General features: G+C 54.8%; 48 protein-coding genes and 2 pseudogenes (2 of these 50 only partly in view). 24 read left to right on the forward strand and 26 right to left on the reverse strand.

The genetic code is table 11. From position 1 onward, the window contains the following. Window positions 1–291, reverse strand: the 5' portion of a protein-coding gene (locus tag BDD14_RS34810) for a carboxypeptidase-like regulatory domain-containing protein (RefSeq protein WP_130424100.1). 117 nt of this gene lie to the left of the window's left edge; 291 of the gene's 408 nt are visible here — the first part of the coding sequence; it begins with the start codon at window positions 289–291; its stop codon lies beyond the left edge, outside the window. A 452-nt stretch (window positions 292–743) separates the two neighbouring features. On the opposite strand from BDD14_RS34810, the gene BDD14_RS27315 reads away from it, so the two are divergent. Both BDD14_RS27315 and BDD14_RS27320 read left to right on the forward strand, forming a co-directional pair. Further along, window positions 744–1,634 carry a substrate-binding domain-containing protein gene (locus BDD14_RS27315; protein ID WP_278045550.1) on the forward strand — a complete coding sequence of 297 codons (891 nt, stop codon included), beginning with the start codon at window positions 744–746 and terminating at the stop codon, window positions 1,632–1,634. A 101-nt stretch (window positions 1,635–1,735) separates the two neighbouring features. After that, complete coding sequence (locus BDD14_RS27320; protein ID WP_165420336.1) at window positions 1,736–3,835, forward strand: ATP-binding protein; 2,100 nt, start codon at window positions 1,736–1,738, stop codon at window positions 3,833–3,835. Here BDD14_RS27320 and BDD14_RS27325 read toward each other — a convergent pair. Then, window positions 3,832–4,470: a response regulator transcription factor gene (locus BDD14_RS27325; protein ID WP_165420337.1), complete on the reverse strand. Its 639-nt coding sequence runs from the start codon at window positions 4,468–4,470 to the stop codon at window positions 3,832–3,834. The genes BDD14_RS27320 and BDD14_RS27325 overlap by 4 nt on opposite strands. Before the next feature lie 199 nt (window positions 4,471–4,669). Between BDD14_RS27325 and BDD14_RS27330 the strand changes: the two genes are divergently transcribed. Next, window positions 4,670–6,706 carry a glutaminase family protein gene (locus BDD14_RS27330; protein ID WP_130424341.1) on the forward strand — a complete coding sequence of 679 codons (2,037 nt, stop codon included), beginning with the start codon at window positions 4,670–4,672 and terminating at the stop codon, window positions 6,704–6,706. Between the two features lie 248 nt (window positions 6,707–6,954). Further along, entirely contained in the window at window positions 6,955–7,419 is a 465-nt protein-coding gene (locus BDD14_RS27335) for a GlcG/HbpS family heme-binding protein (RefSeq protein ID WP_130424108.1), read from the forward strand. On the opposite strand, the gene BDD14_RS32110 is transcribed toward BDD14_RS27335, so the two are convergent. Next, window positions 7,420–7,941, reverse strand: coding sequence for a hypothetical protein (locus BDD14_RS32110; protein ID WP_165420338.1), 522 nt, complete (start codon window positions 7,939–7,941; stop codon window positions 7,420–7,422). A 264-nt stretch (window positions 7,942–8,205) separates the two neighbouring features. Beyond that, complete coding sequence (locus BDD14_RS27345; protein WP_130424112.1) at window positions 8,206–8,541, reverse strand: cupin domain-containing protein; 336 nt, start codon at window positions 8,539–8,541, stop codon at window positions 8,206–8,208. Window positions 8,542–9,378: 837 nt separating this feature from the next. Between BDD14_RS27345 and BDD14_RS27350 the strand changes: the two genes are divergently transcribed. The 4 genes from BDD14_RS27350 to BDD14_RS34815 all read left to right on the forward strand — a co-directional run bounded on the left by BDD14_RS27350 (window position 9,379) and on the right by BDD14_RS34815 (window position 13,396). After that, complete coding sequence (locus BDD14_RS27350) at window positions 9,379–9,756, forward strand: HU family DNA-binding protein (RefSeq protein WP_130424114.1); 378 nt, start codon at window positions 9,379–9,381, stop codon at window positions 9,754–9,756. Window positions 9,757–10,060: 304 nt separating this feature from the next. Then, entirely contained in the window at window positions 10,061–11,377 is a 1,317-nt protein-coding gene (locus BDD14_RS27355; protein ID WP_130424116.1) for a molybdopterin-dependent oxidoreductase, read from the forward strand. Between the two features lie 335 nt (window positions 11,378–11,712). Continuing rightward, complete coding sequence (locus tag BDD14_RS27360; RefSeq protein ID WP_242618330.1) at window positions 11,713–13,035, forward strand: sugar porter family MFS transporter; 1,323 nt, start codon at window positions 11,713–11,715, stop codon at window positions 13,033–13,035. 79 nt (window positions 13,036–13,114) lie between these two features. Further along, on the forward strand, window positions 13,115–13,396 hold the full coding sequence (locus BDD14_RS34815) for a hypothetical protein (protein ID WP_130424118.1): 282 nt from the start codon (window positions 13,115–13,117) through the stop codon (window positions 13,394–13,396). A 164-nt stretch (window positions 13,397–13,560) separates the two neighbouring features. On the opposite strand, the gene BDD14_RS27370 is transcribed toward BDD14_RS34815, so the two are convergent. After that, window positions 13,561–14,394, reverse strand: a complete 834-nt coding sequence (locus tag BDD14_RS27370; protein ID WP_130424120.1) for a DUF1003 domain-containing protein — start codon at window positions 14,392–14,394, stop codon at window positions 13,561–13,563. 470 nt (window positions 14,395–14,864) lie between these two features. Between BDD14_RS27370 and BDD14_RS27375 the strand changes: the two genes are divergently transcribed. Next, window positions 14,865–15,740: an outer membrane lipoprotein-sorting protein gene (locus BDD14_RS27375; RefSeq protein WP_165420339.1), complete on the forward strand. Its 876-nt coding sequence runs from the start codon at window positions 14,865–14,867 to the stop codon at window positions 15,738–15,740. Window positions 15,741–15,806: 66 nt separating this feature from the next. Here the strand turns inward: BDD14_RS27375 and BDD14_RS27380 are convergent, their stop codons facing one another. Together BDD14_RS27380 and BDD14_RS33420 are read right to left on the reverse strand one after the other, a co-directional pair. Next, window positions 15,807–18,083: an MMPL family transporter gene (locus BDD14_RS27380; protein ID WP_165420340.1), complete on the reverse strand. Its 2,277-nt coding sequence runs from the start codon at window positions 18,081–18,083 to the stop codon at window positions 15,807–15,809. Between the two features lie 576 nt (window positions 18,084–18,659). Then, window positions 18,660–18,934, reverse strand: a pseudogene (locus tag BDD14_RS33420) (IS30 family transposase); the annotation flags it as partial. Between the two features lie 252 nt (window positions 18,935–19,186). Here BDD14_RS33420 and BDD14_RS27390 point away from each other — a divergent pair. Further along, window positions 19,187–19,585, forward strand: a complete 399-nt coding sequence (locus BDD14_RS27390) for a hypothetical protein (protein ID WP_130424126.1) — start codon at window positions 19,187–19,189, stop codon at window positions 19,583–19,585. A 259-nt stretch (window positions 19,586–19,844) separates the two neighbouring features. Here BDD14_RS27390 and BDD14_RS27395 read toward each other — a convergent pair whose 3' ends face one another. The 4 genes from BDD14_RS27395 to BDD14_RS27410 form a co-directional block, all read right to left on the reverse strand. Further along, window positions 19,845–21,479, reverse strand: coding sequence for a sensor domain-containing protein (locus BDD14_RS27395; protein WP_130424128.1), 1,635 nt, complete (start codon window positions 21,477–21,479; stop codon window positions 19,845–19,847). 609 nt (window positions 21,480–22,088) lie between these two features. Next, on the reverse strand, window positions 22,089–23,882 hold the full coding sequence (locus BDD14_RS27400) for a multicopper oxidase family protein (protein ID WP_130424130.1): 1,794 nt from the start codon (window positions 23,880–23,882) through the stop codon (window positions 22,089–22,091). Further along, entirely contained in the window at window positions 23,879–25,357 is a 1,479-nt protein-coding gene (locus BDD14_RS27405) for a hypothetical protein (protein WP_130424132.1), read from the reverse strand. Before BDD14_RS27405 ends, BDD14_RS27400 begins: the two co-directional genes overlap by 4 nt. 77 nt (window positions 25,358–25,434) lie before the next feature. After that, window positions 25,435–26,436 (reverse strand): nucleoside hydrolase, encoded by a 1,002-nt coding sequence (locus BDD14_RS27410; protein ID WP_130424134.1) that lies wholly within the window; start codon window positions 26,434–26,436, stop codon window positions 25,435–25,437. Between the two features lie 674 nt (window positions 26,437–27,110). Here BDD14_RS27410 and BDD14_RS27415 point away from each other — a divergent pair. Together BDD14_RS27415 and BDD14_RS34820 are read left to right on the forward strand one after the other, a co-directional pair. Beyond that, a complete protein-coding gene (locus BDD14_RS27415; protein ID WP_130424135.1) occupies window positions 27,111–27,365 on the forward strand; it encodes a hypothetical protein in 255 nt (84 codons plus the stop codon). A 38-nt stretch (window positions 27,366–27,403) separates the two neighbouring features. Beyond that, the gene (locus tag BDD14_RS34820) at window positions 27,404–28,057 is read left to right on the forward strand and encodes an SOS response-associated peptidase (protein WP_130424137.1); all 654 of its coding nucleotides are present in this window, start codon (window positions 27,404–27,406) and stop codon (window positions 28,055–28,057) included. Here the strand turns inward: BDD14_RS34820 and BDD14_RS27425 are convergent. Further along, window positions 27,978–28,385, reverse strand: a complete 408-nt coding sequence (locus BDD14_RS27425; protein ID WP_130423805.1) for a hypothetical protein — start codon at window positions 28,383–28,385, stop codon at window positions 27,978–27,980. The genes BDD14_RS34820 and BDD14_RS27425 overlap by 80 nt on opposite strands. 604 nt (window positions 28,386–28,989) lie before the next feature. Here BDD14_RS27425 and BDD14_RS27430 point away from each other — a divergent pair. Both BDD14_RS27430 and BDD14_RS32115 read left to right on the forward strand, forming a co-directional pair. Continuing rightward, complete coding sequence (locus BDD14_RS27430; protein ID WP_130424139.1) at window positions 28,990–29,352, forward strand: hypothetical protein; 363 nt, start codon at window positions 28,990–28,992, stop codon at window positions 29,350–29,352. A gap of 206 nt (window positions 29,353–29,558) precedes the next feature. Continuing rightward, window positions 29,559–29,867: a hypothetical protein gene (locus BDD14_RS32115; protein ID WP_165420341.1), complete on the forward strand. Its 309-nt coding sequence runs from the start codon at window positions 29,559–29,561 to the stop codon at window positions 29,865–29,867. Window positions 29,868–29,948: 81 nt separating this feature from the next. Here BDD14_RS32115 and BDD14_RS27435 read toward each other — a convergent pair whose 3' ends face one another. From BDD14_RS27435 to BDD14_RS27450, 4 genes are all read right to left on the reverse strand, one after another. Next, window positions 29,949–30,422 carry a hypothetical protein gene (locus tag BDD14_RS27435; RefSeq protein WP_130424141.1) on the reverse strand — a complete coding sequence of 158 codons (474 nt, stop codon included), beginning with the start codon at window positions 30,420–30,422 and terminating at the stop codon, window positions 29,949–29,951. Further along, the gene (locus BDD14_RS27440) at window positions 30,409–31,260 is read right to left on the reverse strand and encodes a tyrosine-type recombinase/integrase (protein WP_130424143.1); all 852 of its coding nucleotides are present in this window, start codon (window positions 31,258–31,260) and stop codon (window positions 30,409–30,411) included. The genes BDD14_RS27435 and BDD14_RS27440 overlap by 14 nt, the downstream gene beginning before the upstream one ends. 281 nt (window positions 31,261–31,541) lie before the next feature. Continuing rightward, on the reverse strand, window positions 31,542–33,083 hold the full coding sequence (locus BDD14_RS27445) for a mechanosensitive ion channel family protein (RefSeq protein WP_165420342.1): 1,542 nt from the start codon (window positions 33,081–33,083) through the stop codon (window positions 31,542–31,544). A gap of 511 nt (window positions 33,084–33,594) precedes the next feature. Then, window positions 33,595–34,500 carry an OmpA family protein gene (locus tag BDD14_RS27450; RefSeq protein ID WP_130424147.1) on the reverse strand — a complete coding sequence of 302 codons (906 nt, stop codon included), beginning with the start codon at window positions 34,498–34,500 and terminating at the stop codon, window positions 33,595–33,597. A 469-nt stretch (window positions 34,501–34,969) separates the two neighbouring features. Between BDD14_RS27450 and BDD14_RS33425 the strand changes: the two are divergent. The 3 genes and pseudogenes from BDD14_RS33425 to tal all read left to right on the forward strand — a co-directional run. Next, window positions 34,970–35,109 (forward strand): annotated as a pseudogene (locus BDD14_RS33425) (DUF1738 domain-containing protein); the annotation flags it as partial. Window positions 35,110–35,334: 225 nt separating this feature from the next. After that, window positions 35,335–36,714, forward strand: a complete 1,380-nt coding sequence (locus tag BDD14_RS27460) for an NAD(P)/FAD-dependent oxidoreductase (RefSeq protein WP_130424149.1) — start codon at window positions 35,335–35,337, stop codon at window positions 36,712–36,714. A gap of 50 nt (window positions 36,715–36,764) precedes the next feature. Next, the gene (gene tal, locus BDD14_RS27465) at window positions 36,765–37,736 is read left to right on the forward strand and encodes a transaldolase (protein ID WP_130424151.1); all 972 of its coding nucleotides are present in this window, start codon (window positions 36,765–36,767) and stop codon (window positions 37,734–37,736) included. Window positions 37,737–37,758: 22 nt separating this feature from the next. Here tal and BDD14_RS27470 read toward each other — a convergent pair whose 3' ends face one another. Beyond that, window positions 37,759–37,941 (reverse strand): hypothetical protein, encoded by a 183-nt coding sequence (locus tag BDD14_RS27470; protein WP_130424153.1) that lies wholly within the window; start codon window positions 37,939–37,941, stop codon window positions 37,759–37,761. 495 nt (window positions 37,942–38,436) lie between these two features. Here BDD14_RS27470 and BDD14_RS27475 point away from each other — a divergent pair, with 495 nt between their 5' ends. From BDD14_RS27475 to BDD14_RS27485, 4 genes are all read left to right on the forward strand, one after another. Further along, the gene (locus tag BDD14_RS27475) at window positions 38,437–39,486 is read left to right on the forward strand and encodes an Lnb N-terminal periplasmic domain-containing protein (RefSeq protein ID WP_130424155.1); all 1,050 of its coding nucleotides are present in this window, start codon (window positions 38,437–38,439) and stop codon (window positions 39,484–39,486) included. A 534-nt stretch (window positions 39,487–40,020) separates the two neighbouring features. Further along, complete coding sequence (locus BDD14_RS32120; RefSeq protein WP_165420296.1) at window positions 40,021–40,176, forward strand: hypothetical protein; 156 nt, start codon at window positions 40,021–40,023, stop codon at window positions 40,174–40,176. 24 nt (window positions 40,177–40,200) lie between these two features. Next, window positions 40,201–41,226: a hypothetical protein gene (locus BDD14_RS27480; RefSeq protein ID WP_130424157.1), complete on the forward strand. Its 1,026-nt coding sequence runs from the start codon at window positions 40,201–40,203 to the stop codon at window positions 41,224–41,226. A gap of 61 nt (window positions 41,227–41,287) precedes the next feature. Next, window positions 41,288–41,827, forward strand: a complete 540-nt coding sequence (locus tag BDD14_RS27485) for a hypothetical protein (RefSeq protein WP_130424159.1) — start codon at window positions 41,288–41,290, stop codon at window positions 41,825–41,827. A 581-nt stretch (window positions 41,828–42,408) separates the two neighbouring features. Here BDD14_RS27485 and BDD14_RS27490 read toward each other — a convergent pair. From BDD14_RS27490 to BDD14_RS27505, 4 genes are all read right to left on the reverse strand, one after another. Beyond that, window positions 42,409–43,911, reverse strand: a complete 1,503-nt coding sequence (locus tag BDD14_RS27490) for a carbohydrate porin (protein ID WP_165420343.1) — start codon at window positions 43,909–43,911, stop codon at window positions 42,409–42,411. A 433-nt stretch (window positions 43,912–44,344) separates the two neighbouring features. Then, window positions 44,345–45,298: a 3-hydroxyacyl-CoA dehydrogenase NAD-binding domain-containing protein gene (locus BDD14_RS27495; RefSeq protein ID WP_130424163.1), complete on the reverse strand. Its 954-nt coding sequence runs from the start codon at window positions 45,296–45,298 to the stop codon at window positions 44,345–44,347. Between the two features lie 96 nt (window positions 45,299–45,394). After that, window positions 45,395–46,297: a hypothetical protein gene (locus BDD14_RS27500; protein ID WP_130424165.1), complete on the reverse strand. Its 903-nt coding sequence runs from the start codon at window positions 46,295–46,297 to the stop codon at window positions 45,395–45,397. Window positions 46,298–46,455: 158 nt separating this feature from the next. Beyond that, window positions 46,456–47,757 (reverse strand): CoA transferase, encoded by a 1,302-nt coding sequence (locus tag BDD14_RS27505; protein WP_207231907.1) that lies wholly within the window; start codon window positions 47,755–47,757, stop codon window positions 46,456–46,458. Window positions 47,758–48,582: 825 nt separating this feature from the next. On the opposite strand from BDD14_RS27505, the gene BDD14_RS27510 reads away from it, so the two are divergent. Together BDD14_RS27510 and BDD14_RS27515 are read left to right on the forward strand one after the other, a co-directional pair. Next, complete coding sequence (locus BDD14_RS27510; protein ID WP_020711995.1) at window positions 48,583–48,783, forward strand: cold-shock protein; 201 nt, start codon at window positions 48,583–48,585, stop codon at window positions 48,781–48,783. Window positions 48,784–48,881: 98 nt separating this feature from the next. Beyond that, on the forward strand, window positions 48,882–49,412 hold the full coding sequence (locus tag BDD14_RS27515; protein WP_130424169.1) for a dihydrofolate reductase family protein: 531 nt from the start codon (window positions 48,882–48,884) through the stop codon (window positions 49,410–49,412). Between the two features lie 586 nt (window positions 49,413–49,998). On the opposite strand, the gene BDD14_RS27520 is transcribed toward BDD14_RS27515, so the two are convergent. Continuing rightward, window positions 49,999–51,030 carry an IS110 family RNA-guided transposase gene (locus BDD14_RS27520; RefSeq protein ID WP_130424171.1) on the reverse strand — a complete coding sequence of 344 codons (1,032 nt, stop codon included), beginning with the start codon at window positions 51,028–51,030 and terminating at the stop codon, window positions 49,999–50,001. 143 nt (window positions 51,031–51,173) lie between these two features. Between BDD14_RS27520 and BDD14_RS33430 the strand changes: the two genes are divergently transcribed. Next, the gene (locus BDD14_RS33430; RefSeq protein ID WP_130424173.1) at window positions 51,174–55,202 is read left to right on the forward strand and encodes a DNA topoisomerase 3; all 4,029 of its coding nucleotides are present in this window, start codon (window positions 51,174–51,176) and stop codon (window positions 55,200–55,202) included. A 321-nt stretch (window positions 55,203–55,523) separates the two neighbouring features. On the opposite strand, the gene BDD14_RS27530 is transcribed toward BDD14_RS33430, so the two are convergent. The 4 genes from BDD14_RS27530 to BDD14_RS27545 all read right to left on the reverse strand — a co-directional run. Further along, window positions 55,524–56,087, reverse strand: a complete 564-nt coding sequence (locus tag BDD14_RS27530; RefSeq protein WP_130424175.1) for a plasmid pRiA4b ORF-3 family protein — start codon at window positions 56,085–56,087, stop codon at window positions 55,524–55,526. Window positions 56,088–56,101: 14 nt separating this feature from the next. After that, on the reverse strand, window positions 56,102–56,572 hold the full coding sequence (locus tag BDD14_RS27535) for a hypothetical protein (RefSeq protein WP_130424177.1): 471 nt from the start codon (window positions 56,570–56,572) through the stop codon (window positions 56,102–56,104). 388 nt (window positions 56,573–56,960) lie between these two features. Next, window positions 56,961–57,455: a VOC family protein gene (locus tag BDD14_RS27540; protein WP_130424179.1), complete on the reverse strand. Its 495-nt coding sequence runs from the start codon at window positions 57,453–57,455 to the stop codon at window positions 56,961–56,963. 76 nt (window positions 57,456–57,531) lie between these two features. Next, window positions 57,532–57,671: the final stretch of a VOC family protein gene (locus BDD14_RS27545; RefSeq protein ID WP_242618331.1), read on the reverse strand. It continues 166 nt past the right edge of the window; 140 of the gene's 306 nt are visible here — the last part of the coding sequence; its start codon lies beyond the right edge, outside the window; it ends in the stop codon at window positions 57,532–57,534.

Here is a 57,671-nt window from a genome sequence, read left to right on the forward strand (position 1 = left end):
TTGGACACCTGTCTCCGGAGTCGCGATCGAGTACTCAGCCGGAGGAAGCGTTGGGAACACGGCGCCAGAATCATTGCTCTCCACCACCATTCTTGACCCAGTTTTAGTTTGTGTCGCCGTAACTGTGACCGATGGAATAGCCGCTCCTGTCGAGTCGCTTATGGTTCCGGAGATCGACCCAGAACCCTCTGCGATGAGGCCTAAGGATGAGGCTAGAAACACAAATGAGAGTAAGCCGCAGGCTCGGCGAGCCTGTCCAGCGGTAGTGCGCAGTTGGAAGCCGATCTTCATTTATCCTCCGAACGTCACAACTTGGCCTAGGCACAGCTCAGTACTATCCGCTGCTTTAGGGCGCGGGATACTTTACGAAACGGTCTCGAAATTTAGGAGGATACTAAGACTCTTGAAAAAAGTCCGTCAATGGTCCCGAATCATCAATCTGCAGTAGTGCAGTAGGACTATCTAAACACTGCTGCTGTCCCCAGCGCCCGGGATTACTTGGAGGCTTGCCAAAAGCTCTCGGTGTATCTTTATCTCTCGTGTTATACCTATCGCACTCGCCGAAAGGATGGTTTGGCCGACGTCTCCTCGTCTCTTTGCGGGAAACACCAATGATTCTGCAATTCCTCGGTATCTCGAAGAGGGTTCAAATGGTTCGGCCCAATGCCGCGTTGATAGTTCTGTGTTCGTTGGTCTGCTTCGCAACGTCGTTCAACTCGGGATGCCGCTCTGCTCCGTCTCGCATGATCATTAGTGTGATTCCCGGCCAGGCATCCGAGTCCATGTGGGTTACGGAACACACTGGTGTGAACGAGGCGGCTGCAAAGGAAAAGGTTGGTATTTACTGGAATGGTCCGACCGAAGAAGGCGATGTAGAGCAGCAGATTGTATTGGCGGAACGCGCCATACGCAGTGGCAATATGGGACTTATTCTGAGCCCAAGTAATCCTTTCGCTTTGAATACCGTAATTCAGCGTTCTCTCGACAGCGGTATGTCGGTAGTGATCGTTGGAACACCCGTTTCACTTAAGCCGGAAAAGAGGCTTTCGTTCGTACTGAACGATGTGGAAGAAACGGGCAAACTGGCAGCAAGGCGGATGGGCGATATCTTGAATAGGAGAGGAGAGGTTCTCATTCTTGGGTTTGATCCACTCTCCTCGCGCAACGGCGATCGATCGAGCGCCTTCGAGGCTACACTAAATCGCGAAGAGCCGCAGATCAGTGTTGTCGAAAAGATTAAAGGGCCGTTTAGCTTTGGGCAGGCGGAGCTCGCAGCAGAAAAGGCGATAAAGGCACATCCTCATCTTTCTGCAATCTTCTCGCTGACTACCACAGCTACACGAGGGGCCATTGCAGCGGTTCGAACAACGGGAACCGCGCATCAAATTCAAATTGTTGGATGCGATCACAATTTGGACCTTCTCTATCTGCTTAGACAAGGAGCGGTTGACTCCTTGATCGCTCAGAACATGCGTGCGATGGGAATTATGGCCGTATCTTCCGTTATGGCGCAAAGCCGCGGGGATCAGGTTCCTCCTTACAGGTACGTCAAGCCCGTGCTACTGACCCGCGAGAATATCGACGACGAAAGTATTCAAACCATGCTCATGATGGATTGGCGATTCAAATCATGACTCGGGAAACCTTCTTTCGTTGTCGATACTGGATCATGGCCTCTGCGTTGTTCGTGATTATTCTGTCTGCACTGCTCGTTTATTTTTTGCGACGAGACAGAGTGGCGTTCCCTTACCAAGATTCTTTCAAGAGCAACAAAGCAGCCGAGTGGACTCCCTTGGGAGGAGCATGGCAGATCGATAACGGCGCCGTTTACAACCGCTCGGATGAGGGAGGTGCGAAGTTGGTGTCCGGTTCACCCAATTGGACAGACTATCAGCTAAGTGCAGAGCTCAAGCTGATAGGTCATGAAGGGGATGTTGGAGTAATTGTCCGATCTGGGGACGAAGAGCGAGGGGTGGACTCCTATAAAGGCTACTATGTTGGACTGCGCTCGGCTGACTCCGCTCTAGTTATCGGTCGTGCCGATCATGGCTGGATGGAGGGACAGCCGGTTCCAATGAAGGGTGGTGTACAGATTGGTGTCTGGTATCGGTTGCGTATAGTCGTTTTAGGATGCCGGATCGGCGCAGAAGCAATAAATATCGAAACCGGGCAGACCTCTTGGGGAGCTTTTAGTGACGAGCCCTGTATTGCACGCGGACGAATAGGGCTGCGTTCCAAGGCCACAGGGGGCGCGTGGCGTAACGTCTCCGTTACCGCAACGAGCGAATCCGCTTGGCGAGAAATACGGTTCCGTTCTCAATTTCTTGAACAGCCAAACTATCCAGGTCGCGAGTCCGACTACAGCAGTATGCGTGAACGATATTTCCAGCACACCTATCTTCCGGTCCGCAGTTATCAGCCTGACAATACGGCACAGTTTATCGGAGGATCTGAGCATAGCACCGCAAAACAGATCTCCCCCATTGGAGACGTTCGTACGACACCCCTCAATAATGAGCCCGTGACGGTCCGAGGAGTCGTTACGTTGACCTCTCCCATGTTCGTACAGGATCAGACCGGAAGCATTGCTGTACAACTCAGCAAGACGATCGAACTCAACCTTGGCGATGAAGTCGAGATTTCCGGTAAACGCGTAGACAGCGGTTTCACGCGGCGACTCGTACCCGACCAGGTGCGTCTTTTATGGGACCGTACCCTGGTTGTTCCAATTTCCATTACCTCAACAGAGGCGGCAAGCGGAGTGTTTGATGCATCGCTCGTGGAACTGCGTGGAAAGTTGCGGTCTAAGTCATTCGACCACATGGGAAATATCACACTTCAGCTCTATGATTCGGCGCAAACGTTTAGCGCGACTGTCCACGGTGGTCTCTCTATGCAGACTTACGAGAAATGGGAGCCAGGTAGCGATCTTTCTATTCGAGGTATCTGTACTATCCTGCCTCCGGCAGACCGAACGGATGTTGCTTTCACTATCTTGATGAGAGCGGTCGATGACGTGCAGGTCCTCGCAGGTCCTCCATGGTGGAACGGTCGGCAGCTAATACGGGTGGCATGCGTAAGTATGGCGATGCTCGCTTGCGGTATATACCTTTTCATTCGCCTCGAGCGCTGGAAGATGCACGCTATCATCAACGAGCGCGAACGTCTGGCGCATGATATGCACGACACGCTGGCCCAAAGCTTTGCCGGCGTAGGCTTTCACCTGCAGGGCCTCTATAACAGGATGCGAATCGGCACGGCCGACCGATCGGATGTGATTGAGATGCTCCACCGAGCCTATGAAATGGTCTCGCACAGCCATCGCGAGGCTAGTGCCTGTATCGCAGCACTGCATCCAGATGCAGATGAGGGTGGCGATGTTTTGTTCGCTCTGGATCGCTGTGCCCGCGAGATGCTCGATGACGACCGGCGCGATAGCAAAGTATTTCCTGTTCGCTTTGTAAGGGAAGGAACGCCGCGATCGCTTTCAATGCCGGTGCGGGATGCTATTTTTCACATTGGCAGAGAAGCGATCACCAACATGCTCCGGCACTCGCATGCGACCGATATGGAATTAGAACTGCGATATCAAGCCGAGGGTGTTGTGCTCAATATGCGAGACAACGGGATCGGCTTTGTCTATGATCCAGCTGTCAGTGGTTTCGGTCTCCGCACGATGCAACGGCGGTGCGCAAAAGTACGAGCCCAAATTGGCATTACAAGCGCGCCGGGTTTGGGTACGCAAATCACAGTACAGGTACCGTACGGCTTTGGACCCAGATCCATCGATTGGGTGCGGTCGCTGCGAATACGTATGCCGCACCGGGCAAGTTAGTCATAGTTGACTCGTACCAAGCCGCGTTTGATTGCCACTGCAGTAGCTTCGGTGCGGTCACGTGTGCCAAGCTTTTCAAGCAAGCTGTTGATGTGATTTCTTACAGTATTGTGGCTGATAAAGAGCTTGTCTGCGATCTCTCGATTATTCATTCCGAGCGCCACAAGCTGCAGAATTTCGGCCTCACGGGCACTCGGAGGATTACGGCTAACGATCTGCGCGAGTTGCTCCGCAATGTGGGGCGGGATGACTGTCTTCCCTTGATGAACATCACGAATCACGCCGACAACCTGTTCGAGCAATGCGCTCTTCAGGATATAAGCCATTGCTCCGGCCTTGATCGCACTGAAGACATCTTGATCAGATCTGTAATTACTAAGCACGGCAGCATGCAATTTCGGGTTAGATCTTCGCGCCAGCATAATTAGTGAGTCTCCTCCCATCTCGGCCATGTGTAGATCGGTGAGGAGAACATCAACTTCCAGATTGTCTAGGGCATCCAAAGCTTCCGTTCCACTCGATGCCATACCAACCACGCGGATATCTGGTTCGCTTTCTAGCATTGTTTTGAGACCCATCCGTACAACCTGATGATCGTCGACTATAAAGACTCTAATCTGCTGCTCTGCGCTCATAGGTGCTCCCGATACAGTACGCAACATCCTAGCGCAAAAAAGTGCCGTCGGCATGGACTAGTGCGGTAGAACTACTCAAGAATGGGCGTCTGCGACTATTGCAGTTGCTCCAGCAAGTTCTTAGCATGGAGCGCATTGTGCAGCGTCGAGGTGAGTGGTGAGCATTTGGAGTCTATTTGGCGCATTGGCCATCAGTTGTATGACCGTATCAGCCGCACAAGCGCAACAAGAGCACCGGCCACCAGCCGTGCCGCTGGTTACAAATGATCCTTATTTCAGCATCTGGTCGATGGCAGATCATCTCACCGACACCCAGACGAAACACTGGTCTGAAGCCCCGCAACCCTTAGTGGGATTGGTACGTATCGATGGGCGCGTCGAGCGCTGGATGGGGACCATGCCGCGTGGATACTTTGGTCTGCCCTCGGTCGAGGCCATGCAGCAAATCTCACTTGAAGTCACCCCGCTTCACACGCGGTATATCTTTGCAGATCATGGCATACGTCTTGAAGTAACATTCTTTTCTCCTCTGCTGCCACAGGATTTAGATGTGATGTCACGACCTGTCACTTACCTCTCGTGGAGCGCCTCGGCGACCGATGGTAAGACGCATCGAGTGGAGCTGATGTTGGACGTGGATGCAAATGTAGCGGTCAACGATTCCGCACAGCCAGTCACGTGGAGTCGCACTCGCATCCCGCATCTAAGCCTGCTTAATGTTGGTTCGCGTGATCAGGCGACGCTCCATCAGTCAGGTGACCGCATCCGCATTGATTGGGGATACTTCCATCTGGGCGTTCCGGACGGAGTTGCGTCGAGCACTGCTCTTTCTTATGAAAGTATGGCAAGCTTTGGTAAAAACGGCGACCTCCCGGACGCGGATGATCTGGCAATGCCTCGTCCAGCCGGAGGGCACGATCAGCCGGTTCATCTCGCAGTTGTTCTGCCTTTGGGAGCGGTCGGCAGTCAGCCAGTAAAGCGACACGTTCTGCTTGGTTATACCGAGGGTTACGCTATCGAGTATCTGGGCCGGAAACTGCGACCCTATTGGCAACGCGAAGGAATGACCGAAGCCGCGATGCTCACTCGTGCCGAAACTGAATATCCGGCCCTGGAAGAACGTGGGCGCAACTTTGATCAAGAGTTAATGACCCACATGGAGCAGATTGGAGGCGCTGACTATCGCTACCTTACCTCTCTCGCCTTCCGTCAGACAATTGCGGCTCACAAACTCGTTGCGGATGTAGACGGGCGTCCGATGTTCTTCTCAAAAGAAAATGATAGTAATGGTTGTATCGACACGGTTGACGTCACCTACCCATCTTCGCCCTTCTTTCTCTACTTCAATCCAAAACTACTCGAAGCACAGCTCGAGCCGATAATGCGTTACGCGTCGCTACCACGATGGAAATTCCCATTTGCGCCCCATGATCTCGGAACATTTCCTCTTGCGAACGGGCAAGTCTACGGTGGCGCTGAGTTGACCGAAGACAATCAAATGCCTGTTGAGGAGAGCGGCAACCTGCTCATCATGGTTGCTGCACTCGGCCGGGCAGAAGGCAACTGGGACTTTGCTCGTCAATACATGCCTCAGCTACGTAAGTGGGCAGAATATTTGGAGAGAAAGGGGCTTGACCCGGAAAATCAGCTCAGCACCGACGATTTTGCCGGCCATCTGGCGCACAACACCAATTTATCTGTGAAGGCTATCGAAGCTCTTGGCAGTTTTGCCGAGATCGCCAGTGGCACGGGCGATACGAATCTCGCAACCCGATACATGACACTTGCAAGATCGCTACCCGCAAAATGGGAGACTATGGCGCGCGAAGGCGATCATTACAAACTGGCCTTTGATCAAAAGGATACTTGGAGTCAGAAATATAACCTCGTATGGGATGAAATACTCGACTTGCATCTTTTTCCCCCATCGGTTGCGCAAACCGAATGGGCCTACTACGTGACGAAATCAAAGCAGTTCGGTCTGGCCCTCGACAACCGTAAAACTATCACGAAGTTGGATTGGGAGTTCTGGACAGCGACTCTTACCCACGACCAAAAGCAATTCATCGATTTGTCACACAATATTGCTTCATGGTCAGATCAATCAAGTTCACGTGTTCCTATGACTGACTATTACGATACTGAAAATGGACGTCAGATTCGTTTCCAGGCACGCTCCGTGGTTGGCGGCATCTTCATCAAGGCACTGATGACTCCCACCAATGCACAGAAATAGGATCGGAAATCATAGGTGATGCTTGTTACTTTCGCTCGGAATTGCTGTAGCGCCTTATGGATTGCTGGCGACGGGGTACCGGCTCCGCCGGTAGTATGTGGAGTCGTGATGATGGTGGCGTTGGCATCCGTAGTATGGTGACGTGTGATGAGGGCGTACTTGCGAGCAAGTGGTGAGGGAAGTTTACAGCTGAAGATGAATGAACGCTCTGGTAGGTTGGAAAGGCACAATGTTTACGGGAGGAATTTGTGAATCGACTCTTGGCAGCAATCCTTCTTCCAGCGGTGACAGCTTTTGCCAGCGATCTTCCAAACAAGAAGTATCTGGATCTTGCCAATATCAAAATCATGGTTTCTGCGGCGGAGGCAAAGGCGAAGGAGTTGAATGTTTCCGTAACTATTTGCGTGGTAGATGAGAGTGGCAACCTACTTTTTCTAGAAAAGGGCGAAACGGCCTCACTGAATACGATTCAATTTGCCCAAAAAAAGGCGCGCCATGCTGCTTTCTACGGCAGCCCATCCAGAGAAGGAGCAGACACGATAAAAAAAGGTCATGTGGAAGCGCTGGAATTCCCTGAGTTTTTCCCAAATCAAGGAGGGTTGCCGATTAAGGTCAATGGGCAGCTTCTGGGTGGGATATCCGCGAGCGGCGCCAAATCGGAGATTGACGAAGCCATTGCGCAATCCGGTCTTGACGCGCTTCTCAAGCAATGACTATCTGATTGAAGCCGAAAGGTGAGTTGGTTCACCCCCGGACCGCGGACCCAGTACGGCGGCAGCCATGGCCAGATCAGGGCGTCCGGCGAGATGTTGTGGTCCTCCAGCAGCTTCGTCATCGCCATCGCAGTGATCAGCTTGCTTACGCTCGCGACGTGCATCGGGACTTCCGCCGTCCCAGCTAACCTCGCCGTCCACCGGCGTCTTCGACCAGTTCCATTGGTCATCGAAAACCACTCGACCGTAGCGCCGCAGCTGCATCGAATAACCCGCCAGGCAGAAGCTCAGCAGGCCATGAAGGTCGCGCCGCAACTTATCAGTGTTGAGCCGGTAGAGCAGTCCTGAGGGCGGTGGAGGATTGCTCGGGTCGTCCGTCGCGTCGGCGGGTCGACGCAGATCGAAGCCAAGCGTCGCGTTCATGACATGATCGGGTCGCATCACGTGCGCCCGGACCATTTCCTCGGTCAGCCCAAGCCGATGAAGAACTTCGGTTGGGTTCAGTTCGGCATGGTCGCTCATGTCGCTGCCCTCGGTTGACACCGATTGCAAGGCAACCGCGCCCCGGCGTCAGGAGCATTCAAATCGCAGCGGACCGGAAAGTCAACAGCATTCGTCAGCAGTTGACGGAGCGTTCGGGCGGAACTCCGCATACACCTACCACACCTGCGTCCAGGATTTTCGTCATTCCTCAGTCCAAACCCCAGGAGCGGTATCTCGCTCCGCACGGGGGGATCGCATTGCGGTCAACGATCGCCTCAACGTGTAAGCTGGATGACTGGGATGTCAGACTGCAACGGTTTCAGATTGTGCCAACTCGAACGTGAGATTTACTGATCGCCCTCCAACCGGCCGGGTCCGATGGCGGACTCCGCGAGGGATAGTAAGCAATTGGCCAGGGTCAAGTTCCAGCGATCCGTTCTCGAATTCGATGCAAAGCCGCCCTTCAATCACCAGAAGTGTCTCATCGGAGTTTGGATGAAAATGCCAGTGATAGGGCCCTGTCATAGTGGCAATTCGAACGACATGGTCATTGATCTTCGCGATTGGATGGTTATTGTATCCGAAATGGGCCGAAGACTCTGTCGTCAGCGTAGTGACCTCGGGAAGGTATTCACTCATTTTCAATCCTCGCGTCCCAATTTTAGGCCCGTATTAATTTTGTGACGTAGGAATGTTGGACGTTTGATGTGACGCTCCCTCGCAGGATCTGAGGCTGTGCGACGTTGTTCGTGTAGCCGTGACCTGAAGTATCTTGGAAGGATTCCCCCGAAAGACGGACTAGAGGAAGGAACCGGGGATGATGAAGCGTCGAGTCTGCTCCCACGATATGTTCGCCGTCCCTGACTCTTCCTTCGTCCTGAAGGGTATGGGCGGAGAGATGTACTTCTGCAACTTGCGATGCTTCTGTTTGTGGTCGGTGCAGAAGGTCGAACCTTTCTGTAGAAGATAAGACGGGTGTCTATTTGCTGACCACTCCATCGGGTGGGGAATATCAGTTCGCTGGGATCGCGGTGTGGCACTGTGGGCGACTGCAGCTACTCTTGGATGAAGAGCTTTTGTGGAGCGAAACGCAGCTGTGGCGCGCGCTATGGCACTGAACAGCAACTCACGATCAGGCGCTGGCAGGATGAACGCGAACCACTCATCGATTTCTTTCAATAAGCGTTTAACTATTTTCGAAGCTCGCGTATCCAGGATGGACGGCTAGACCACGTAGAATGGTGCAATGCCTAAAGCTCCTGCAGCAATTACCTCTCCCAAGATCAAGAAGCTCGCCGCCAAAGCAGCCAAATCTCCCAGCATGCTCACTACCGAAGAGACGCGTGAACTCGGTGCGTCAGTCTTGGCTCACCTGTCACCTCCGAAAGAAGTCCCAGCTATTCCGGCGAAGAGAATTTCAACAAAGAAGTAAACGACGAAACACTCCTAATCACTAAACATTGAAATGAGGGTTACATGGCAACGAAGAAGGCTCCAGTAAAGAAGACTGCTACACCAGTAGCGAAGAAGACCGCTGCAGTTCCTGCGAAGAAGACGACCGCGGCAAAGAAGATGACGAAGGCAGAGCTCGTACGCTTTGTCGCAGAAAAATTGGAGTGGACGACGAAGCAGTCTGCGGCTATCTTTGATCTCCTGGCCGCGACAGCGCTTCAAGAAACCAAGAAGAATGGCGAGTTCACCATTCCCGGACTAGGAAAACTGGTCAAGGCTCAGCGTGCGGCTCGAATCGGCCGCAACCCTCAGACCGGCGAGTCGATCAAGATCAAGGCGAAAACCGCGGTGAAGTTTCGCGTCGCCAAGGCAGCGAAGGACGCTATCGCTCCTGTGAAGTAATTTTGTTACCAGCTGGACACGGTCCTCCGCTCAAGCGGGGGACCGTACACTTTAAGCCGGGCATTTGATGATCTCTTACTATCTGTAGCTGTCACGCTGCACTTACGAACTGGGAGGAGTTTTTGAACATCACGTACCTGCCTCACCGTCCTAGATTATCGTTTACAGCAACTGCAAGCTGCCTGTGCACGGTGCCCGATATGCGGGCCATCCTATTGCAAGCAATGAGCCCTGACGTGTCGGTTGACAACCGAGAGCACGCGGCGGAAAAATGACAACCCTTCGTGGAAGGGAGGACTGTCCCATGGAAAATCAAGACGTTTCTCGGCGTACTTTGTTGAAGGGTGGTGGCGCGGCATTGGCGGAGCTGACGGTGCTGCGGGTGGCAGGTCTGGCACAATCCTTCGGGGACTCCGGCGGTGAGGTTATTCCGTGGCTCGACCAGCCCGCGGCGAACCCTATCCCGGAAAACGTCGGCAACCTGCTGAAGTGGGAGGCGCTCGACTCCTGGCTGACACCTACCAACAACTTCTTCTTTGTTAACCACTACGGCCAACCCGGCGGCCTTGATGAATCCACATGGCGCGTCGGAATCGCGGGCCTGGTCGCACATCCTCAGTCCCTGACGCTGGCTGACCTCAAAGCCCGCAAGCGCCGCGAGGTGGACTTCACATTGGAGTGCTCGGGCAACACCGGCACCGGCCTGGACTTCTTCATCGGCGGCATCGGCAATGCCCGCTGGGGGGGAACGCAGCTGGCCCCCCTGTTAGAGGAGGCGGGTGTGCTGGAGCAGGGCACCGAAGTGGTGTTCTGGGGGGTTGATAGCGGCACGGTGACAATCCGCGACAACTCGGGGATCGTCAGTGGCGGCAAGACGGGAGTGGTCGCGCCCGATTCCGAAGGCGGACTTGATCTGACGATCACCGAGCAGTTCGCCCGCAGCATGTCTATCGACGAAGCGCTCAACCGCGACAACCTGCTCTGCTACGAAATGAACGGCGAGCCACTGCCCCGGAGTAGCGGTTTTCCCGTGCGCCTGATCGCCCCGGGCTGGTACGGAGTGGCCAATGTCAAGTGGCTGACGCGCATAGAGGTGGTGGACCACCGCTACGCGGGTCGCTTTATGGCGCGGGACTACGTCTCCATCCGCGAGGAGCAGCGCGACAGCCAGACCGTCTGGACGTTCACCACCGTGAGTCACGACCGGCTCAAGTCGGCGCCGGCGAAAGTCACGCGTTTACTTAATCGATACGCCATCATGGGTGCCGCATGGGGCGCGCCGATCGCGGCGGTGGAGGTCCAAGTCGACGACGGGCCCTGGACGGCGGCGAGGCTCGAGAGACCCCCGTCGAACGCGGCGGTGGACGTCCAAATCGACGATAGGCCGTCGGTGGCGAGGCTCGAGAGCCCCGCGTCACATAGAAGAAGATCGCGTGACTACGCCTGGCGCTTCTGGAGATTCGATTGGGGGATGCCCGCTCCGGGCGAGCACAAGATTCGGTCGCGGGCGTTCGATGTCGACGGCAACGTCCAACCAGCGCCGGACGACCCATTCCTCGCCAGCAGGAGGACCTACTGGGAGAGCAACGGGCAAATAACCCGCCGGGTCATGGTTAACTAAGGTCCGTGGGGTGTGCTGCGCGAAACTGGTGCAACTGCAGTTGCAGGCAACGATGAAGTTGTGATGGACGCGGAACGTCTTGCGTGTGCGTGTTCGGTTCATGCGCTCACGGCTGTGTGGTTCTCGGAAATTCCGACGTGCACACCGCTTAGCCATCGAATGATTTAAGCCACGCAGTATATAAACGCCGCAAAGCTCGTATCGATGATCTCAATTCCCGACGCAGGCGCCTCTTCTCGCAAATAACGAGACGGCTTGGACGATTTCCCCCATCTCTGACGATCGGCTTACAACAATGAATTCGCTCGCATAGTCCTCTATGGATTGGAGACCCATTGAACCGTTACTTAGTGAAGGCCTCCATCGTCGGAGCACTCGGCGGACTGCTCTTTGGATTTGACACGGCCGTCATAGCTGGCACCACCCAACAGCTGGCAGGAATCTTCCATCTCACCCCGGTCACATTGGGAATGACCGTTTTCATCGGTTTGGTCGGAACAGTCATCGGGGCATTGTGTTCTGGCGCCCTCGGTCAAAAACTGGGCGGCAGGGAATCATTGCGTATCATGGCAATTCTCTACACCGTTTCCGCTCTTGGGTCCGCCTTCGCCTGGAACTGGGAAGTTCTCATGGTCGCGCGATTTATTGGAGGACTCGGGATCGGTGGATCGTCTGTCCTGGGGCCGGTATATATTGCCGAGTTGGCTCCAGCAAAGCTGCGTGGTCGCATGGTGGGGTTGTTCCAGATAAACGTCGTTATTGGAATCTTGCTCGCTTACCTTTCGAACTACATCATCACTCTGCAGCACTTTGGGTTAGCTCAATGGCGGTGGGAGTTTGGAGTCGCTTTTCTACCGTCAATAGTGTTTCTCGTTCTTCTTTATGGCATTCCGAGGAGTTCTCGATGGCTCGTGACCACAAATCAGACTGATGAGGCCAGGGAAGTATTGCAACTCATGGGTTCCCCGGATTCGGAAGCAGAACTCAAAGAGATCATGGATTCGGTTCATTTGGAACGAGGTATCAGACAAGAACCTCTATTTCAGAAGAAGTACAAGCTGCCGATCTTCCTCGCCGTTTCGATAGGTCTCTTCAATCAACTCGCAGGCATCAACGCAATCCTCTACTACTCTAATTACATTTTTGCTTCAGCCGGATTCAATGAGGCCTCGGCCGCGTTGCAGACAGTGGGAGTAGGCCTGGTCAATCTGCTGGCAACACTTGTCGGCATGAGCTTTATCGACAAGGTGGGCCGTACGACGCTTCTGCTCATAGGTTCGATCGGGACCGCGATAGCATTAGCTGGGACGGCAGCGATTTTTTACACCCATACACATCAGGATCTCTTGGTGTGGTGCTTAGTCGTATTCATCGTCTTCTTTGCAATATCGCAGGGAGCAGTAATCTGGGTTTATATCGCGGAAGTGTTTCCTTCGCGCATCCGCTCCAAGGGGCAGAGCCTCGGCTCCTCCTCACACTGGATTATGAACGCGGTGATTGCAGGTGTGTTCCCATATGTCGCCGCAAAATCTCAGGCGGCGCCATTTGCGTTCTTTGCGGCCATGATGTTGGTTCAATTCCTCGTTGTGCGTTTCATCTACCCGGAGACCAAGGGGATATCGCTCGAAGCGATTCAAGCCAGACTGAAGATCACATAATGTTGAACTATGGGCCCAGGCGCCGTGTTTCGACCACATTCCCTCCTTGAAGAAACTAGCGCACACGCTTTTGGAGACAATGCGCTATCTGGAACTGAACGCCGACTCCATGCCCGATTACGGTAAGCGTTACCGTGCCGGACAACGGATCTCAACAGGCTTCGTTGAATCAGCGGTGAATGAGATCGTTTCCAAACGCATGGTGAAGAAGCAACAAATGCGATGGAATCGGTACACCGTCCAAAGTTTCCTGGACGTGCGCATTCAAGTGCTCAATGGCACCTTGGAAGACACATTCCGGCATTGGCACAAAGGCTTTCGGCCCCTCGCGGACAAATTTCATCTCGATATCTCAGCATGACCACCCCACAACTTTGCACACTCTCGAATGGTATCTGCGGGCGGCGCTTGAGTATGGCTGGAGCCGAAACATTCTACTTGGACATCCTGCTCCGAGTGGCCACTCATGCGTTCAACGCATGGGTGGGCCATGCACGGCGAGCTCCAACCGGAGACACTGATCCCTCAGCGCCGCCCCTCGCGCAGCATCTCCTCCACATCGCCGATCTTGTCGGTAATCAGGTTCAGCTTGCGCGATAGCGCCTGGATCTCCGCCTCAGCCCTGCGGTTCACGTCGAAGTCCAGCTCGCTGCGCAGGCGGTCCTTCGTGTCCTGACGGTTCTGGCTCATCATGATCACCGGAGCCTGGAGCGCCGCCAGCATCGAAAGAAACAGGTTCAGCAGGATGAACGGATACGGGTCCCACATATGGCGCTTGAGAAAGATATTGATGCCGGTGTAGATCACCAGCACAGCCAGAAACGACAGGATGAAGTTCCACGATCCCCCAAAGCGCGCCACCGCGTCTGCGACCTTCTCGCCCCACGTCGCCTCCTTATCGATCATCACATTGGCGTTGCGGTTCGCGCGGAGCTGAATCAGCTTCTGCGACGCGTGGAACTGGCGGCCCAGCACGGTCAGCATATCCAGACCTGCCAGCGGCTTCCGCTTCAGCAGCTCGGCGATATCATGGCGGTCAAGCTCCAGGCATACGCTCTCCTCCATCGCCATCGCGTTCGACTGGTGTGGCGTCTGGTCCAGCATCGAGGCAAAGCCGAAGAAGCCGCCGTGTCCCGGCTCCTCGATCAGCACCTCCTGCTGGTCTTCATCCACCGTGGTCACACGCACCACGCCCGACAGCATGATGTAAGCCCGGTTGCCCGGCTCGCCGATCTTGAAGATCCTCTGCCGCGCGGCAAAGTGCTTGATCTCCACCTGCGCTGCAAGAACGGCAAGCTCTTCCTCATCGAGCAGCTCGAACAATGGGACGTGTTTCAACTCTTCCGGTGCGCAGGGCATGGCGTTGCTTCTCCTTCAAATGGTCCAAATTCAACTGTTGTGACCGAAAGATTAGCAGAACCGCGTGCGCGGAGCCGAAGTCTCCCTCGTGTGTCCACTCCATCAACCCACGGCAGGGGACCGCGACCCCGTGAGAGGAGACCCAGCTCCGCGAAGGGCGGTGGGTGATCATCGATCTGAGGGTTCTGGTGCAAACTTTCTTAGAATGAGCGACGGATGGTTAGGAAGAATGCGCTGGGCTCGACTAACATTGAGGGCGACACCCTCGTAGTGAGTCTGGAACATCGAACTGGATCGTCAGGACATCTTTTCGTCCTGCCACTTCCATTGGAGTGATTGGAAGTAGATCGACAAATGTCATTACACATCTGTACGCAACCCCAGACCCACGCTTATCGGCCGGGCTTCTAACCAATCACTACCCGTCGCCCTGAATGGGCGCTATACGGACTTTGGCTGTATACATAGCTATGACCTTCCTGCACCGCGTCGTAACGCTTTCTCGCAGCGGCAAGTTTGGCCGGTATCCCGAGGCCAGATGCGGGAGGTACGCCTTTGGGACGATTCAAGCGTCCATCGTTTTGCTCATGCTGTTCTCGCTGGTGGATCCATCGCGAACCTTCGCCGCGAATCCTGACCTGGAGACTGCGTTGACTGGCTCGCGCAAGCGTATTGAGAGATTGGACTACCGCGTAACCGGGCGACTCACACGGGTGGAAGGCAATGGCACGCGCACGAGCTACAAGGTTGCCGCCAAGGCTCACTGGTTTCCCGATGGCCTGCGTCTGCTATGCGAGATCTCGGCGCCAGCCTCCGCGAAGACGAGCCTTCTTCTGCATATGAGCGTGAACGGGCACGTAAGCATCGAGGCAGTACTTCCTGGCGAGACAACCGCTAGCGTGTTGCCATTCGAACGTTGGAACGACCGACTCGTGGGAACAGACTTCTCCTATGAAGACATGGTAGAGAGCTGGTTCTTCTGGAAGAATCAGGAACTCCTGGCACCGGAGAGATGCGGCGCGCGGGATTGCTTTGTCCTTAAGAGTATGTCCGGCGCTCAGGACCGGACTTACTATGATTCGGTGACATCGTGGATTGATCGCGGCATCTTTTTCCCTGTGCATGTGGTGAAGACGCTTCGTGGGACGGGAGGGCAGAAGGAGTTCATTTACTACGGGCTGCGACAGATCGACGGCATTTGGTCTGCGTCGCGAGTGGAGGCAAATCTGCAGGGCAAGCCCGGCTCCTCGATGCTTGTAATCGAAAGGGGCTCGGGAAGGGCAAAGCTTGGACTCAAGGACTTTGATGTCAGCCAGTCCAGCGCTCAGGGAAAGAAAGTGAAATAAATCGAATCGCTTAACAGGCTGTTGCGAGGTGCTCTGCTGCGAGTGCAGTATCCACGGTGCTCGCCCTCATGGGACATGTTCGTCTTCAGGCGTTGCCGGGGCTGCCCCATATAAGCCAAAGGGCCACCAATTCCAGTCGCCGGCAAGTTGCAATAGTGCCGGACCGACGACCATCCGCACCACTGTGGCATCAATGAACACGGCTACCGCGAGCGTAAAGCCCAGCATCTGGATGACCAGAAAGCCTCCCAGAGTGAATGCGGTGAAGATGGCAATCATAATTGCCGCGGCGCTCGTGATGAGGCCGGCGGTCCGGGCCAGGCCCTCGATCACCGCCGCTCTCTCGGATAGACCGCGCCTCCGTTCTTCGAGGACTCGGGCGACCAGGAAGACCTCATAGTCCATGCTCAATCCGAAGACGATGGCAAACGATAGAATCGGCACGATCGGGAATATTGTGCCGGTCGGTCCATCGAGCCCAAAGAGTTTGCTGCCGTGGCCTTCCTGAAAGACGAGAACTAACGCGCCAAATGAGGCTCCGACTGAAAGCAGATTGAGCAGAATTGCTTTTACAGCCGCAAATAAAGACCGTAACCCGATCAGGAGCGCCAGCAAGCTCCCCAATACGACTACAACGACCACCTTGGGCAAGCGTTCCTTCACTACAGAGTCATAGTCTGCGTTGAGTGCGGGAATGCCTCCGACGCGCAGCATAGCGCCGGGAACTCCGGTTATCGCCGCGACATCGGAGGAACGCACCTCTCTGACCCATCGAATCTGTTCGCTGGATGAAAGATTGGCGGTTGGCAGAAACTCAATCAAGGTAGCTTGCCCATCGCTGCGCATAAGACTCTTGCGGATTGGCTCGGGCACATCCTTGATAGCATCCGCAGTGTCGGCCATTCCCGTGAGGGTCGGAAGAGATAAGACCTCCTGCGCTCTGGGATCGCTCTGGAAGCGTGCGGTCAAGCGGCTGACGGCAACCCAGCCTGCCGGCGAGAGCGGCGGAGACTGGGGCGGCAACTCCAGGATCACTCGGAGGGACTCCACAATACCCGATCGCCCCATGCCTTGAAGAGTATGCAGTGCCTGGACCGACTCGGCTGCGGCCGGGAGCGAGTCATGGTCAGGAAGCCCGGGCGAGATTCTGCGAGCCTGGGATGCAAGGATCAGTAGGGGAATCCCGGCGACAAGCAGAGCCGTGAGGGGGCGGCGGGTTACGAGGCTGCCCCATCGCACCCACCGCTCACTCGCCAGACGTAGGTTGTGCGGCGTTTTGCGCCGTCTGGCTGGAAGACGCACTCTGGCGGCATTGATGCGATGCCCCAGCAGACCAAGGACCCAAGGCAGGATGAAAGTGCACAGCATGACACTGAAAGCGGTTACGAGCAGGCCAGCTATCCCGATGGAGCGCAGTTCGCTGATGGGCACCGTCAGAAGCGCTGAAAATCCGATTGCAACCGTCGTGGCCGAGATGATCAGCGTCCGCCCTGCTTTCCCGGCAGCAACATCGGCAGCCTGGCCGGGATCAAGTCCCTCGGCCAATGCTTCGCGAAACCGGCTCACCATCAGCAACGCATAATCGATACCCAAACCAAGGCCGAGCATGGTTGCCAGATTCTGCACCAGAATCGACAGGTGCAGATAGTTTGCGAGTAGCGCAGCCGCACCCAACGCCATCGAAATTGAGAGCACGCCAACTCCCAGTGGCAATAGTGCAGCCACAAGACTTCCGAAGGCCAGCAACAGCAGCAGGAGAGTTACCGGCAGCGCTCGTTTCTCGGCATGGTTGACGTCATCTGCACTGACCTTGCGAAGATCGAAGTTCAGTGGCGTTTCACCCGTGATCTCCAGTTTGATATTGGGGTATTGCAACCGAAGCTGAGCTTCCATCCGGTCTGCTCTTGCCCTCAGTCTGGGGACCAACGCCTCGACCGATTCATCGTGCGGGTCCAACCCGACGATGATCAAGGCTCCGCCATTGTTCCCAGTGAAGAGAGGATCTGGCCAATCGATACTCGATACGGCACCGTACACTCCAGGCACATTCCGCAATGAACTGGTTAAGAAGCCCAATACATCTGCGCCTTTTGCTGAATCCGGATCAGGAATACCGCTTATCACCAGAATCAGGCGGTGCGCGTAGGTCGACTGGAAACGCTGCGCCAGTTCAAGGTCGACTTTTTCGGACTCTCCGCCCTTGATGTGAACCGTTGCCTCCAGGCGCCGTTCGACATTGTGGGAAAAGGGCACCAGCGCAAGCGCCATGACAAACCCCGACATCGCCAGCCAGAATCGGCCGCGAGCGGCACCACGGCCCGTGTTCGAGCTTCGGATTCCCATGGAAGATCCACGCCGTTTTTGTTCGTCTGAGAGCAATGAAACGACTTCGGTGATCGGGCGCATCCATGATATAGCGTCAAACTGGATATTTATTGGGTTCGGCCTTGAGCTAAGTAACGATAGATACGGGGAACTGCCCGTTAAGCCCTTGGCAATCGAGGGATGTGGCTAACGAAGACTTCGCTGTATGATTACCAGCCAATCACTCATCAAGGAACGAATTAGGAAACTCAGAGAGGATTAGTAATGGGAAACGATAGGACTCTATCTTGACTGCCCACGACACAGAACCTTGCAGTCGCCAACATCGGTCGGGCAGTTTAGATAGAGCCGTTTGAAGGGAGCCGGTGGCGTTTGCGGTGGACGCGATCAGTCTATGGGAATTGAATCGACTTTCGCCTGCAACGTACTGAAGGAAGGCACGTTGGCAAAAATGGGCGAAAGTCGGTTCAGGACGCTTGGGTAGCCCATGATGTCCGGAGTATTGCACGCGTAGCGTCCGCCGCACCAGCGGCTTCGTTCAAACGCGATTGTGTTTACCAATTCGACCGAAGTTCCCTGAAAGTCGGGGCGGTCTCAACCGGTCGATGCAACACCGGCTTGGAGTTTACTCGCAGGAATTTCAAAGCCCAAGGTGTTTCGCGGGCGTTGATTTAAGCGCAGCGCTACTTTGTCGAGATCGGATTGAGAATAGCCGGACAAGGCGTTTTTTTAGGGAGGTACTGTCGCAGCAGCCCGTTAGTGTTTTCGTTGGTGACGCGCTGCCAAGGGCTCCGCGGATCACAGAAGTGGACTTTCACATTCGTGGCCACCGTGAAGCTCTTGTGTTTGGCCATCTCCAGCCCTCGGTCCTCCTGTAGTGGAAGCCGTATTGTCGTTTGTCGCAACTCAGCTAGACTTTACTAAATTCGCGGCTCGTAATGGAGAGGAGGAACTGGTCGATGAGGTTGCTGCGCCAGTGAACGCATTACTTTATGCGAGCCGGACATCCTACCTTTCATACCGTTCCTAGATATGGTGCAGGATTAGCGATATGCGGCTTGGTAGGACTATTAAAATCAATTCGACATCTGCGATGATATTTGGCAATCCAAGGAGAACTCATGATGGGGTTTAGGAGCTGCATGTTGATAATGAGCGTATTGCAGGGCGCTGGAATGGCACAGACGGTACCTTCTGGCGTGACAGGTAAGTTGTTGGCCACCCATCATGCGATGCGCTTGAAAGGAACCCATGTAATCCACGGCGGATCGGCAGAGGCGGCCTACGCTGTGATGTTCCAAACTGATGATCTCCCCGAGGGCAAGGCGATGCACGCGATGATCGATCTGGCAAAGAAACCCACAGACGAGCAGGACGAGTTCATCAGCAGGTACTCCACTCCGAAGACAATGACCGTGACCTGTGAAACGGTGGAGGTCGTGGAGATGTTTAATTCGCAGAATAGGAAGTCCGCGAAGCTCGCGCATGGAAAGAAGTGCTCATTGGACAGCTTGGAGTAGACATGGCGGCGGGTGTTGAATCTCGTTAGAAATGTCAGGGTACGGTATGCCGTCCTACAAGTACCTCACACTTAGCCAGCCCAATCTGTCGCCTCCGAACCCTGAACTCAGGATGGGGCAGCGACACTTTGGCTTTGCAGAGCTACGACATTATTGCTTTGCAGTTACCGCCCGTGTTGGCGCCCGATAGAAATGTCTCTATGCGCGCCGGATAGAAATGTCAATGTAGTAGTAGAGGCGTTGGAGTGAAGCTCGCGTCCTATTTGAGTAAAGCTTCTACGGTCTCGGGAGATGAAGGTTGGGACAAAAAAAAGCCTTGTATGCAATCACAGTCAAGGTCTTGGAGTACCTGCATCTGGTCCTCATGTTCGACGCCTTCCGCGATGACTTCCATTTGCAGGCTATGCCCCATCGCGATAATGGATTTTACGAGCGAATAGCTGCGGCTGGATTCGCAGAGCTGGTGAATGAAAGAGCGGTCTATTTTTAGAGTTGAGATAGGCAGGCGATGAAGGTGTTGCAATGAAGAATATCCTGTACCGAAATCATCGACGGCGAACCGGATGCCCATATTTGCAAGTTCCGCCATTCGCTGTGAGATCTCATCAATGTTCAAAACGACTCGCTCCGTAATTTCCATCTCCAGCCAACCAGGCTCTATGCCTGACTCAGAGATAACTTCTTGAACTTCGCTGACAAAATCCGATCGCATCAGTTGCAAGGGCGAGATATTCACGGCTATACGGACTGGAACGCCACGTTGCCAGTTCCATATCTTTAGTTGTCGACATGCTTTCTCCAGCACCAGCTTTCCTAGAGAGTGAATCATTCCGCGCTCTTCAGCAATCGCGATAAATCGGTCTGGGCTGACAATGGCATCTTTCAGGCTGGGCAGACGCAACAGAGCTTCCATCCCCCGTATCTCGCGACTGAGATAATACTGGAGCTGATAATGCAGTTGGAAGCCCTCATTGTGCAACATTGATCTCATTTGAGCGTCGACGTCCAGACTTTCGACTATCAGTTTGTTGTTGCCTGAAGTTGCAAGTGTATGTCGGTTTCCGCCTGCGCGTTTTGCATGGTACATGGCTGCATCCGCGCTTCGCCAGAGTTCAGCAGCGCCAATCCCGTGGTCTGGATAGACAGCTACGCCTATACTGGCACCCAGGACAATCTTGTGACCTTCGATCTGAATCGGCTTTGAAAGAGCATGGATCAACACCTTCGCGACTATCTCCGCTGAAGCGACACTGTCTACTTCACCTAAAACGATAGTGAATTCTTCTCCTCCGGTACGGGCAACAGTGTCCATGCCACGTAGCCTTCGGGTCAGCAAACTTGCCAATTGTTTGAGGCACTCGTCTCCGGCGGCATGTCCATACCAGTCATTGATTTGTTTAAAGCGGTCCAGATCGAGACAGATGATAGCTGCGCGTTGGCCTCGTTGCCCAGCTAAGGCAAGCCCGTCACCCATCCGTTGTTCCAGGAGAATTCGATTGGGCAATCCTGTAAGGGGATCATGGTGGGCCAACTGGAAGAGTTGCGCATGTACATGATGGCGTTCCGTGACGTCTTCAGCGACCACAAATCGTCCTGCTCGTCCGTGGTAACTTACATTGTTGCCACAAGTCTTTACAATGATCCTCGTTCCATCTTTTTTACAATGAACGCAGACTATATCAGGATCAGTCATATCGATATCCAGGGATGGTTGAACTGGGGCGCTCTCTTGTGGATCACGAAGATCGTTTACCGTTAAGTTCAGAAATTCCTGACGGGCATACCCATATTGACGCTCGGCGCTCTCATTGACCTCTAGGAAACGAAGGGACTCGAGATCATAAATCCACATGGCCAGAGGATTCCCTTCGAAAATTACCGGTGGTTTTTGCATTCTGGGGAAGCCTCCCTTAATGACATCCGTTTAGTCGATTACCTAACTGCTGGGAGGGAGTTCCCTCGGGATATGGTTCGAGGAGACCGTCGCAAGCCGCAGCAGCCCAAACCATATTCTGCGCCGCGGGTTGCTTCTTTAAACAATCCTACAATTCGACTGAGTGACGATACGCATTGGAGACACGAACAGCCCTTCCTCCGAACGATCAATTCGGACTACATGAAGTTGAGTAAGGCGGACTTCTGAAACATTGTAGCTTTGTTAGCTCCAAAGGATGCTTTGCAACTGGCTAGTCATATCCGAAATCGTCGTTTTGCTGATTCTTCCAGGCGTTTTCTATGGTTTTTGGGCTTGGATGCTTTTCTGACTATTGTCTATTGACGCATTGAGTAGCTCTACCAACACTTGAAGTAACTGCTGCACATCATTGCTTAGATCGCCGTAGGTTTGCGACACATTCTTCTCCTTTGATGGTGGGCGATTGGTGGTTTGCGGGACATTCTTTCGTTGACGATGCCTTCCGGCCCGCTGTTGAGTGCGTTGTCATTCCACATTCCCTTGCGTGCCCTGTCACTTGATCATTCGTTTTTGCATTAGTTCTTTTGACTACTTTTTCTCTTCGAGCAACTTAATACTGCGCTCATGATGGTGTACTGGCATCTTCTTCGCGATGAGAAAGTTTTGCATCATCCCGGTGTCTTCATGCGGAAGAATGTGGCAATGGAACACGGCCTTGCCAGTCCACTGCTTGAACCGCAATCGGATTACGGTTGCCGTATTTTGAGCGACCCAGATTGTGTCCTGAATGAGGCGATGAGGAGGCACGATTCCTGCGACAGAGACCACTTCAAAGTTGTTGACGTGAATATGAAAGGGATGACCTTCCGAGCCTCCACGTGCTGCGTCGGGGACCTCAATGGTCCATTCTTCGCATGTGTCCAAGAAGACTGTGGTGGGAATCGCAAACTCATCATAGAGTTGGTTGTTGATACGGAAGTCTATACCGACCGTGGGATTCTGCTTGCCGGGAAAGAGCCCGCTGAAAACGAAGCGGCGCTTGCGTACAATCTCAGCGTCGCCGATAGGTGGATAACGTGTGAGAGTTGGAAGATTGAGCGGAAGGTCCATGGTCATGGGTTCGCCCTCGACTTCAATGGTGGCGATGGTCTTCTGCGCAGCTTCGAGGAATTGTGCCTTCTGTGCGAGTTGCAGGATGTGGTATTTTCCGGGCTTAGTGGATGCCTTGATCAGAAACTCTGCACGATTAGCCGGGGCAAGTATGACTTGTGGGGCGTTCGGAACGTACTCCTTCACCTCTGGATGATCAAAGTTATTGCCATCCATGCCCAGCAAATGCATCGGATGATTCTCAACCTGGATGGGCATCATAAGGTCGGAACAACCATTCAGCATCCGGAAGCGTGCGACTTCGCCAGGGCGCATTTTGAAAACAGCAGGCGTTAACTGACAGGAATGGGGCGCGGTGGGATTATCGGGGTTGTGCCGTTCTCTGAAGTATGGTGCCCCATTCACCAGATAGAAGCGCAGGTGGTAATCGCCAGTAGTAAAACCGCATGTCTGCGAAGGATTTGTCGGCTTACCGTCGATGGTGACGCTACCTGATGGATACTTATACTGGTCATACTGATCAGAACTATAAGTCTGCCAAATGGCATTCTGGCGAGGCTCATAACTCTCCGCATAGTCGGCGTGTGGCTCATCGGTCTCGAAGAGACCAATGTCTTGAAGGACGATTCGATAGTCATGCGCCGCCTTGATCTCGGGCACCTCATCAATCGCTCCCTTGATGATGACTCCGCCGGCCATGCCCGACACCGCCTGGACTGCCGTCGCGCCATGCGCGTGCGGATGATACCACCTTAGCCCCGGAGGCTGATCTTGGGGGATGTCGAACGTGTAATCCTTGTACTCATTAGGCCCGATAGAGATCATTGGCGCGGCACAGTCGCTGGTACCGGGTGGGTCAAAGATGTGGGTCGCGACGTCGAGGCCGTGCAGGTGCAGATTCGTGTGGTCCAGCATGTGAGGTACATTCATTTGTCTTGAATCCCATCCGCTGGAATCGTAAGGAGTGAGCAGGTTCTTGAGGCGGATTTTCAGCTTAGTTCCAGCCTGAACAACGATGAGCGGACCGGGTAGGCAGCCGTTATAAGTACGGACTTTCACCTTAACGCCGTCGAGTGTCATGATCTTCCACTTGGCCTCGAGAGTATGGTCCGGAACGACATACTCCTCGTCAGGCCGCAGGGGAAGCGGCGGCGCTTCTTCCATCGGCATGTGGTGCGGTGTTGGTTGCTGCGCATTCATCAGTGGAGCAGCGGTACTGGCGGCAGTTCCAGCCGCCAGCGCCATGAAATTACGCCGGGATACATTCTTCATTTGGAGACCTTCTTCTGTATGGCGGCCTCGGCTGCCTTACGCGGGGGAGTGATTTGGTTAGGGTCCGTGCAGGTCTGCGGTGCACGATCGGTGTTGTAGTAGCCATACTGAGTGAATGCAACTTCAAGCTGCAGAGAAGTGTCCATAGTGAAGGCGTCGCCATACTGGCCCCCTGGGAACCTTTGCGGGGCAGATTGATTCTGGAAGTAGGCTGCGTTCTCGAGCGAGTACGCCTGGCACATGCCGTTGAAGCCGAAGCTTGGCGGAACATTGGAGCCCATGATGCCAGGGGTTCCCTTAGGTGCTGCATAAGCGCTGGCGTGACATGAGGTGCAGGAAGATTGCTGGTTATCGACCGGACCAGCTAGGCGATCCTTACAACCAAGGTGCTGGAAGGTGGCGGAATCGGTGTTGATGACGCTCTGCTGCAGGGGCAAGCTGGCAGATAGCGGAACGGCAGGAAAGGTCCACGGATCGGAACCCCATTGCAAGCCCACGGGAACGATGTGATCCCAGAAGGTGGTGCCGGGGGTGTTGCCGTCATAAGCGAAGGTGCCATACACCCAACCCGTTGGTGAGCGTCGATCGACAACGGCGACATCGACCTGGACGACATGGTCGGACTGCACCTCACGATCACATTCGTAACCATTGGCCTTCGTGTATTTGTGGCGATCGACCATCCATTCGGGTGACCCACGAAGGAAAGGAACGCAGTCGACGGGAATGTTGGAGGTAAGAATCTTGACGACGACAGTTCCTGTCGGGAAAGGCAGGCCAGCCGGAACTGAGGTCCCCAGATACTCTCCCATTTGCGGGACGCCACTTGTGGGTATAGTGCGACCGAGGGCGTAACCGCCGAATTCGTTGTAATAGCCAACGGACCAAGATTCAAAGCCCCAGGGATAGTCGGTCTTGCACGATTCCTTCTCACCGACCATAAAAAATTGAACATGTGGCCCCTGTTGTGACCCTTGCACGAGATCACCAAGTGTCGCAGTACGCTCGTTCGTGGTGCCATGCACGTACTCGCGGCCGGCAGTAGGGTCGTAGGCCATCCACGGCACGTTAAACCAACGAGTTTTACCCTTGACTGTGGTCTTCCAGCCAATCTCGTTCGAGAGCTGCGGGTCTTGGTCTTCCTTCACATAGTTGAGGATGGCGTTGATGTATTCATCCCAGTGTTGACCATGCCACTGCGGCGACTCGACCTTCTTAGAACCAGCAGGGAATTGTGTGGCGAAATTGACGGGAATGTTGAGCCACTCGCACTCCTCACATTTTGCGGGAATGCTGTGCGGGTAGGTATGGCTAAGCTTGAAAACAGGCGTTGTGGGCTTTTGGGGCGCGGGAACAACCGCGTTGCGGAAGGCGATGGATGCTGCACTCTCCTGCTTCGGAATCGGGAGTTGGCCCGAGGCAGGAGTCGCGACTATGGCGATCACCAAGGTTGACAGTAAATTTCGAATCGACATCTCGTGCTCCTGAGTGGACGAGTTAGTTGCAAGCGTGCGTACGACTGCATTGTCTTGGCGCAGTTAACTCGCGCTGATTACCTGCCGCCGTTGGTGGCTAGCAGCTCTAAAACATACTTGTAGAACCCCTGAAGGTCCGCGAAGCTGAAGAAGACGTTCTGCGGCTTCTCTGCTCCGAGAGTGAGCGGCTTGTGGATCCAGCCCTGCTCGAAGCCCCACTGCTCAATAGTGAGCGGCATGGTGGTTGCAGGTGTATACAGGTCGGGGCGTGTAAGCCAGCAGGTAGCTGTGACATCCCAGAGGCGATAAAAGGGCTCGCTGGCAACGAGGCTATATGCTTCATAGGCAAGCTGCGAGTAGCGATACTTTTCACCCTGTTGCTTGAGCGCGTTGCGGAACTCCGATGTGACCGGAGCGGAGTCGCTGATGTCCAGTGGGAACATGTTGATGCCCCCGAAGAGGCGGAAGATAGTTTCGACCGAGTACGGATCCCAGAAGGCATTCCATTCAGCGTGCGTGTTAGCGACGACTGAGTTGATGGTTTGCGGGTCCAGATTGCCGCTGACATCGATAGCTCCGCCCATCCAGACGATCTGACCGACGCCTTTGGCGAGCGAGGGCTCCTTACTGAGAGTGTCGACCAGCGGGGTCACAGGACCGGTCATGAGAAGAGTGAGCGGGCGGTTTGTGAGGATAGCTTCACGCAAGAGCTTTGCCAGGAGGGCTTCGCCGTCGGGCGGTGGCGTGGGCACCTGCGGGTTGTAGCCTTTCAGAATAGAAAGCTCATTAAAGCAGACACAGTCCTTTCGGTAGGCCCACGGAAAGGCATTCCATCCGCGGGCGCGGCTGAGCGCCACCGGGATTTCGGTGCGGCCCATGAACTGAAGAAGCCTGGAGGAGGCTTGCATGGCTGGTTCAGCGATGCAGTCTGCATTGATGATAATGATGCCGAGCAAATCGATACCCGGCATGACACTAAGCAGCATCGATGAGATGAACTCATCGACGGCTGCATCATGGAGGAGGACAACCGGGATGCGGGTTCCGGAAGCGGGCATACTTTTTGAAGTTGTCATCATGTCCTGTACGCACAAGAGTTTGCTCAACGCAGGACAAGGGAAGGGAGCAAGCGAACAGGACAGAAAGAGGTACAGGGTGCAGCCTGCGAACGCCCGGCGGATATCCCATTGTTTGGCTCAACCCAACGGGAATCTACTCCGGCGAAGGAGTTCAATGTGGACGCGTGATCAGTACGCGTGTGACATGAGTGGAAGATGGGGAGAGAGTAAATTGAGGCAGGTAAGGAGTTACAGCTCAGCAAATGAATCCTGACCGAGATGATCGCACGAGCTATTACGGGAACAATGCCCTAAAGGTTGTAGCGCTGATTTGTCATATTGTGACCGCCGAATGAACCGTTTGTTGACACGAGAGCATCCCAGCGAGAGTCTGACGCATGAACAGATCCTCGTCTCCGCTAACAAGTTGCGGTTATGGGTTTATAGAACTCGAGCTGCTGATGTGCATACATAGGGGCATCACCTATTAGCTTGACGGTGATTGGGTCCTCTCCAACATCGTGAGGCATGAAATAAACGAGAGCTTCTGAGCATCAAGGGCTTGCGGCATTGGCGGAACCAATGTCGCAAGTACCGTCGCCAACCCAAAATTTTGGCGGTTTTCGTTATCAAAAAACTTTCCACCATCTAAAAGCAACATTCAGACATGTCAGCACAACAAAGGAGATTCGTTCGTGAGTACAACTCTCAACAATGCTAAGCAGACTGACCCTCTAACCACGTCCGGCGCAATCAGCGGTGACGGAGGTGGCGGTGGCGTTCTATTCGATGGGCTACCGTCTGGAATACAGAGCGCCCTTTCAACGATTGCTGACTTACTCAACAATCCCGACAATAACGGTCAAATTGCCGGATGTATCCGCTCGTATCAAAACGGAGCATCGGATTCGGACTGGTTTAGCGGCGAGATATCGCAGATCAAGGATTAGTGAATATGGTGGGGTGAGAAAGCTCCTTGGAGTAGCGCATGTGCGGTCGGTACTGTCGACGGAGTGACAAACAGAAGATCGCAGAACACTTTCGCGCGAAGCCGGAACCGGCCGAGCTGCCGATGCCTGACGCGGATTACAACATCGCGCCGACGACCTATCAGCCCATCATCCGGCAAAGTCGTGGGACCGGCGAGCGAGAAATGATCCTGGCACGTTGGGGTCTTGTGCCGTTCTTCACGAAAGACCTGAACGACGTCAAAGGGCTTTCGACGATCAATGCTAGAGCGGAGACAATCACGAAGGCTCCGAGGTGGCGCGAGCCGTTGAAGAAACGTCGCTGCCTGGTCCCGGCCAGTTTGTTCCATGAGTGGCCGAAAGAAGGGAAGCCACCGAAGCAGCCCTACGCAGGTTTGAATGCCCCATCGCTTATCTTCGAACTTTGCCCTTTGTTCTGGTTCGATATTCTTTATGAGAACGCTGCCGGAACCATCCCTGCCGAAAGGCACATGGCCGGGGCAACGGAACGAAGACGGGAGCCGAGAGGCTCCCGTTCTTTTTTACGACGAGTTTCTATGGGCGATAGACATGGCATGATTATGACAAATCAGTTCAGTCCCAAAGTGCGAAGCATACGATTGCCCAATTCTTACCTATCCCCGGAAGGGCGCCTATATCGTAGCCGACGCTAACACCTTGTCCTGCTCCTACGTTGTCCGCAATAAATTCGCCACCGCCGAACAATTGAATGACAATCCTCTTGTTGTTTCCATCGTAGGACTGTAGATAACTAAGTATTTGATTGGCCATCGCGTCAACTTTGTTCACATCGAACATCTTTTGACCGGCAAATTGAAGTGCTGTGTATTGGACGAACGCTCCTAGAACGTCTACAGTTATTGCATTCCCGCCTGCATCTTTCGATTGCAAAGCTTTAAAAGCTTCGTTGATCTCACTCTCGCTAATGGGAGTGCTATTGAACTTAGACTTGGCGTCATTCACAGCGGTTGGAAATGCCATTGCCTCTGATCCTTTCGGGGTGAAGGTTGTGGTCGTACCGTGTCTAGGAACGGACACGCTGGGGAAAGCGGAGAGGAACCAAACCTTCCGCACAGCGATCATAGTTTTTGCGCTTGTAACAGGCGGTAAATCGGTAGTTACGGAGGTCTGTAGACCCTCGGGAACGATAGTCACACGCCGCTGCATCACGCTCGTGCACTAGATCTTTGTTTCATGTGTCTTTACGCGAAAATCGACGTGCGTTGGCTGGTTATACGCCGCACGGATGACAGGTCCCTAGCTCCGCCATGTCCGGGGATAAACAGCGTTTTTCTTCACGATGTCTTCGACTGCTGCTTGGTTGAGGTAACGCATCGAAAACGACGGTTTATGAGTTCCTCTGAATCGCTCCATAAGCTATGTCACAAACAAACAGAGCGAGAGTCGAATGCATTGGGGAACCGAAACTCGGTTTGAATATCTTGGAAGAGTTGCTGAAAGGAAGCTGAACCAGCCGTTCCCTGAAAGTGGGCTTGGGAAGCGATAAGGCCGTAGTTTCCCAAAACGAGACTTTGCAGGAGGTTGGAGAAATGTATGATGAGCAAGGGCTGGGTTAGGCTTCCCGATGAATGACGAGACATCGAACAGTGTATTCATAAATCTTTTGCAAATAGGGGCAGCCGCCGCTGGCTCGTTTATTTTCTTTTTCTTTGTCGTTCCTAATCAGCCGGGTAGAGGCGGCGCAGCGGTCGTCTTTGCGCTAGGCGGAATCATGGCGATGAGAGCATGCTGGAACCTAAGTCATCATGCCTCGTTCTGGCTCACACTTGCCGCTATATTTGCCATCCAAGGAGGTCTGGTGTTCTTTCTCCCTTGGTCAACGGAGAGATTTCCCGGCATCATCCTTCTTCCACTCGGCCTTGCAGACTTTGTTATCGTGTACGGCATCCTAAAGCTCGTCCACAAATTCCACACCCACGGGTCTTGAAAAGCCAAGTGCGAGATCTGCCCTTCTTCCTCTTGAATGTAAATCAGTTGCAGGCCCAACGTGTGCCAGAAGACGCACTTTCACTCGATGTGAGTGTTAGGCCCACCCTTCGCTACAACAAGTGCAAAGCCATCCATCCCTGAAACGGGGTTTTCGGAAACTTCAAATCGAACTTGCCGCAAACCGGACTTTCCGGGAGCTACACAGTGAATGCGACCTGCTACGATCCAGAAATGCATTCGGCCCCAGAGCGATTCATGCGCGGAACATTTCTTGCGTTTGGTATCGGAGCAGGTGTTCCAGCGTTTTGGGGCATTGTGGCCATGCTGCTCTTCAATCTTCCAGAGGGATTAGCCAGCCGTGTGTTCTGGAGCACTGTTTACATAACCTGCCCGTTTTGGGTTATCGAAGGGCCATCCGCAATTATCCTCATGCCACTTCTGAATGGGTGCTTATATGCGCTCTTAGCCTTTGGCGCGGCCAAGGGTTACGCCTCCTTGCGCGAGACGCAATAGACTCCCGAAAACGGCGTTTTCCGGAAACAACGCCAATTTATCGAGTCCACTATTGAGCTCTATCCAGAACCATAAACGGCTCTAACACCTCACAGCCATGAGATAGTTTGCGATTGACGCAGCAGAGAGCCGAATCTGCGAAAGTTGTTCTTCAGAGGATATGCTTAATGTTCCAAGTTCCCATCCGTCACGTTTGACGGTCAGCGGGACCCCGCAGACGCCACGTATGGATGCCAACTCGCCGACCAAGACTACTTGGCCGTGAAGGGGGCGGGCATCGGTTCCTAAAGTCGCCGACAAGAATCGCAAAGTCGCATTCGCTGTGGCATTTGGCGTGGAGTGTATAGCGTGCCCCGTAATCAGCGGCTGCGCAAAGATACGGGCGTCGGGAAGCGCGCGACGGGTTACTTCATACGCTTCCTCGATCTGTTCGCCTTGCAGCAGTTCAAAAACAACGGATTTTAATTTGGCAGCTCGTTGCGCAAGAGGTACTTCCTTGCTCCGCTCGATCAATGCCGCAAGTGAGTTCACGATGGTGGGGTCATTTGTCTCCACCTTTACACTGCTCCATAGCGGCACCATCCATATGCCGCCGGGAGAGGTGCAGATAGACGGTGGTGTGATCGAGCGAGGCATGGCCGAGCAGCACCTGGATGGTGCGCAGGTCCGCTCCTGCTTCAAGCAGGTGGGTCGCATAGCTGTGGCGCAGGGTGTGCGGGGAGATGTGCTTCTCGATCCCGGCAGCCCGTGCCGCGCTCTGACAGGCGAACCAGGCCACCTTGTCGGTGATGGGCACATCGGCTCGCCAGCCATCGACCAGACCCGGAAACAGAAAGGTCTTCGGCTTCATCCATCGCCAGTAGCCGCGCAGCTCTTCGAGCAGGGCGGGACTAAGCTGTACATCCCGGTCGCGCCTGCCCTTGCCCTGACGCACATGAACCACCATGCGCTCGCTGTCGATGTCCGAGGTCTTCAACTGGCATAGCTCGGTCCGGCGAACTCCGGTCGAGTACAACGTCATCAGCATGGTGCGGTGCAGCCGGTTGGCGGAGGCGGCCAGCAACCCGCCGACCTCCTCCCGGCTGAGCACGGTTGGGAGCCTCTCCGGCAAGCGGGGAAACGGCAGGTGCTCCAGCATGTGATGTCGCTTGAGCGTCTTGACGTAGAAGAACCGCAGCGCGGCCACTCGCTGCGCCACCGTCTTCGCAGCCAGCTTCCGCTCACGAAACAGGTAGAGCTGGTACTCCCGGATATGCTCCGCTCCAAGCCGGTCGGGAGTACGATGAAAGTGTTCGGCAAACTGCTTGACCGAAAACAAGTAGGCTTTTGCGGTTCCAGGGGAATAGTTGCGGCGCTCGAGTTCTTCGAGCATCCGGTCTCTGATCTGAGTCATAAGAAGTACCTCCTATGACTCAGATCATGCCGCCGCTCCAAGCCCTCCTTCCATCGCCACAAATGCAGCATCCGCCACGCCAGCGGCTTAGTTCAAACGGGGTTTTCGCCAAGTTCACCCGGCCCAGAGACGCGCCAACGCGAACTTGGTCAAAACCCGACATTTCAGAGAACATCAGGAAGTCCCGGCTCCATAGACGTTTCCAGTGATCATCATCAGTGGCTCGATACCTTACGCAAACGCGTGATCAACCGCTCTCACAAAATACATATCCGGGGCGATCATTCCGTTCCGGTTCGACTCTCTCCTGGAAATCGGAAGGAATTGTCGGCCCGAAGTTCGATCACGTGGCGAACAGTGGCGTTCTCCTTTCCGGCGTCAATGACGGCGTCGCCGGATAAGTAGGTCAATTGTGTGGGTGCGGCAAGCCGAGTACCCGCGGCTTCGACAATCTCAGCGATCTTGAGGATGACGTCTTGGCGAATGGCCGTGAACTCTGCCCAGTTATTCGTTTTAACATACGCCCACAACTCCAGATCGAAGGAAGCACCGGCGAAATTCGCGACGCGAATTCTCGAGGTTCCAGTCTCGATCATAGGTTGTTGATCGAGCATGCTCTGCACGCGATCGAGCACAAGGCGTAACTGTTCGGCCTCCGTCTCAATTCGCAGAGAAAAGTGCTGATTGAGGAGGCATTTTTTACGAGGCCCAAAATTCTCGAACTGCATTTGGGAGAGCAATCCGTTCGGAACCACGAGCAGGCTTTGATCGAGGGTTCGCAGCTTTATAGAGCGTAGGCCGATGTCTTCGACCGTGCCGAATTGATTACCGATTTTGCAAAAATTGCCAATATGTAAAGCCTTGTCCATTAGCAACGAGACCCCGCCCAGAAGATTCTCAAGCGTTTTTTGCGCAGCGAAGGCTATCGCCAGTCCTCCAATGCCGAAGCCAGCGAGTGCGGTCCCGACGTTCAATCCGAACAGAGCCAATGCGGCCACGAATGCAACGATGAACATTGCTACGCGCGTCAGTCGCTGCACCACGATCAGGATCGACTCTCCGCCGCGGCGATGCGCCTGAGTTCGTTTCACTGCGTGTTTGAAGCCTTGATCAGTGATGTTGCTCACAAGCCACGCCACGCTAGCCACTAGGAGAGCAGCTATAAAACGAACGTAGAAGACGCGATACCGAAGCGGTGGCTGAAGCAGGTAAACAAAGAAGGTATGCAGCAGGATCGCAATGATGCACCGCAGCGGCAATCCGAGCGGTGTGTCCCAGATTGTTATGCAGGGAACCTTTCGGAGTCTGCACCAGATCCGTCTGGGCATGCTCAACAGGAGCGCCAGCAGCCATACTACCAACCAAGAGACCAGGATCGAGAGCAGCCACCCGAGCCATTGCCTGAAGGACATTCCTAGTAGTTGCACGCCGCCCAAAGTCCAAGCCGTGATTCGATCCTTCAATGCCGGCTTTTCGGCTTCCATCTGGGCGTAGAGCCCGGGTATTTTCGCAACCGTCTCCTTGGAAAGCAGCCAGATTTTTCCTGACTGCGGATCATCCACACGTACGAGGATCACGTCAACGGTCGTGCTACCTACTTTATAGACGCCAGCACGCACATGGTCGCTCGGCAGTCCAGCTTCAACCCAGCTGCTGGGCTCATTGCTCAACAATTCGATGTTGCCTTCGAACTTTGTGTGCAGTGCCAGAAGTTCTTTGCCTAGCTGCACCGGGTCCGCTCGCTGGCGACTATCCAGTTGCATGTAACGAGCAGCGGCCGCATAGTCCCGGCGTTCTTCTCCATACTTCGCAAGACCCATCATGGTGCCCCGGGGAGTTTCCCGTCCGAGCGGGTCGGCGATTGTAGCAGGCTCAGCTTTGGCGGGCGGAGGCGCAGAAGCCGGAATCTGGGCGAGAGACTGCGCACTTAATCCTATTAGCAAGAAAACCGACAGGACTATGCGGAGAGCACAGAAACTAATAAGCGGCTGGCTTACCCCTCGTCGTTGCTTTCTGGGAAAAACCATCTCTCTCATCCACGTCGGTCCGCATCCATTGTCTGTCAGTTCACGAGTTGCAGAGCCATCCGCTCATTGACGAACTATAGTGGCCCGAGGCTGCATAATCTGGTAATCACCGTTGTTGGCTCGAAAGTCTTGATCCAACAGCGGGTTGCCGACGAAGTGGCCTTCATCGATTACATAACAACAGCTTGCTTCGACTCTGTCAGCGCCGGCGTCGAGTAATCCATCTAATCAATCCATCGCTTCTGACAAGAGCGTTTAGCTCGACGATGCTACAAGCCGTCTGATGCAGCTGTAGTTTGTGAAGGCTCTAGGTCCCTGCGATGCCTTTGTTCTGGAGGATTCTGACGACTACGCGGCGGTTCTCAGCCTGGCCTTCCGCTGTTTTGTCGGAATCTACCTGGGAGGAAGTACCCATGGCACCGGGGGCGAGTATGTTGGTGAGGGGAATACCGCCATCCTGCTCGAGAATCTCAGTGACGGCGTTTGCGCGTTCGCTGCTGAGTCTCTGGTTGAGGGCGGCGCTGCCGACCGCAGAGGCGTATCCCTGCACCTGCAGGATGTAGGCCGTGATTGCCTTCGCCTGCTGTGCCAGCTGCAGGAGCTTTGCCTTGTCTGCGCTGTCGACGGTGGTTTTGCCGTTGGCAAAGTAGACGGTGGCCTCGCCCAGGATGTTGTAATCACCAAGCTCGCCGAAGCGTTTGTTGGCGGCGGCGATTGCGGCTTTGTTGGCGGCAATCTTCTTCTGCTCGGCCGTGAGCTGGGCTTGTTGGGCCTGAAGAGCAGCCTTTTGCTGGTCGACCTGCTGCTGGGTTTGCTGAAGTTGCTGTGTGGTGGGCTTGAGGCCTGCCTGCGCGTCCATGGCGGCTTTGAGGTCGGAGCCTTTGAACTTGACGCTGTCGGCGGCGAGCTGGTTCTGGGCGTTCATGCTTCCGCTGACGTCAACAGGAAGACCGGGGATGAGAGAGGTCATCGGCATGTCTTTCTTGCGTCCGTGGAAGACGCCTTCAACCTCCTGCACATTAGTCGTGTCGGAGAGGAGAACCGTGGTGTCGGGGGAGTCGACTACCTTGATGGACATGGTGGCGCCGGTTCGTCCGTCGATGATTCCTTTGATCTGGGTGGATTGAGCGATGGCCGGGGAATTGGTTAGAAGGAAGGTTGTTATGAGGAGGCTGGGGAGCGTCAGGGACCCGGCGAGACGTGGCTTGCACATGGTCGTTACCTCGATTGCCGATAAGTGTACCGCAATGGCGAGATGGTGGCGGTTGCTGTGCGAGATGTCAGTGGAAGTGTCGCGGGATAAGCTAATTTCCGTGGGTGGGCCAGATCTTTGAACGGGGATAAGGAGCGATATGAAGAAGGGTGGCTCTGTTGCATTAGTTGGCGCAGACGCAACTCGCTCGTAACGATTTGCAGATCGGGCAGCAACATCGAACAGCTTGTTGATGAATTGAATTTCGCCGGCGACCTTAGGCTTGCAGAGGAGGCAATGGCGGCGGCGGATCCCAAGATAAGGGTCAAATCGCTCGTTTGAGTCACTCTTTCCGTTTTGAAACGCAACACCGGGAGCATCAACGCCTTTTCCCAGGATCAGTATCATCCTTAATGATGAGTGGGGCCGCGACAGCAAAGACAATGATGAGTGGGGCCCCGACAGCAAAGGCCATCTCCAGGGCCTTCAATCTCATGGGCATATGATCGCATTACTGCCGCGACAGTCAAAAGCTGAGGAGTTCTCAACCCTTGTGCATGAACTTGCGCACTTATGTTGCACAATGCCGAGCGGCGCACCGCCACCACCAAGACAGTTCGCGAAACTGAAATACACTTCAGGACGGCGGGGGACTTTTCAAGCCACCACGGGGACTGCTTGCGGATGGCCGCTACTCGGCTAAATCGATATGTCAAGGTACGGAAAGTTATGGTATTGTTCGAATCCGAGGGCATGCGCCTAATTCAGGGCGATTGTTCGCACCGGTAGTTCTCCCAGTAGCGCGGGTTGTTGTGTTCCTTATACATTTGTTCGTATTTGTGAGGTCAGGTAACCATGACCCAGTCCAACGAACAAAATCCGAACAGCGTGAAGCGCGTCTTGATCGTAGGCGGTGGATTCGCCGGCCTGAACTGCGCCCGCAAGCTGGCTGCGAATCCGAATGTTCGAATCACGTTGCTTGACAAGAATAACTATCAGCAGTTCCAGCCGCTGCTCTATCAAGTGGCCACCGCGATCCTGGGTCCGGGCAATATAGCTTTCAATTTGCGCGGAACGCTTAGGAGCCACCCGAACGTAGACGTGAAAATGACAGAGGTCGTCTCGATCGATCTCAACACGCGTACGGTGGACACCGCTGAGGGGCAGCACTATGAGGGTGACTTTCTGGTGCTGGCCGCCGGCTCGCAGGCAAACTTTTTCGGCACACCGGGAGCGGACGAGCACAGCTATCCACTGTACTCCCTGCACGATGCTGAGCGACTACGGTCACGCATCCTGGCCATGCTCGAATCCGCGGATCGCGATCCCTCGCTCGTTGCCAAGGGAGCGCTCAACTTCGTCATCGTAGGCGCTGGCGCTACGGGCACGGAGATGGCAGGTGCGTTTGGGGACATGCTGCAGTCGTCGCTGAAGAGAGGGACCCGCGACAAGGCTTATAAGAACCTCGCCGTGGACCGGGGGCAGATTCTCCTGGTGGATGGGGGCCACGCGGTGTTAAGTACGTTTTCCCCAAAGGCCCAGACATACGCTGCCAAAATGCTTGAGGAACGCGGAGTGCAAATTCGCCTGGGCACACGGGTGAAGGAGGTTGGGAGTGGGCACGTGGTGCTCTCAGACGGCACCAGGATTTCTACGCACACCGTCATCTGGGCAGGAGGGCTCAAGGCTGCGTCGTTATCAGACAACTTGGGGGTCAAGACTGGGCATGGTGGCCGTATCGATGTTGAAGCCGACCTTACGGTGCCGGGTTTAACGGGTGTTTATGCCCTGGGAGACTTCGCCAATATCGCGGACAAGGACGGTAGACCGCTGCCCCAGCTTGCTTCTGTGGCGGAACAGTCTGGCAAATGGTCCGCCAGGAATATCTTGTCGGACATAGCAGGAAAGCCAAGAGACCCGTTCCACTATTTTGATAAAGGCATCATGGCGATGATCGGACGTAACTCGGCCGTGGCCGAAGTCGGTGAGCATCGCCACGAACTTCAAGGTGCTATCGCGTTCGCGGCGTGGCTCGGAGTGCACGCCGCCCTGCTATCCTCCACTCGCGCGAAGATCGAGGCCTTTTTGGAGTGGGCCTGGGACTATTTCGGAGGGGCGCGCGGTGATGCGGTTCTAGACCGCGCCGAAGAATTGCAGATCAACTGGAACGATGACGGGGAAGAAAGGATTTCCGCAGTGTCGCCCGCAAGCAGCCAAACAGACAAGACGTCTTGACGTTATGGCAGGCGTGATACTTTCGGGCGCGGAGACTTTGAGGTGTGAAGATGAAGGCGACGCAACTGCTTCACGACCTAGGTCAGAGTTTGTGGCTGGATAACATCACTCGCGACCTGCTGGATAGCGGTACCTTAAAGCGTTATATTCACGAGCTATCCGTAACCGGGCTGACCTCGAACCCCACAATCTTCGATCATGCCATCAAAAACAGCACATCGTACGACGCGGCGATTCGCCAAAAGTTAGGCGAAAGCAGGTCGGCAGAAGCGCTGTTCTTCGAACTTGCTATCGAGGACCTGCGACGCGCCGCCGATCTGTTCCACCCCATTCACGAGCAAACCAAGGGTGTAGACGGATGGGTCTCATTGGAAGTGTCGCCTTTGCTGGCCTACGACACCGCGAGTACCCTGACCGCAGCCAAGGACCTGCACAGCCGAGCGGCACGCCCCAACCTGTTCATCAAGATTCCTGGTACCCAGCAGGGCCTGCCCGCCATTGAAGAGGCGATCTTCGCCGGTGTATCGATCAATGTTACCCTGCTTTTCTCGCGTGAGCATTACCTGGCAGCGGCCGGAGCGTACCGGCGCGGCATCGAGCGCCGAATTGCCGCCGGGCTGCAACCCAACGTTGGCTCCGTGGCCTCGGTCTTTATCAGCCGCTGGGACGTGGCTGTCATGAACAAAGTGCCCGAAGCGCTGCGAGACCGTTTAGGAATCGCGATCGCCAAGCGTACGTACAAAGCATACCGTGACCTGCTGGACACGCCGGATTGGAAGCGAATTTCGCAAGCCGGTTACAACCCGCAACGGCTACTATGGGCCAGCACCGGAACCAAGGACCCCAAGGCCTCCGACGTCCTCTACATCAAGGCCCTGGCCGCACCCAATACGGTGAACACGGCACCAACTCCACAATCCGGCGCTTCTCCGCCATGCTGCGATGTACCCGCTGCGTCCGCCTCCGCCCTACAACTTCCCCACGTTCCATGGCCGCATCATCACCCCGCAGCTAACAACTAATCCAGTGGGGAAGATCACACGCTTACTGCTCCTCCATCCACGTTATGACTCCAATGTGGGCGAGGCCCAACGCGCCGCCGCCCTCAAGAACAAGTCCGAGTTTTGGATGCACCTTCTCGTGCTTGAAGAGTTCCTGGGAATGCACACTGCTAGCGGCTGCTATGACGCAAAGTGTGAGCCATGCTCGCGCGCCTCGACTTTTCATGATTGCCTTTCCAATTTACGTCGTGTTGGATAACGCGCTCACTGCTGCCTTCGGGCCCTTAGACAGAGATTTTTCGGTACGTTTCAGACAGGAACTTAAGGACTTGTGCCCTAACCCAGGGTGTCAGAAAGGGGGGACGACGAGCAACGAGGAAAATATAGAACCTCTCATCTTCATATAGTTTCCTCGCGAAAGCGTTTTAGTTTGATGCTCAATTTGACCAATGAGTGTATATGGCCATTTTTCCCCAATCAGAAGAGGTAAAGCGCAATGGGTACTCTCGTCCCCACGTAGGCCTAATCGTCGAGTAGTTGTCGGTATCTTGCAGAATAGTGTGATTTCTGGCACTTGAGACACCTCAACCTAGACGCTCATGTACCCTTGTACCTCAAAGAGCATCCGATAGGAGGTTGCGATACAAATGAAATCTTTGAGTGTCGATAAGACCTAGTTACTGAGTCGCAGATGCAAAGGTAAAAAACGAGAGATGCTTAGATGATCGATAGCAAGACACTCGAGCTTCCACCTGCACCCGCTAAGAGATCGAAGTTTCTCTTAAGAGCTTGTAAAGCGCTCGCCGTTGGGATTATGTGGTTCGGACTTCTGTTGCTTAATCTTTGGGCTGTTGCCGCTATTTACGTCGATTCTCGAATTGCATCAATGCGCATTGTGTTCGTTGTTATCTATCTTGTTGTAGAGATCTTGCTCCTAGTCACGACTAGGCGACGAAGGGGTTTCTATTCGCTCATCTGTCCTTGCGTGGTCCTGGTATGGTGGCTAAGCCTGAAGCCGGTAGATGATGCAAATTGGCGACAGGACGTAGCCCGAAGAGCGTGGGCCGAGATTGACGGAGACAAGGTTACGATACATAACCTTCGTAACTGCGACTACCGCTCCGAAGTTGAATACACGAATTGCTGGACTGACCGTACATTCAGCCTTTCGGAGCTTCGGGGTACGGATTTTTTCTTCATCAATTGGGGAGTGCGTTGGATCGGTCACCCAATTGTGAGCTTTGATTTTGGCAATAACCAACATCTTGCGTTTTCAATTGAAGCTCGCTACCGGCCGGGGCAGGCCTATTCGGCGATACTCGGTTTCTTCAGGCAATATGAATTGATCTTTATTGCGGCTGACGAACGCGATGTTATTCGGCTACGGACCAACTATCGCAAGAATGAGGAAGTCTATATGTACCGCACAAGCGCCCCCGCGGATATTGCTCGGAAGTTTTTCCTGACTTACCTGGTCTATCTTAACCATCTTCGTGATCATCCAGAGTGGTATAACGCAGCAACGAAGAACTGCACAACTACGCTCAGTGGTCAGCTGACTGCTGACCTCCCGAATCCGAAGCCCTGGACATATAGGCTCCTCCTAAACGGAAGTTTGGATGAATTGCTCTATGAGCGTGGGCGGCTGGTGACTGATGGCCTACCCTTCGAGGAACTAAAACGGCGGGAGCACATTAACCCACTTGCACAAACCGTCGATCAATCTCCTGATTTCTCCGGGCTCATTCGAGCAGGGCGGGTGGGCTTCTGAACCGTTCCGATCGTCGCTTGCTGAGGATACCCATGTCTTGGCTAAGTCAAGTTCGGAATTCGCATACTTCTACCGCTTCCTCGCCGACGAAGTGTGGCAGTCTGAGCCCAGCCTCGTCCTGACACAACCTCTCGTCGAGCACCCATACCTCGTGTGTGGCCACAACTACTATCACTCTCCGAAGACCTCGCCGCCGACACCATTCCAATGGTTCCTTGAGCACAAGGCTTTTGAGCCCGCCAGAGATTTGCTTGGCTATCGGCTTCCCTGTTTCCGGCTCCGTCGGAGCCCCCACCAACAACCTCGGCGGCTCCACCACCGTGGGCTGGTCCTTTTACTAGGCTAAGATGGTGCGCACCTGATTCTGACCGCTTCTTCAGGCAGTCAAGAACGATCGCACTGTCCAGGAGATTATGGGCAAATAGCTTCGCACACAGAAAGCTGAGGGGGAACCAGTGGAACCGAGCACGCATCCGCACATCGACCCGCCTACTCACCCAAAGACCCGCCCCTTCCTTCTCATGGAGTTCTGTCGTGGTCCTTTTTGCGAGGCTGCCAAACTTCACACTCGGCTACGACCTCAGCTACATTGCCCTGATTCCCTCGCCCACCGGCAAGATCCGATTCGCCGCCAACCGACCGATCAGATTCGGTGAAGCCTACAGCATGATGACAACGCCGGAAATGTAAACACAATCAATTAAGAGAAAAACGATGAAAATCACAAAAAGAGACACGAAGCGGATTGCCGCGGTTTGGGCCGTTGCGTGTGTCGTGTTCATACAGCTGGCCTCGGGACAGAACCTGCCGCCGGCGGGAGCCGTGCCTGTTGAGATCGAGCGGCGCCTTGAAGCGCAACAGCAACAGATCAACGACCTTCGCAGGCTCGTTGAAACGCAGCAAAGGTTGCTTGAAAAGGCGCTTTCGGCTGCGACACCTGTCCCGACACCCGTCCCGGCACCGGTGCTGGCACCTGTCCCGACACCCGTCCCGGCAGCCGTAGTTCCCTCCTTTCCGGATTCGGCTCCCATCAAGGCCCCCCTCTCTCTGGAGATTGGCGGCACATCGATCACTCCGATTGGCTTCCTCGATTTCATGCAGGTCTGGCGTTCCCACGTTGTATCAAGCGGGGTGCCAACCAATTTTGCGGAGATCCCATTCAGCAACACCGTGTTCGGCGCCCGGCGCCAGACGATTTCTAGCGCCGCGAACTCACGGATGGGCGTACAGATAAATACCAAGGCGTTTGGTACGAATGTTTTGGGTGTGGTAGAGACGGATTTTTTGGGTTTTCAACCGGGCAATGCCACAACTACCTCCAACGCCTACGGGATGCGTCTGCGGCTTGCTTTCGCCGACCTCCAGAGAGGCAAATGGGAGATCCTTGCGGGTCAGGCCTGGAGTTTGTTGACGCCCGGCCGCAAGGGGATCCCTGCTTTGCCTGGCAATCTGTTCCTCACTCAAGATTTGGACCCGAACATCCAATCAGGCCTTGTGTGGGCGCGTACTCCCCAATTCCGCGCACTTTACCATCCTTCTTCGATAGTATCGATGGGTGTGTCATTTGAATCCGGGGATGCGTACGCCGGCGGGTCGGCTGGGGCCGGCGCGATAACTCTCCCCGCAGCATTCGCTCCTGACTACTTCGGCCAGGTCAATACGGGGGAGCGGTGGTCTCGCGGTTCCGAATCCGAACTCGGATTTCATTACGAAAATAGCTGTCGATCCCAAGATTGGTGATCGCGCGATACATTTCGAGGTCGGGGGCCTGATAAATCGATTCACTTTCTACAACCCGTCGGTGAGCAAGAGTTTCAGCACCGTCGGGGGCGGAGTCGCGTTCAATGCTGGGTTTGAGGTGTTGAAGAATCTGTCATTGTTCACGAACAACTTTTATAGCAATGGCGGCGGCCGTTTTATCTTTGGGGAGGGGCCGAACCTGATTATCAGGGCCGACGGCTCTCCATCGCTGGTGCAGGCCATGTCCACGGTGAACGGCCTCGAGTACCAAGTGAACCCGAAGTTGAAAGTCTTCAGCTACTACGGCGCCACGTACCTCGGCAGGAACGTGACGATCGATCCGTCGACCGGAAAGCCAGTCGGCTACGGGTACACAGGTTCTCCGAACAGCCAGAACAGAACTATCCAGCAGGTCACTGGAGGTTTCACACGGGTCTTTTGGAAAAACCCAAACTACGGCGCATTCCAGTTCAGCGGCCAGTACTCCTGGGTGGCTCGACATCCTTGGTACGTGGCGCCCCACCAACCTGATAGCGCCGATTTAAACATGCTCTATCTTGGCCTTCGCTATGTGCTACCGGGAAGTCCGCCCGTAAAGTGAGCAGTTCTCCTAAGATCCGAATTGAAAACAGGTAGATGAAGTGATTGGGATTAAGGATCCAGAGTATGCGGGACAACATGCCGCGGGTCGCTCTGTCCGTCGGAGGCCGAGGCGATGCGCAACAGCCGGGATCTCCCACTCTGGTGATGGAACATTCGGAGTTCGAGAGCGGTGGGATAAACGTGCTCTTCTAGACTGTAGCTTTCGACTTTAAATGGCGCCGAGTTTCGGAATTATTTGGCGTAGTATTTCGGGATTAAGTGGCGTACATGGAGCCAACTTCTTCGCCAGGCTCCGCGTCAACCGACTCATGTGAAATGAGTTGAAGGTCTTTATGCCTTTTAAGCCTCGGACTAGTAAGAGTTGCTTTGACACGCAGTTCAACCCTTTGAAGCCAGTGTCTTGCGCCAAATAGCTCTGAAACTCTACGCCAAATAATTCTGAAAACTACACCTTGAAGGAAACGCTTGTGCGATGCCGGATAGGAGGAAGGTGTGCGAATTGTCGAAAACGTTGGAGATTGTTTCAGCATTTGATTCTTTCTGCGCAGCAGATACCACTCCCGACCAAACGATTCTCCCTCACCATGTAAAGCTCGAGCGAAGAAGAAATACGTCCGCGTGGTGTTCATTGTTCGCCGCCCCAGCGGCCATAGGGTTCCAAATGTGCTGATAACTTGGAATCAGCCTGATCTCCGGAGTGATCGCGACATCGTAGAAGACCTCGAGACCATTCTCGTTTTTCACAGTGGCTGCGGCTCCTGTGAGCCGCTTGATGTCATCTTTCAAAGGCTGACTAATTCCATTGTGATAGATTCCCAATCCAAAACTGTCATTGGGCCTGTGATCAGAGAGGCCATAGGCAAACAACGCTACGCTCGCATCACGCGTGATAGGGTTGGTGTGCTCTGGGGCATATCCGATGCGTCCGAACAGACCAATTCCTCTGAGCTCCTGGCCGCTCCCGAGTTTCTCAGCGACCGCCGCAGGGTGATCTTTCACAAAGAGATACTGCGAAAAGTTTCCGATCGTCACCCAACTCTTACCCTTATAGTTGATGGGCAAAGCCTGAGCTGAAGGAGTCCCCAACAGAACTCCGACAGCCTGGGGAACTTCCGACGGCGACAACTGCCCAAATGGTGACGTCAAATCGATTTTCGGCTTGTTCGTCCAGTTGGCCTGCGCCCAGGATTTACCCGGTAAGTTGCCGATCTTGTATGAAAAGATTGTGATGCCATAGATGTTTACCCGATCGAAGGCATTCGTGGCCAAATTATCCGCCTGGCTATTGGGATCGAACACGCCGGCAGCAGTGGTTAGCCATTTTGACGGCGTCCACACCCCAATCGCTGCCAACGAAGTGGTGTTGTAAAAATTGAGGGCCATCGGATTCTTGTTGAAGTTTAGGTTGGCGAAGTCGTACTTGTAGCTGTTGCCGAAAAAGGTCTGGTCGGCGTGGGTGAGCACGTTGACCTTTCCCAAGATGACGGAGAATTTCGGCGTCAGAGACTGAAATAGGAAATACTCCGTGGGGAGGACATCATGGACGAAGAAGGGACCTGGGAAGGCCAGCCCGGTGTACTGAGGCACGATGGAGCCCACGGTAAAAGTATTCTGCGGTGAAGAGCTTCCATTCCTGGCTTCCAAGGTGATATGGAATACGCCGCCCGGCCAGAGTCCCGCGCGCCCGGTATCCACATTGATCGAGAGCTGGGTGTTTTGTATGAAGGCGCTTCCGGTTTTGAGACCACCTGACGCTACGTCTTGATATGCACTCGTTGAGTAAAGATCAAAGAAAAATCCATGACGAGCTAGATCTGTTCGCAGCCCGCCCCAATCGCCACTCAATTGAGTGCGATAGCGGAAATCTCTCGAGTCGGTTCCTGGCAGCCCGAACACGGGTCCGTTGTTGAAGTATGGCAGGAGGTAGGGTGCCAAATTAGCAACAGAAGCTTTTTTTGTTGGAACTGGACCCCAAGAGTCAGTTGCATTCGCGCGGGAAGGCGTAGTTTTCTCTTCGTTCGGCTTATTGTCATGAGTTGGGTCGGAGATCTGGTTCTGAGTCGCATGCACATCAGCCGTCATTGCATTCTCGGACGTGGCAGGGGTACTGGCCGACGGCGACTGCGCATGACACGTTGTCGGATCAGCGATGATCCCTGCTAACGCGAGGCAGAGCGCGATCGTACAGGCGAACCTGCTAGAGGGGGAGGGCGACTGGCAGATGCAGATTGATGCCGCTTGAATTGCTTCTCCCTGAGTGCGCGTAGGCCCACTGAACTTGCTTTGAGGTGACGGAACAACATCGGCCAAAGGTTGAAGAAAGACTCCGGACTCACCGCGCGTAGTCAAAGACCGCGCATTCGCCCGCGGGTTGGATTTAATCGCGCCACTAAAGACTTCGTCCGCATGCTCTGTCATATCAGTTGCCGAGCGGTACAGCCATCGCAGCCCAGGTTCGAGCTACGATGGCTGTACTTGGCTCAAGGTCTTCTCGCTTGTGGAATGAAATGAGTACTCAGTACGGCAGCCTTTTGTCTCCAACCTTTGCCTTGAGGATCTGCAACAAGACATTGTCACGCGCCGCTGCAATGTCGTTGGCCGTGTGAACCTTGAGAATCTCATTGATTCCAGCTTCGGCCTTCTCAGCCATCTGCGGAGTTACGTGCTCGATGCGACCGAGATCCGCCCACCAACCTTCCATCGCTGGACCGAGATGCTCGAGGAGATGTTTGATTCCCGCGTCTCCACCGCCCAGATTCGCGTTCATGAACTGGCCAAGGATGGCCCATCGCAGCCCAGGACCGTGTGCCATAGCGATGTCGATGTCGGCCAGGCTGGCCGCATCTTGATCCAGCAAATAGAGCACCTCACGGAACACCGCGGCCTGAATTCGGTTCGCGATATGACCTTTCATTTCCTTCTTCATGCGAATCGGCTTCTTGCCGATCTGTGCATAGAATTTGACAGCACGTGTAACGTTCTCAGCGGATGTTAGCTTGCCTCCGACGACTTCGACCAGCGGGACGACGTGTGGTGGGTTGAAAGGATGCCCAAGCAGGATACGCGCCGGGTTGGTCGCCTCAGTTTGGAAATTCGAAACAGGAATGCCCGAAGAACTACTCGCAATGATGACATCGGGACCAACCGCGTCAGAAATGTCTTTGAAGAGCTTGAGCTTGAGATCTACCCGCTCTGGGCCGTTTTCCTGGACAAAGTCGACGCCTCTCAAAGATTCCTTCAGATTCGTAGAAAACGTCAGGGTGTTCTTATCGGCACCTGGCTCAAGACCCATTTCCTCCAACAGCGGCCATGCGCTATCGATATACGCGCGCAACTTCTCCTCGGCGTTGGCCACGGGATCGGTTGCGCGCACCGCAAATCCTTTCGCGAGATAGTAAGCCGCCCAACTCATCCCGATCAGCCCACAACCCACGATACCGACTGTTCTTACATTGAGATCATTTTTCATATTCTCCTCGATTGCGTTCATTACGCATGCTTCAGCCGGCTTCCATCCCGGCTCGAAGGTCGCGGTTTAGAAGATCAGAAAGACGAGCCTCGCCGCTTACGCAACGTAGGCAATTCCAGTTAGGATTCCTAACTTTGCAATCGTGGTGAATTGCGCTTTGGCTTCGAGCGGGGCTACGCGTACTTCTCCACCGAGTTCTGTCGTAAACGCACGCTGATTGGCGTGATCGATGGCAAGCCCAATACCTTCCTGCAGTCCAGTTGCGAGTACCTCGTGGTTTTCCAGTTGCTTGGTACCGATACGGGCGCGGTTTAGCGAGTTGCCGCCATCGAGGTTGCCTCGGTCAGTCCAGTAGAGAAGGTTGTTCTTGGTGTCGAGTTCGAGATCGATCGGCTCAGGCAAGTGATCGATCAGTAGTTCGATATCCGTGCGGTTCTCGGGCTGCTGATCCGCCGGAATTTCAAGCCCGGCTCGGAAGATGCGCCCCTTGCCACCATCCGGTGGACCCTTTTGCGTCCAGTAGATATAGCGGTTCACCGGATCAACGGCAATGCCGACGCAGTGACGCATTACGTCCTGCGAATCGGCAGGGAACACACCGTTGCGAACGAGAACAGTCACGTTTGAACCGTCGAGGTTCGAGCGCATCACGCGCATGGCCTCGCGATCACACCAATACAAGAATCCCGCGCCGAAGTCGGCCGCTACCTGCTTGGGTGTCACCGTGAGGCCATGACCGACCAACATACGACGATTGGCACCGTTTAGCCCGATGCACTCGATCGAACCGTCAGCCTGAAAAAAATCACCTTCACGTGGACCCATTGCCGGTCCCATGTTTGTCCAGTACAACGTCTTGGTCCTCTTGTCGATAACGATTCCGTCTACGTTGTCGAGCAGATTCCCAAGCAGAGTGCGGCGATTGCTACCATCGGGATCCATCTCAATGATTTCGCCGCCTGGTCGGAGCTGGAGCATGTAGAGTTTTCCGGAATTCATGTTGTCCTCTCTTCTTCAAATTGCGATCAATGCCCGTTCAACTAAAGCCGGTTGCCAGGAACCCAACGATTCGTTCCCTTAACCGCCGACCATCGCCTAAGCGGGCTGTTGTCAAATCCGAACTGCTGACAGTCCGAAATGGGATACAAATATCCGAATCAACTCAGCCACTCAGGTTTGTTCGATCCTCGCGGAACGATCACGGTCCGATACGACCCAGGAGACTTGGACAGGTAGACCTGCTCGTCGAGCCCCTGGTACGTGCCGAGCGGGGTCTCTGCGGTGAACAGATCCGGGGCGACATTTGTGTGCTCTTCAGAGGAGCCGGCCGTCGTATGAGCGTAGGCCCTGTCGAAGATGCCGAGCGAGAGCTGCCAGAGCACAGTGCGAGTGAGCGAGACGACGACCTTGTAGCTTCCTCCCTCCACGGCTCGCCTGCGCAGCGCTGCGAGAACGCCCACAGTGCCGAGCCAACCCACAACGTTGTCGCAGATGGGTACAATGGGCGGCTGCTTCGGGCTGGTGAGCGACCCTTCCAGGGCGAAAACGCCCGCCACCGTTGCACCAATCTCATCAAAGCCTGGCCGGTTCGCCCACGGACCATTTTCTCCGTGAAGAACGACGGTAGCGTGGATCAGTCCGGGCTTTTTTGCGCATAACTCTTCCGCATCCAGTCCGTGGGATTTCAAATAGCCAGGGCGCTTATTTGCGAAGAAGATGTCGGCATCCTTGAGTAACGCATCGAACTTGGCGCGATCCTCTTTAGAGGAATCCAGAATGGTAGAGCGCATGCCAACCTGAACGTCCCAGAAGAAGCCCTCTACTTCGGTGTCGTTGGGCCTCCAGATATTCAGGACGTCGGCACCATAGAAGGCTAGGTCTCGCCCAATTGCCGCGCCGGCAATCACATGACCCATTCCGAAGGCTCGAATTCCGTCGAGTGGAGATTTGGCGTCTGGCTTGAAAGGAATGGGCTCGCTTTCACCGATCTTCTCGACGGAAATTAGGGGCATCCCTGCGAGCACTTCGGTGTACTGCAACTCCTCGCGCAACTCTTCAAACGTACGAACTTTAGCAAGGACTAATCCCTCTTCGGCAGCAGCCGCCTCCAAGTCATCTGCACGCCATTGCAGAATGGAATTCTGGAGCGATTCGACGTTGTCGCTGCATCGGAAGAAGTTGAGTGCACGTTGATGCAGCTTAGGGTAGAAGTTCAGAGTCACGACATGCCGGCCATCGCGTGTTTCACGGAAGAGTGGAAATTTAAAGAAGGGATTGTTGTCGAAGAAGCCCATTGCGGGAGAGCGCCCGTTCATGGTCTCCCAGATCCCTTCGAAGAAGCCGCCGAAGCGTCGAAAGGCTTTGCGAACGTCGACATGAACGTCCTGGACCTGTCCAGTTCGGTCCCTCCACACCGCGGCAGCAGCAATAGTTTTGGCAGCGAGGCCTATGCCTGCCATCGTTGCAAATCGGATCCGGCTAGGAACAATGGGATCTTGGCCATAGAAAGTTAGTTGCCCGCCGCTGTCTGCTGCTGACATTCCAACGTCTGCCAAAACTTGATTCACTCCTTCGTGGAAGTCGAAAGCTGAGGAGGTGGAAGGATTGTTTAGTTTGTCGACGATAGTCTCGGTTAAACGATCTGGGGCTTGAGTTTCTTCCTTAACCACGGATACATACCTCATTACTTAGACTCCTGGATGATGTCAGCTCTTCGACTGAGTGATACTAGCAACCGTGAGTGGTCCGAATAAATTACATGTTCCTTGTAGGAATCATTCAGATGCTGCGGAATATCGGTAACATTTCATTCCTGAGCTGCACAACCAACTCAAACGCAGCCCTTCCTTGCTCTGCATTCCTTATCGCGACAAATCCGAGCTAATTTGTCAGCACGTATTTTCAAATAGGTGGGCAATGAGATGTTTGGAGTTCCACCTACGCCAGCGATTACTTAGTCGCTGAGATCCGCAAATCGAGTCTGAATTAAACGCAGAATGACGGCAAAAATCATCGCGGTCGACACCCCGAACATCAGTGATCCATCTGCTGCCTCGAGTGGTCGCAGCAATTTCCCGAGCAGGATATCGAGATCGCGGTGAACGACAACCTGGGACTGTAGTGGAGACCGCGACTTCTCGCGGATTTTGGGGACGCCACAATTTGACGAGCGGGGTGCTAATATGCAAACACCTTGCACGGGAACAAGTTTGGTTTCAGCAAAGATGCGACCCGAACCCCAATTTGACTGAGCATGGCAACAGATGAGAACCGAGGAAAACACGATGGAACAGGGAACAGTGAAGTGGTTTAACGATGCCAAGGGGTTTGGCTTCATCAGCCGTCAAAACGGCGAAGACGTTTTCGCACATTACTCCGCAATCACCTCGAGCGGCTTCAAGAGCCTCCAAGAGGGTCAGGCTGTGCAGTTCAATGTGATTAAGGGGCCTAAGGGCTGGCAGGCAGCCGACATTCAGCCTCTTTAAATTGCTTACTTCTTTGCGAAAGGGCTATTAATGCCCAACCTTTCTGCGGAACGTCGGCTCAAGCTATTCTGAAGAACCTGGGGTGGAGATTTTGTACCATGGCAAAGCTCGTCTATGGAATGAACCAGTCCTTGGATGGCTACGTCGACCATCTGGAATTTAGGCCAAGCCCGGCGCTCTTTCGTCACTTCATAGAGCAAGCGCGCGACCTGACGGGCAGTGTGTACGGTCGCCGCATGTACGAGGTAATGCGTTATTGGGACGAAGACTGCCCGGATTGGGGCGCGGAGGAACACGACTTCGCGGCGGCGTGGCGGAGCCAGCCGAAGTGGGTTGTGTCGCGCACGTTGAAGTCGGTCGGACCCAACGCCACACTTGTCGAGGATGACATCGAGGCGGTGATACGTGGGCTGAAGGCACAGCCAGTTGGGGAGATTGAAGTGGCCGGACCAGACTTGGCAGGAAGCCTAACCAACCTTGGTCTTATTGATGAGTATCGACTTTACCTCCACCCCATCGTACTTGGTCGCGGCAAGCCATTCTTCTCCGGCCCTCGGCCGCCGCTCCGCCTTGTGACCAGCGATCTCGTTGGCGAGGAAGTGATTAGGTTGACGTACGTTCCCGCTTAATCGCGCGACTCGCCCGACGGATTGCGCCGGGGCGTCAGGTCCGCTTTGGGTCATCAAAGTAGAAAAGTCCCGGTGGCGCAGCGGCGCAGCATTCGACCAAAACTGACGCTGCCCGTCAGATCGAATGCGTGCAGGACAGCTCCTTACCTATTTTTACCTTTTCGAGGGGTTGGGCATTAATCCTTGATGCCTTTGATCCCATGGCGCCAAACGCATTGCCCAGATGCAAAACCGCGCCATGACGGTGAGCGACAAAGTCTAATTTACCTGTTCGAGGCGTTGGGCTTAATGGGGCCAGTCTCAGAATACGGACACCCTTGCCGAATGTATGGTCCGCCGTGTGAATGCAAGGGAAAAGTTTCGAATGAAGGAAAGTCTGCGTCAATGTATTCGGCCTTTAGGTGGAGAGTTTTCTCCTGGCCTTGATGAGATACGCCGCGTACCTGTCCTTTGAAAACGCCCGGCCTCGTATTGGCCATTTCGGCAAGCAGGTTTCAGGTGCGCCGTTTTAACTGTTCTTTCATCTTCACTTATCCGGTGCAGACCTCGGTGGGGAGAACTTGATGTTGCTGGTGGCTAAGCCTGCTTACACTGTCAGTGCCTCGGGTACTGCGCGATAGTCCTGGCCCGTCGAGAGCACTGCCCACGCGATCCGCGCCAGTTTGTGTGCTGTTGCCACGATCAATACGTTTCGTGGCGCCCTCGTCTCAAGCGAGGTCATCCAGGCGCCCATCGCGATTCGGTCCCGCTTGGATCGCAATACGACCGCGCGTGCTCCATGAATCAGGATCTTGCGCAGGTAAGAGTTACCGCGCTTGCTGATTCCATACAGCCTCACCTTGCCACCGGTCGAATGCTGGTTCGGTAGTAGCCCCAACCAGGCCGCGAACTCTCGTCCCTTGCGGAAGGCTGCGCCGTTACCGATGGAGGCCACGATCGCGGTTGCAACCAGCGGTCCGATGCCAGGGATCTGCAGCAGTCTCCGACACGCAGCATCGCTCGAAGCGATCCGTTCCACTTCGTCGTTCATCTGCACGATCTGAAGCTCCAGGTCCTTCCACTCGCTCCACAGCATGGCAACCAGGTTCCGCATCCTAGGGGTGAGGTTCTCGTTGACGTTCTCAAGCACCTCAGGCAGAGCTTCCCTCAGCCGAATCGGGCTCTTGGCGAACACGATGCCCCGCTCCAGCAGGAACGCACGAATCTGGTTGATCAGAGAAGTTCTTCGCGCCATGAGCCGGTCACGCACGCGATGGAGAGCTTGCAGGTCGAGCTGGTCATCTGTCTTGATCGGCACGAAGCGCATGTTCTCGCGATCCACAGCCTCAGCAATCGCTTCAGCGTCGATGAAATCGTTCTTGTTCGACTTCACAAACGGCTTCACGAACTGGGCTGGAATCAACTTCACATCATGGCCTTGTTCCCGTAAAGCACGGCCGAGGAAGTGCGACCCCGAACATGCTTCCATCCCGATCAAGCAGGTCTGCATGTTCGCGGTGAAGGCAATCAACTGCTTCTGGGTAAACTTCTTCTTCAGCAGCACCTTGCCGTTATCACCAAGTGCCACCAGGTGAAAGGTCGTCTTGCCAAGGTCAATACCAACCGATCGAATCTGCATGTCGATGATCCTCCTTGAATCTGCCTACAAGATCTTCCGGGGAAGATCAAGCGGCGGACCATCTTAGTAAACTCACGTTCGATCGTAGCAAGCAGAGGTCGACAATTTACGATCGAGTTGAGCGTCTAGACCTGAAGGTACAAATGAAAGCAAGCGAATCCAGTACCGTTGCGGTCCTGACTGAAAAGCCATCTGTCGCACGAGACATTGCCCGTGTCCTCGGAGCCGACAAGCGAGGCGAAGGCTATCTCCAGGGAAACGGCTATGTGGTCACCTGGGCGATTGGACATCTGGTTTCCCTCGCACAACCGCACGAAATCAATCTTCAATGGCGGCAATGGCGCATGGATCTGTTGCCGATCCTGCCCGAGCAGTGGCCACTGGTTGTCTACGAGCGAACCAAAGATCAGTTCGAAGTGGTGCGAAAGATTCTAACGTCGGCGCGTGTGTCGCGGATAGTATGCGCGACGGATGCTGGGCGGGAAGGCGAACTGATCTTCCGCTACATCTACGATGCGGCTGAAAGCAAAAAGCCGGTCAGCCGACTTTGGATTTCTTCGCTGACTCCGGATGCCATCCGAAAAGGGTTCGACAATCTTCGCCCAGGCAGTCAATATGATCGATTGGCGGACGCGGCCAGTGGCCGAAGCCGAGCCGATTGGCTTGTTGGCATGAATCTGTCACGGGCCTATTCACTTTTCTATAGTGAGGAGCTTTCCGTCGGACGGGTGCAGACGCCGACTCTGGCCATGCTTGTCGATCGCGAACTTACCCTCCGCAATTTTGTCTCCGAAGACTACATCGAGGTTGTCGCGACGTTTCAGGGACGGGAAAATCAGGATAAGGAAACCTATCAAGGCACATGGTTCCGTCCGCAAACAGGGTCGAAAAAGGGCAACAACGCTCAGGCCAACAACTCGCGATTGCCTGCCGATGGCCAGGATGCCAAAAGCATCATCCTTCGCGCTCGTGCGGGAGAAGCGGTCATTGAGTCACTCTCTTCCGAGACGCAGCGGATGCAACCACCCCTGCTTTACGACCTCACTGAGCTGCAGCGGCATGCGAATCGTCTGTTTGGCTTTAGTGCCCAAGAGACTCTTGATATCGCGCAGGCACTCTATGAACGGAACAAACTGATCAGCTATCCAAGGACGGATAGTCGTCATCTCTCTGTTGACGTTGCCGCTACAGCTCCAGGCATTGTCGCCGCAGTTTCCGCAAGCTATCAGAAGCAACTGGCTGCAGGAACAGGGGAGCGCCCACTTGGAAAGCGATTTGTCGACGACAGTAAGGTGAGCGACCATCACGCCATCATTCCCAATGCAGTTTCCCCCGAGAAGGCCAACCTGACGGAAAAGGAACGCAAGATTTACGGTTTGATCTGCAGCCGCTTCCTCATGATGTGGCATGACGATCACATTCAGTCCGTGACGACCGTGATTACCGCAATCACGCATGAGGAATTCGTGGACCGCTATCGAACCACGGGGACTGTCGTGCAACAGTTGGGTTGGAAGGTCCTTGACGTTGGGTCGGAGGGGCGAAAGAGAGAGGCAAAGGGCAGGGATGAGGAGAAAACTCCGGAGCAGATCTTGCCAGTAAATCTTGCCATAGGACAGCCACAGGACATCGCGAATATAGAGGCCAAGAAAAAGAAGACCAAACCCCCGAAGCGATTTACCGAGGGCACACTCTTGACCGCGATGCAGACGGCGGGTCAAAGCCTCGACGAGAAAGAACTGTCCGAGGTGATGAAAGAGACGGGCCTCGGTACGCCTGCCACACGGGCGGCCACGATCGAAGTGCTATTGAAGCGTGGCTATATCGTTCGCTCGGGGAAGGTTCTAGAGGCAACAGAAAAGGGGATCCATCTTATAGAAGTGGTTCATCCCGAAGTCAAGAGTCCTGCGATGACCGGCCAATGGGAGGCCTTTCTCAAGAAGATCCAACTTGGTGAATCCCAGCTGGAGCCATTCCTGGATGGCATCTGTCAATACGTGCGTTCGGTTGTCAGCAAGGTTCGTCAGACTTCGCCAGTTCAACTTGCGCCGCCGCGCCCCGCATCGACAAAGACTTCCGATCCTTCTGGTCTCCCCAGTCCAAAGAAATTCCTCAACAGCACAAGTCTCCCCGAACTCTTGCAAAACGCGTTCGGCTTCGCCCAGTTTCGCCCTAACCAGGAAGCCGTCTGTCGGGCAGTAACCGCGGGAAAAGACGCGCTGCTTGTCATGCCGACCGGCTCGGGCAAGTCGCTTTGTTACCAGCTGCCTGGATTGGCACGAGGTGGAACCACTCTCGTGATCAGTCCACTCATAGCATTGATGGACGATCAGGTGCAGAAGCTGAAAGAGAAAGGCCTCGCTGTTGAATGCATCCATTCAGGTCGTGATCGTGAAACTTCGCGCCGTATCTGTTCCGACTACCTCGGCGGCAAATTGCAGTTTCTCTTCATTGCTCCCGAACGACTTCGGGTGGCAGGCTTTCCCGAAATGCTGGCCAAGCGAAAACCATCACTGATCGCGATCGATGAAGCGCACTGCATCTCGCAATGGGGCCACGATTTTCGACCTGACTATCGGATGCTTGGCCAGTATCTACCTGGTCTTCGTCCTGCTCCGATGCTGGCGCTCACGGCCACAGCAACACCGCTGGTCCAGAACGACATTGCAACTCAGCTAGGCTTGACTGAGCCCGCACACTTCATCCATGGTTTCCGCCGCGAAAACATCGGCATCGAGCTTGTAGAAGCTTTGCCTTCGCAACGGTCTCAGCTCGCTCGGGAGATCCTGCTCGAAGGCAAACACCGCCCAGCCATCGTGTACACCCCTACGCGCAAGCAGGCTGACGCTCTGGCGGAAGAGTGGGCAAGCGAGTTTGCCGTAGCCGTATACCACGCCGGACTGGATGCCGAGCGACGGCGGCAAGTGCAGGAAGAATTCATGGCGGGCAAACTGGACGTCATGGTGGCAACCACGGCGTTCGGTATGGGGATCGATAAGACGAATATCCGAACCGTGATTCACACCGCCCTTCCAGGCAGTCTGGAAGGGTATTACCAGGAGATCGGCCGCGCGGGGCGCGACGGAAAAGCGAGTCGCGCCATTTTGATGCACTCGTATGGAGACCGTCATACCCATGACTTCTTCTTCAGTCGGGATTACCCGGCCGTTCCACTGCTGGATCGAGTATTTGCAAGTCTTCGTACAGAACCCCAACCGAAGGAGGCGCTGCGCAAATCCTTGGCGATGGAGGGAGAACTCTTCGACAAAATCATCGAGAAGCTTTGGATCCATAAGGGGGCCGTGCTGGACTTTGCGGAGAATGTCAGCCAGGGCGAGGGGCTATGGCGCGCGTCCTACATCCTGCAGGGCGAGCAGAAGCGGGCGCAGATCGATCAGATGATTCGTTTTGCGGAAAGCAATCAATGCCGCATGACGTCCCTTGTTCGTCACTTCGGCGATACGTCGGATAGTGCCAGAGCTTGTGGCGTGTGCGATTTCTGTGCTCCCGCCAAGTGCGTTGCCCAAAGATTCCGAACCGCGACGGAAGAGGAACGAACAACTCTTCATCGAGTGTTGCGCGCCTTGCAGACCGTCTCCAACAAATCGACCGGCAAGCTGCACGCCGAGCTTTGTCCCGGAGGAGAGATGAGCCGAGACAACTTCGAAGAAGTCCTTGGAGCCATGGCCCGGGCAGAACTCATCAAGTTTGCGGATGCTGTCTTCGAAAAACAAGGCAAACAGATTCCCTACCGCACTGTCAGCCTTACTCCAGCGGGGCGATCCACCGATCAGACTACGCCGGTGCTCTTCGTTATGAAGGACGCTGGACGGCCAGTTTCCAAGCGCAAGCGCCAGAAGAAATCCAGTAAGTCTAACGCTTCTCCAAACACCACCGGTCGAACCCAATCCAGGCCGCCAAGAACAAGAACGACTGCGTCCGAGCCAGAGAAAGAGACTCGCATTGAACAGGCTTTACGTGCCTGGCGCCTGAGCGAGGCGGAGCGCAGAAACATTCCGGCATTTCGGATCTTTGGCGATCGAGCGCTGAAAGGTATCGCTACCAACTGTCCCCACAACGATGCGGAGTTACTGGCTGTGCCGGGCATTGGCATGAGTATCGTGCAAAAATATGGAGCACATATCTATCGTCTGATTGCAGGTTCACGTTGACGCCGTGAGTCCCATCAAGTCGCACCCACAGCCCCGGTTCGCGTGAACACGTCCTCAACCTGTATTCCCAGCGCGGCGCCGATGTCGTTATTCCTTAACCTGTAGAAATATTCCTTTACCAGTACAAACCACAGCCTCGCGCATCCCGGGGATCTGTGCGGGGGGCGATCAGCGATGATCGTTCCTACCGCGACAGTTGACTGACGAGAAGCCGACTTCGCATTACAAATCTGCTCTTCGGCGTCTGCAGTGGCGATGGCGTTCCATAGCAGAGTGTCGTGAACGACGCACATACCGGCGAGCCTCTCAGCTGAACGAGACCTACTTTACAGCCAGAGACCGATTTTTCTGGAGACGTTCGTTTGGGGCATTGACGGAGAAGACCTCCGCGTTGAAGTGAGGGCCTGCCCATTCGCGCATGTGTTCAAACTCCTCATGCGTCGGATCCAGAAGGATTTCAAGCAGATCGGCGTAGCCGCCCGCTCCGCCGCAGTCTTCTGGCGGGCAGTTCCGCGCGCCATCGAGAATTCGGGGATACTTTATATCCGACTCCGGCGGAAAAGCTGCCTCCAGTCGGACATCATGTTGCCAGTAGTCTCCGAAATCATAAACATAGAGGATCTCGGCGCCGGGCTCTGGTAACACGGTCGCGATCCGAACGCCTGTCTCGCGAACGATCTCCCCAGGGTCGTCATATGCCGGATCCGGTGTTCCGTAGCGCCGCCCGTCGACGATGTACTCGTGCAGGTGATCATTCCGCCATCCCATGGCTATCTGCAAGATGCGGTGAAGCTGCTTGAGCGTTATTTGGCTGGAGAGCTCGATGCGCCTCCAGATGGCTGGCTCGATATCCCGGAGCGACACATGCACTCGATAGATGTCCATTACTTTCCTCTGCCTCAGTCTTCTGCTTCGAGCGAGAATCCAATTGCCGGTAGATGCTTCGGAGGAGCTTCGGTCCGCTCCTCGGCTTCTGCAGCATCGCCGAAGACTTCTTCACGAATAATCCGCTCGGTGGCCTCATTCAGATAGTCGTCGAGTGCCCGCGAGATCTCCAGATACTCGGGCCACAGCGTCTCCTTAATGAAGGACTCGGGTGCGCGCAGGACAACCGTCGAATAACGTTGGCGCGGATAGCGGTAAGGTCTGAGCCCATATCGGCGGCAAAGGGCCAGGAAAAGCCGGCGGCCCCAGCGGTCCGGCAGGCGAAAGTTCATCTCGATGGTTCGTTCGGTATTTTCCGCAGCGCTAAGCGCCGCACGAATGCGGTTGAGCGCGGCTGCGGCATCACGCTCGCCTGTAGTCGTCGCGCCCTCGAACAGCGCTGCGATTTTACGCAGCTTCTGGCGAAGCTCCTGTTCACTGGTCAATGTTGCAATTCTCGTCTCGTGAGGTTGATCGAAGGGGAGCAACTTGTATCAATTTGAGTTTACCCTCACACCAAGCCTCATTTCGATGCATCGCCAACTGTCATGGCTAAGAGCCAGAGGCAACCACTTCTCCGTCCGGCAATTCCAGGCTATGTGCGTGAACTCGCCGCATCATTGTGTTCCGATCGATACCGGCACTCTGCCTGGAACTGGCCCCAAGCGCACCTCCCCGAAATCCGGGACACTGGCCGACTTCCCATTACCGAATCGTTAGCAAGACTAGCCCGCTGAGGTAACTCTGCCGGCTATGGCTTATCTCAGGCGCTCAAGCTCGCACTACGCAGCGTCCTCAGGCACGGCTGAAGTCTGACCTGACGAAACCCGGGACCTACTTCACAGTGACGGCATTCAGCGGCTGCCATAGCTCGATTGGGTTGCCTTCTGGATCATGAATGCGTGCAAAGCGACCGTACGGATATATCGTGGGGTCCACCTTCACCGCGATGCCCGCTGCTTCAAGCTGTCCAGCCATCTTGTCAAGATCGCCCACACGAAAGTTGATCATCCACTGCTTCGTCGCGTCGCCAAAGTAATTGGTCTTCTCGGGAAAGGGTGAAAAACTCGTCGGTCCGGCTTGCTGATTCCACACTGGATCGTTGGAGCTCTGCGGAGTTACGAAGACACCAAGGTGGTCCTGATACCATTGCGCCAACGCCTTGGGATCACGCGCGCGAAAGAATACGCCGCCGATACCAGTCACCCTCTCCTTCGGCAGATGGTTCGCAGCGGGCGTTTGCTCTGCGGCGGCAAAAGACCCCGGCAGTAATGCCGATCCGGCAGCGGCGGTGAGCACCCCAAGCACTTCACGGCGTTGCATTTTCATGACGTCCTCCATGTTTGCCCACATGTACGGTTATCTCGACCGCGACCTATGGGGACCAATCTGGGTCGGCACGGCATCAGTCAATTGCGACAGGCTGCCAAAGCTCGACACGATTTCCTTCCGGATCGTTGATCCAGCCAAACTTTCCGAAGTCATAGCTTTCGCGTTTTGGATCGACGATGACACCTTCGTCTATCAGACGGTCCAGCACACCAT

This window comes from Edaphobacter modestus (genome assembly GCF_004217555.1).
In the GTDB taxonomy this organism is placed as follows: domain Bacteria; phylum Acidobacteriota; class Terriglobia; order Terriglobales; family Acidobacteriaceae; genus Edaphobacter; species Edaphobacter modestus.

Bases quoted from the DNA above. Each gene is read 5' to 3' on its own strand.
- BDD14_RS27490 (WP_165420343.1), bottom strand. From the start codon at position 43,911: ATGACGGCTGATGTGCATGCGACTCAGAACCAGATCTCCGACCCAACT.
- BDD14_RS27315 (WP_278045550.1), top strand. From the start codon at position 744: ATGATCATTAGTGTGATTCCCGGCCAGGCATCCGAGTCCATGTGGGTT.
- BDD14_RS27380 (WP_165420340.1), bottom strand. From the start codon at position 18,083: ATGGGAATCCGAAGCTCGAACACGGGCCGTGGTGCCGCTCGCGGCCGA.
- BDD14_RS27325 (WP_165420337.1), bottom strand. From the start codon at position 4,470: ATGAGCGCAGAGCAGCAGATTAGAGTCTTTATAGTCGACGATCATCAG.
- BDD14_RS27395 (WP_130424128.1), bottom strand. From the start codon at position 21,479: ATGCAAAAACCACCGGTAATTTTCGAAGGGAATCCTCTGGCCATGTGG.
- BDD14_RS27345 (WP_130424112.1), bottom strand. From the start codon at position 8,541: ATGAGTGAATACCTTCCCGAGGTCACTACGCTGACGACAGAGTCTTCG.
- BDD14_RS27350 (WP_130424114.1), top strand. From the start codon at position 9,379: ATGGCAACGAAGAAGGCTCCAGTAAAGAAGACTGCTACACCAGTAGCG.
- BDD14_RS27450 (WP_130424147.1), bottom strand. From the start codon at position 34,500: ATGTGCAAGCCACGTCTCGCCGGGTCCCTGACGCTCCCCAGCCTCCTC.
- BDD14_RS27495 (WP_130424163.1), bottom strand. From the start codon at position 45,298: ATGAAAAATGATCTCAATGTAAGAACAGTCGGTATCGTGGGTTGTGGG.
- BDD14_RS27330 (WP_130424341.1), top strand. From the start codon at position 4,670: ATGACCGTATCAGCCGCACAAGCGCAACAAGAGCACCGGCCACCAGCC.
- BDD14_RS33430 (WP_130424173.1), top strand. From the start codon at position 51,174: ATGAAAGCAAGCGAATCCAGTACCGTTGCGGTCCTGACTGAAAAGCCA.
- BDD14_RS27475 (WP_130424155.1), top strand. From the start codon at position 38,437: ATGATCGATAGCAAGACACTCGAGCTTCCACCTGCACCCGCTAAGAGA.
- BDD14_RS27440 (WP_130424143.1), bottom strand. From the start codon at position 31,260: ATGACTCAGATCAGAGACCGGATGCTCGAAGAACTCGAGCGCCGCAAC.
- BDD14_RS27515 (WP_130424169.1), top strand. From the start codon at position 48,882: ATGGCAAAGCTCGTCTATGGAATGAACCAGTCCTTGGATGGCTACGTC.
- BDD14_RS27460 (WP_130424149.1), top strand. From the start codon at position 35,335: ATGACCCAGTCCAACGAACAAAATCCGAACAGCGTGAAGCGCGTCTTG.
- BDD14_RS27470 (WP_130424153.1), bottom strand. From the start codon at position 37,941: ATGAAAAGTCGAGGCGCGCGAGCATGGCTCACACTTTGCGTCATAGCA.
- BDD14_RS27375 (WP_165420339.1), top strand. From the start codon at position 14,865: ATGACCTTCCTGCACCGCGTCGTAACGCTTTCTCGCAGCGGCAAGTTT.
- BDD14_RS27540 (WP_130424179.1), bottom strand. From the start codon at position 57,455: ATGAAAATGCAACGCCGTGAAGTGCTTGGGGTGCTCACCGCCGCTGCC.
- BDD14_RS27370 (WP_130424120.1), bottom strand. From the start codon at position 14,394: ATGCCCTGCGCACCGGAAGAGTTGAAACACGTCCCATTGTTCGAGCTG.
- BDD14_RS27390 (WP_130424126.1), top strand. From the start codon at position 19,187: ATGATGGGGTTTAGGAGCTGCATGTTGATAATGAGCGTATTGCAGGGC.
- BDD14_RS27510 (WP_020711995.1), top strand. From the start codon at position 48,583: ATGGAACAGGGAACAGTGAAGTGGTTTAACGATGCCAAGGGGTTTGGC.
- BDD14_RS34815 (WP_130424118.1), top strand. From the start codon at position 13,115: ATGCGCTATCTGGAACTGAACGCCGACTCCATGCCCGATTACGGTAAG.
- BDD14_RS27355 (WP_130424116.1), top strand. From the start codon at position 10,061: ATGGAAAATCAAGACGTTTCTCGGCGTACTTTGTTGAAGGGTGGTGGC.
- BDD14_RS34820 (WP_130424137.1), top strand. From the start codon at position 27,404: ATGTGCGGTCGGTACTGTCGACGGAGTGACAAACAGAAGATCGCAGAA.
- BDD14_RS27520 (WP_130424171.1), bottom strand. From the start codon at position 51,030: ATGCAGATTCGATCGGTTGGTATTGACCTTGGCAAGACGACCTTTCAC.
- BDD14_RS27405 (WP_130424132.1), bottom strand. From the start codon at position 25,357: ATGTCGATTCGAAATTTACTGTCAACCTTGGTGATCGCCATAGTCGCG.
- tal (WP_130424151.1), top strand. From the start codon at position 36,765: ATGAAGGCGACGCAACTGCTTCACGACCTAGGTCAGAGTTTGTGGCTG.
- BDD14_RS32110 (WP_165420338.1), bottom strand. From the start codon at position 7,941: ATGAGCGACCATGCCGAACTGAACCCAACCGAAGTTCTTCATCGGCTT.
- BDD14_RS27505 (WP_207231907.1), bottom strand. From the start codon at position 47,757: ATGGCAGGCATAGGCCTCGCTGCCAAAACTATTGCTGCTGCCGCGGTG.
- BDD14_RS27445 (WP_165420342.1), bottom strand. From the start codon at position 33,083: ATGATGGGTCTTGCGAAGTATGGAGAAGAACGCCGGGACTATGCGGCC.
- BDD14_RS27425 (WP_130423805.1), bottom strand. From the start codon at position 28,385: ATGGCATTTCCAACCGCTGTGAATGACGCCAAGTCTAAGTTCAATAGC.
- BDD14_RS27410 (WP_130424134.1), bottom strand. From the start codon at position 26,436: ATGATGACAACTTCAAAAAGTATGCCCGCTTCCGGAACCCGCATCCCG.
- BDD14_RS27480 (WP_130424157.1), top strand. From the start codon at position 40,201: ATGAAAATCACAAAAAGAGACACGAAGCGGATTGCCGCGGTTTGGGCC.
- BDD14_RS27530 (WP_130424175.1), bottom strand. From the start codon at position 56,087: ATGGACATCTATCGAGTGCATGTGTCGCTCCGGGATATCGAGCCAGCC.
- BDD14_RS27400 (WP_130424130.1), bottom strand. From the start codon at position 23,882: ATGAAGAATGTATCCCGGCGTAATTTCATGGCGCTGGCGGCTGGAACT.
- BDD14_RS27430 (WP_130424139.1), top strand. From the start codon at position 28,990: ATGAATGACGAGACATCGAACAGTGTATTCATAAATCTTTTGCAAATA.
- BDD14_RS27500 (WP_130424165.1), bottom strand. From the start codon at position 46,297: ATGAATTCCGGAAAACTCTACATGCTCCAGCTCCGACCAGGCGGCGAA.